Annotated in this window: 55 protein-coding genes, 5 tRNA genes, 1 other RNA gene and 1 riboswitch (1 of these 62 cut by a window edge); of the genes, 17 read left to right on the plus strand and 44 right to left on the minus strand. The window is 52.6% G+C overall.

Annotation, left to right across the window (positions count from 1 at the left end):
* A protein-coding gene (locus OGY06_RS07035; RefSeq protein ID WP_286604998.1) for a lysylphosphatidylglycerol synthase domain-containing protein crosses the window boundary here: on the plus strand, positions 1 to 389 show its final stretch. 574 nt of this gene lie to the left of the window's left edge; 389 of the gene's 963 nt are visible here — the last part of the coding sequence; its start codon lies beyond the left edge, outside the window; the stop codon is at positions 387 to 389.
* A gap of 72 nt (positions 390 to 461) precedes the next feature.
* Here the strand turns inward: OGY06_RS07035 and OGY06_RS07040 are convergent, their stop codons facing one another.
* The 6 genes from OGY06_RS07040 to moaA all read right to left on the minus strand — a co-directional run bounded on the left by OGY06_RS07040 (position 462) and on the right by moaA (position 3909).
* On the minus strand, positions 462 to 1166 hold the full coding sequence (locus OGY06_RS07040) for a Bax inhibitor-1/YccA family protein (RefSeq protein WP_003831536.1): 705 nt from the start codon (positions 1164 to 1166) through the stop codon (positions 462 to 464).
* A 41-nt stretch (positions 1167 to 1207) separates the two neighbouring features.
* Positions 1208 to 1660: a molybdopterin synthase catalytic subunit MoaE gene (gene moaE / locus OGY06_RS07045; protein WP_126318757.1), complete on the minus strand. Its 453-nt coding sequence runs from the start codon at positions 1658 to 1660 to the stop codon at positions 1208 to 1210.
* 1 nt (position 1661) lies between these two features.
* On the minus strand, positions 1662 to 1907 hold the full coding sequence (gene moaD, locus OGY06_RS07050; protein WP_048226032.1) for a molybdopterin synthase sulfur carrier subunit: 246 nt from the start codon (positions 1905 to 1907) through the stop codon (positions 1662 to 1664).
* Positions 1900 to 2385, minus strand: a complete 486-nt coding sequence (gene moaC, locus OGY06_RS07055; protein ID WP_003831529.1) for a cyclic pyranopterin monophosphate synthase MoaC — start codon at positions 2383 to 2385, stop codon at positions 1900 to 1902. The genes moaD and moaC overlap by 8 nt, the downstream gene beginning before the upstream one ends.
* Positions 2386 to 2387: 2 nt before the next feature.
* Positions 2388 to 2900 carry a molybdenum cofactor biosynthesis protein B gene (gene moaB / locus OGY06_RS07060; protein WP_003035187.1) on the minus strand — a complete coding sequence of 171 codons (513 nt, stop codon included), beginning with the start codon at positions 2898 to 2900 and terminating at the stop codon, positions 2388 to 2390.
* A 19-nt stretch (positions 2901 to 2919) separates the two neighbouring features.
* On the minus strand, positions 2920 to 3909 hold the full coding sequence (gene moaA / locus OGY06_RS07065) for a GTP 3',8-cyclase MoaA (RefSeq protein ID WP_032934386.1): 990 nt from the start codon (positions 3907 to 3909) through the stop codon (positions 2920 to 2922).
* A riboswitch (molybdenum cofactor riboswitch) is annotated at positions 3897 to 4042 on the minus strand. It overlaps the preceding gene by 13 nt.
* Positions 4043 to 4371: 329 nt before the next feature.
* Here moaA and yvcK point away from each other — a divergent pair.
* Positions 4372 to 5280, plus strand: coding sequence for a uridine diphosphate-N-acetylglucosamine-binding protein YvcK (gene yvcK, locus OGY06_RS07070; protein ID WP_003831525.1), 909 nt, complete (start codon positions 4372 to 4374; stop codon positions 5278 to 5280).
* Between the two features lie 121 nt (positions 5281 to 5401).
* Here the strand turns inward: yvcK and uvrB are convergent, their stop codons facing one another.
* On the minus strand, positions 5402 to 7423 hold the full coding sequence (uvrB, locus tag OGY06_RS07075; RefSeq protein ID WP_003831523.1) for an excinuclease ABC subunit UvrB: 2022 nt from the start codon (positions 7421 to 7423) through the stop codon (positions 5402 to 5404).
* Between the two features lie 768 nt (positions 7424 to 8191).
* Here uvrB and OGY06_RS07080 point away from each other — a divergent pair.
* The gene (locus tag OGY06_RS07080; protein WP_003831522.1) at positions 8192 to 8914 is read left to right on the plus strand and encodes an ABC transporter ATP-binding protein; all 723 of its coding nucleotides are present in this window, start codon (positions 8192 to 8194) and stop codon (positions 8912 to 8914) included.
* Here OGY06_RS07080 and bioD read toward each other — a convergent pair.
* Genes bioD through bioB form a run of 4 tightly spaced genes read right to left on the minus strand, consistent with a single transcriptional unit; the run spans position 8880 to position 12504 of the window.
* Positions 8880 to 9578 carry a dethiobiotin synthase gene (bioD, locus tag OGY06_RS07085; protein WP_063940666.1) on the minus strand — a complete coding sequence of 233 codons (699 nt, stop codon included), beginning with the start codon at positions 9576 to 9578 and terminating at the stop codon, positions 8880 to 8882. The genes OGY06_RS07080 and bioD overlap by 35 nt on opposite strands.
* On the minus strand, positions 9571 to 10326 hold the full coding sequence (bioC, locus tag OGY06_RS07090; protein ID WP_003831518.1) for a malonyl-ACP O-methyltransferase BioC: 756 nt from the start codon (positions 10324 to 10326) through the stop codon (positions 9571 to 9573). Before bioC ends, bioD begins: the two co-directional genes overlap by 8 nt.
* Positions 10310 to 11467 carry an 8-amino-7-oxononanoate synthase gene (gene bioF, locus OGY06_RS07095; protein ID WP_003831517.1) on the minus strand — a complete coding sequence of 386 codons (1158 nt, stop codon included), beginning with the start codon at positions 11465 to 11467 and terminating at the stop codon, positions 10310 to 10312. Before bioF ends, bioC begins: the two co-directional genes overlap by 17 nt.
* Positions 11464 to 12504: a biotin synthase BioB gene (bioB, locus tag OGY06_RS07100; protein WP_008784180.1), complete on the minus strand. Its 1041-nt coding sequence runs from the start codon at positions 12502 to 12504 to the stop codon at positions 11464 to 11466. The genes bioF and bioB overlap by 4 nt, the downstream gene beginning before the upstream one ends.
* 76 nt (positions 12505 to 12580) lie before the next feature.
* Here bioB and bioA point away from each other — a divergent pair, with 76 nt between their 5' ends.
* Together bioA and OGY06_RS07110 are read left to right on the plus strand one after the other, a co-directional pair.
* Entirely contained in the window at positions 12581 to 13870 is a 1290-nt protein-coding gene (gene bioA / locus OGY06_RS07105) for an adenosylmethionine--8-amino-7-oxononanoate transaminase (protein WP_126318767.1), read from the plus strand.
* A 57-nt stretch (positions 13871 to 13927) separates the two neighbouring features.
* A complete protein-coding gene (locus tag OGY06_RS07110; protein ID WP_149335600.1) occupies positions 13928 to 14404 on the plus strand; it encodes a kinase inhibitor in 477 nt (158 codons plus the stop codon).
* Positions 14405 to 14499: 95 nt separating this feature from the next.
* On the opposite strand, the gene hutH is transcribed toward OGY06_RS07110, so the two are convergent.
* The 5 genes from hutH to hutI all read right to left on the minus strand — a co-directional run bounded on the left by hutH (position 14500) and on the right by hutI (position 20812).
* The gene (gene hutH / locus OGY06_RS07115) at positions 14500 to 16020 is read right to left on the minus strand and encodes a histidine ammonia-lyase (RefSeq protein ID WP_003831508.1); all 1521 of its coding nucleotides are present in this window, start codon (positions 16018 to 16020) and stop codon (positions 14500 to 14502) included.
* Position 16021: 1 nt separating this feature from the next.
* Positions 16022 to 17707 carry a urocanate hydratase gene (gene hutU, locus OGY06_RS07120; protein WP_286605001.1) on the minus strand — a complete coding sequence of 562 codons (1686 nt, stop codon included), beginning with the start codon at positions 17705 to 17707 and terminating at the stop codon, positions 16022 to 16024.
* Between the two features lie 136 nt (positions 17708 to 17843).
* Positions 17844 to 18563: a histidine utilization repressor gene (locus OGY06_RS07125; protein ID WP_003831502.1), complete on the minus strand. Its 720-nt coding sequence runs from the start codon at positions 18561 to 18563 to the stop codon at positions 17844 to 17846.
* Positions 18564 to 18650: 87 nt separating this feature from the next.
* On the minus strand, positions 18651 to 19592 hold the full coding sequence (gene hutG / locus OGY06_RS07130) for a formimidoylglutamase (RefSeq protein ID WP_003831501.1): 942 nt from the start codon (positions 19590 to 19592) through the stop codon (positions 18651 to 18653).
* Positions 19589 to 20812 carry an imidazolonepropionase gene (gene hutI / locus OGY06_RS07135; RefSeq protein WP_286605003.1) on the minus strand — a complete coding sequence of 408 codons (1224 nt, stop codon included), beginning with the start codon at positions 20810 to 20812 and terminating at the stop codon, positions 19589 to 19591. Before hutI ends, hutG begins: the two co-directional genes overlap by 4 nt.
* A 224-nt stretch (positions 20813 to 21036) precedes the next feature.
* Between hutI and OGY06_RS07140 the strand changes: the two genes are divergently transcribed.
* The gene (locus OGY06_RS07140) at positions 21037 to 22320 is read left to right on the plus strand and encodes a putative acyl-CoA thioester hydrolase (protein WP_032934550.1); all 1284 of its coding nucleotides are present in this window, start codon (positions 21037 to 21039) and stop codon (positions 22318 to 22320) included.
* A 95-nt stretch (positions 22321 to 22415) separates the two neighbouring features.
* Here the strand turns inward: OGY06_RS07140 and OGY06_RS07145 are convergent, their stop codons facing one another.
* From OGY06_RS07145 to OGY06_RS07155, 3 genes are all read right to left on the minus strand, one after another.
* Entirely contained in the window at positions 22416 to 24680 is a 2265-nt protein-coding gene (locus OGY06_RS07145; protein WP_063940672.1) for a hydratase, read from the minus strand.
* A gap of 69 nt (positions 24681 to 24749) precedes the next feature.
* Positions 24750 to 26183: an anion permease gene (locus tag OGY06_RS07150; protein WP_063940673.1), complete on the minus strand. Its 1434-nt coding sequence runs from the start codon at positions 26181 to 26183 to the stop codon at positions 24750 to 24752.
* Between the two features lie 80 nt (positions 26184 to 26263).
* The gene (locus tag OGY06_RS07155; RefSeq protein ID WP_063940674.1) at positions 26264 to 27316 is read right to left on the minus strand and encodes a 4-oxalomesaconate tautomerase; all 1053 of its coding nucleotides are present in this window, start codon (positions 27314 to 27316) and stop codon (positions 26264 to 26266) included.
* Between the two features lie 181 nt (positions 27317 to 27497).
* Here OGY06_RS07155 and OGY06_RS07160 point away from each other — a divergent pair, with 181 nt between their 5' ends.
* Positions 27498 to 28448, plus strand: coding sequence for a LysR family transcriptional regulator (locus OGY06_RS07160; RefSeq protein ID WP_003831484.1), 951 nt, complete (start codon positions 27498 to 27500; stop codon positions 28446 to 28448).
* A gap of 54 nt (positions 28449 to 28502) precedes the next feature.
* Here OGY06_RS07160 and pgl read toward each other — a convergent pair whose 3' ends face one another.
* Complete coding sequence (gene pgl / locus OGY06_RS07165; protein ID WP_020996535.1) at positions 28503 to 29498, minus strand: 6-phosphogluconolactonase; 996 nt, start codon at positions 29496 to 29498, stop codon at positions 28503 to 28505.
* Between the two features lie 165 nt (positions 29499 to 29663).
* On the opposite strand from pgl, the gene OGY06_RS07170 reads away from it, so the two are divergent.
* Complete coding sequence (locus tag OGY06_RS07170; protein WP_003831476.1) at positions 29664 to 30482, plus strand: pyridoxal phosphatase; 819 nt, start codon at positions 29664 to 29666, stop codon at positions 30480 to 30482.
* Here the strand turns inward: OGY06_RS07170 and modC are convergent, their stop codons facing one another.
* From modC to OGY06_RS07190, 4 genes are all read right to left on the minus strand, one after another.
* Positions 30483 to 31541 carry a molybdenum ABC transporter ATP-binding protein ModC gene (gene modC / locus OGY06_RS07175; protein WP_003831474.1) on the minus strand — a complete coding sequence of 353 codons (1059 nt, stop codon included), beginning with the start codon at positions 31539 to 31541 and terminating at the stop codon, positions 30483 to 30485. It lies immediately after the preceding gene.
* 2 nt (positions 31542 to 31543) lie between these two features.
* Positions 31544 to 32233 (minus strand): molybdate ABC transporter permease subunit, encoded by a 690-nt coding sequence (gene modB, locus OGY06_RS07180; RefSeq protein ID WP_003831472.1) that lies wholly within the window; start codon positions 32231 to 32233, stop codon positions 31544 to 31546.
* Positions 32233 to 33006 carry a molybdate ABC transporter substrate-binding protein gene (gene modA, locus OGY06_RS07185; RefSeq protein ID WP_003831470.1) on the minus strand — a complete coding sequence of 258 codons (774 nt, stop codon included), beginning with the start codon at positions 33004 to 33006 and terminating at the stop codon, positions 32233 to 32235. The genes modB and modA overlap by 1 nt, the downstream gene beginning before the upstream one ends.
* 184 nt (positions 33007 to 33190) lie before the next feature.
* Positions 33191 to 33340, minus strand: a complete 150-nt coding sequence (locus tag OGY06_RS07190; RefSeq protein ID WP_003023026.1) for an AcrZ family multidrug efflux pump-associated protein — start codon at positions 33338 to 33340, stop codon at positions 33191 to 33193.
* A 129-nt stretch (positions 33341 to 33469) separates the two neighbouring features.
* Between OGY06_RS07190 and modE the strand changes: the two genes are divergently transcribed.
* The 7 genes from modE (at position 33470) to gpmA (ending at position 41259) form a co-directional block, all read left to right on the plus strand.
* Positions 33470 to 34258: a molybdenum-dependent transcriptional regulator gene (gene modE, locus OGY06_RS07195; protein ID WP_286605005.1), complete on the plus strand. Its 789-nt coding sequence runs from the start codon at positions 33470 to 33472 to the stop codon at positions 34256 to 34258.
* A 67-nt stretch (positions 34259 to 34325) separates the two neighbouring features.
* Positions 34326 to 35798 (plus strand): molybdate ABC transporter ATP-binding protein ModF, encoded by a 1473-nt coding sequence (gene modF, locus OGY06_RS07200; protein WP_164562993.1) that lies wholly within the window; start codon positions 34326 to 34328, stop codon positions 35796 to 35798.
* Positions 35799 to 36015: 217 nt separating this feature from the next.
* Entirely contained in the window at positions 36016 to 37032 is a 1017-nt protein-coding gene (gene galE, locus OGY06_RS07205; RefSeq protein WP_003831462.1) for a UDP-glucose 4-epimerase GalE, read from the plus strand.
* Between the two features lie 9 nt (positions 37033 to 37041).
* The gene (galT, locus tag OGY06_RS07210) at positions 37042 to 38088 is read left to right on the plus strand and encodes a galactose-1-phosphate uridylyltransferase (protein WP_286605007.1); all 1047 of its coding nucleotides are present in this window, start codon (positions 37042 to 37044) and stop codon (positions 38086 to 38088) included.
* Positions 38089 to 38091: 3 nt separating this feature from the next.
* Positions 38092 to 39240, plus strand: a complete 1149-nt coding sequence (galK, locus tag OGY06_RS07215) for a galactokinase (RefSeq protein WP_126318789.1) — start codon at positions 38092 to 38094, stop codon at positions 39238 to 39240.
* The gene (gene galM / locus OGY06_RS07220) at positions 39234 to 40274 is read left to right on the plus strand and encodes a galactose-1-epimerase (RefSeq protein WP_284961791.1); all 1041 of its coding nucleotides are present in this window, start codon (positions 39234 to 39236) and stop codon (positions 40272 to 40274) included. Before galK ends, galM begins: the two co-directional genes overlap by 7 nt.
* Positions 40275 to 40506: 232 nt before the next feature.
* Positions 40507 to 41259 carry a 2,3-diphosphoglycerate-dependent phosphoglycerate mutase gene (gpmA, locus tag OGY06_RS07225; protein ID WP_003022999.1) on the plus strand — a complete coding sequence of 251 codons (753 nt, stop codon included), beginning with the start codon at positions 40507 to 40509 and terminating at the stop codon, positions 41257 to 41259.
* A 108-nt stretch (positions 41260 to 41367) separates the two neighbouring features.
* Here the strand turns inward: gpmA and aroG are convergent, their stop codons facing one another.
* Positions 41368 to 42420 (minus strand): 3-deoxy-7-phosphoheptulonate synthase AroG, encoded by a 1053-nt coding sequence (aroG, locus tag OGY06_RS07230; protein WP_003831449.1) that lies wholly within the window; start codon positions 42418 to 42420, stop codon positions 41368 to 41370.
* Positions 42421 to 42737: 317 nt separating this feature from the next.
* Here aroG and OGY06_RS07235 point away from each other — a divergent pair, with 317 nt between their 5' ends.
* A complete protein-coding gene (locus tag OGY06_RS07235) occupies positions 42738 to 43112 on the plus strand; it encodes a YbgS-like family protein (protein WP_003022994.1) in 375 nt (124 codons plus the stop codon).
* A gap of 113 nt (positions 43113 to 43225) precedes the next feature.
* Complete coding sequence (gene zitB, locus OGY06_RS07240; RefSeq protein WP_063940679.1) at positions 43226 to 44167, plus strand: CDF family zinc transporter ZitB; 942 nt, start codon at positions 43226 to 43228, stop codon at positions 44165 to 44167.
* On the opposite strand, the gene pnuC is transcribed toward zitB, so the two are convergent.
* From pnuC to cydA, 19 genes are all read right to left on the minus strand, one after another.
* Positions 44164 to 44883 carry a nicotinamide riboside transporter PnuC gene (gene pnuC / locus OGY06_RS07245; protein WP_003831446.1) on the minus strand — a complete coding sequence of 240 codons (720 nt, stop codon included), beginning with the start codon at positions 44881 to 44883 and terminating at the stop codon, positions 44164 to 44166. The two genes, zitB and pnuC, sit on opposite strands and share 4 nt — an antisense overlap.
* Before the next feature lie 26 nt (positions 44884 to 44909).
* Positions 44910 to 45953, minus strand: a complete 1044-nt coding sequence (nadA, locus tag OGY06_RS07250; RefSeq protein WP_149281364.1) for a quinolinate synthase NadA — start codon at positions 45951 to 45953, stop codon at positions 44910 to 44912.
* 281 nt (positions 45954 to 46234) lie between these two features.
* Positions 46235 to 46367: non-coding RNA, RtT sRNA (locus tag OGY06_RS07255), on the minus strand.
* A gap of 22 nt (positions 46368 to 46389) precedes the next feature.
* Positions 46390 to 46465, minus strand: a tRNA-Lys gene (locus OGY06_RS07260).
* A 32-nt stretch (positions 46466 to 46497) separates the two neighbouring features.
* Positions 46498 to 46573, minus strand: a tRNA-Lys gene (locus OGY06_RS07265).
* 45 nt (positions 46574 to 46618) lie between these two features.
* Positions 46619 to 46694: transfer RNA gene (locus tag OGY06_RS07270), tRNA-Lys, on the minus strand.
* A 3-nt stretch (positions 46695 to 46697) separates the two neighbouring features.
* Positions 46698 to 46773, minus strand: a tRNA-Val gene (locus tag OGY06_RS07275).
* A 36-nt stretch (positions 46774 to 46809) separates the two neighbouring features.
* Positions 46810 to 46885 (minus strand) — tRNA-Lys (locus OGY06_RS07280).
* Positions 46886 to 47050: 165 nt separating this feature from the next.
* A complete protein-coding gene (gene cpoB, locus OGY06_RS07285) occupies positions 47051 to 47842 on the minus strand; it encodes a cell division protein CpoB (RefSeq protein ID WP_063940680.1) in 792 nt (263 codons plus the stop codon).
* A 9-nt stretch (positions 47843 to 47851) separates the two neighbouring features.
* A complete protein-coding gene (gene pal / locus OGY06_RS07290) occupies positions 47852 to 48370 on the minus strand; it encodes a peptidoglycan-associated lipoprotein Pal (protein WP_003022983.1) in 519 nt (172 codons plus the stop codon).
* A gap of 34 nt (positions 48371 to 48404) precedes the next feature.
* Positions 48405 to 49697, minus strand: coding sequence for a Tol-Pal system beta propeller repeat protein TolB (gene tolB / locus OGY06_RS07295; RefSeq protein ID WP_003022981.1), 1293 nt, complete (start codon positions 49695 to 49697; stop codon positions 48405 to 48407).
* Between the two features lie 128 nt (positions 49698 to 49825).
* Entirely contained in the window at positions 49826 to 51082 is a 1257-nt protein-coding gene (tolA, locus tag OGY06_RS07300) for a cell envelope integrity protein TolA (protein WP_286605010.1), read from the minus strand.
* A 64-nt stretch (positions 51083 to 51146) separates the two neighbouring features.
* Positions 51147 to 51575 carry a colicin uptake protein TolR gene (gene tolR / locus OGY06_RS07305; RefSeq protein ID WP_003022978.1) on the minus strand — a complete coding sequence of 143 codons (429 nt, stop codon included), beginning with the start codon at positions 51573 to 51575 and terminating at the stop codon, positions 51147 to 51149.
* Positions 51576 to 51578: 3 nt separating this feature from the next.
* Complete coding sequence (gene tolQ / locus OGY06_RS07310; RefSeq protein WP_003022976.1) at positions 51579 to 52271, minus strand: Tol-Pal system protein TolQ; 693 nt, start codon at positions 52269 to 52271, stop codon at positions 51579 to 51581.
* A complete protein-coding gene (gene ybgC / locus OGY06_RS07315; RefSeq protein WP_003831439.1) occupies positions 52268 to 52672 on the minus strand; it encodes a tol-pal system-associated acyl-CoA thioesterase in 405 nt (134 codons plus the stop codon). Before ybgC ends, tolQ begins: the two co-directional genes overlap by 4 nt.
* 275 nt (positions 52673 to 52947) lie before the next feature.
* A complete protein-coding gene (gene ybgE, locus OGY06_RS07320; RefSeq protein WP_063940682.1) occupies positions 52948 to 53241 on the minus strand; it encodes a cyd operon protein YbgE in 294 nt (97 codons plus the stop codon).
* A complete protein-coding gene (gene cydX / locus OGY06_RS07325; RefSeq protein WP_003022970.1) occupies positions 53241 to 53354 on the minus strand; it encodes a cytochrome bd-I oxidase subunit CydX in 114 nt (37 codons plus the stop codon). The genes ybgE and cydX overlap by 1 nt, the downstream gene beginning before the upstream one ends.
* Before the next feature lie 14 nt (positions 53355 to 53368).
* Positions 53369 to 54508 (minus strand): cytochrome d ubiquinol oxidase subunit II, encoded by a 1140-nt coding sequence (gene cydB, locus OGY06_RS07330; RefSeq protein WP_003831431.1) that lies wholly within the window; start codon positions 54506 to 54508, stop codon positions 53369 to 53371.
* Positions 54509 to 54523: 15 nt separating this feature from the next.
* The gene (cydA, locus tag OGY06_RS07335; RefSeq protein ID WP_003022965.1) at positions 54524 to 56092 is read right to left on the minus strand and encodes a cytochrome ubiquinol oxidase subunit I; all 1569 of its coding nucleotides are present in this window, start codon (positions 56090 to 56092) and stop codon (positions 54524 to 54526) included.
* Positions 56093 to 57272 lie beyond the last annotated feature (1180 nt).

The raw sequence follows: 57272 nt of genomic DNA on the forward strand, positions 1-57272 counted from the left end.
TCAAGGGCCAAAAGCTGGTGCTCCCCTCCTGGAAATTTGCCCTCGCGCAGATGGCGATATCCGGGACTAACTGGATGGTAATGGGGGCGATTATCTGGTTGTTGCTGGGCCAGAACATCAACTATTTCTTCGTGCTGGGCGTGCTGCTGGTAAGCAGTATTGCCGGGGTTATTGTGCATATTCCGGCGGGGATCGGCGTGCTGGAGGCGGTGTTTATGGCGCTGCTGGCGGGAGAGAATACGTCTCAGGGCACGATCATTGCTGCCCTGCTCGCGTATCGCGTGCTGTACTATTTTATTCCGCTATTGCTGGCGCTGATGTGTTATTTGCTGTTGGAGAGTCGGGCGAAAAAGCTACGGGCAAAGAACGAGAAGGCGATGGCGAAATGAGGATGTATATAGTGCCGGATGCGGCGTAACGCCTTATCCGGCCTACTTTTTATACCATCCGGCAACAGACAATTAACGACGATTGCCGAAAATACGCAGCAGCATCAGGAACAGGTTGATGAAGTCCAGATACAGCGTTAGGGCCCCAAGAATCGCGTATTTACGCAGATTGGAGCTGTCGCGCAGGTCGATCTGCTCACCGATATTTTTCAGCTTCTGCGTGTCATAGGCGGTCAGACCGACAAACACTATCACCCCGATATAGGTCACCGCCCACATCAGCGCTTCGCTCTTCAGCCAGAAGTTAACCAGCGAAGCCAGCACAATACCGATCAGCGCCATAAACAGCATATTGCCGAAGCCGCTCAGATCGCGCTTGGTGGTGTAGCCATACAAACTCATGATCCCGAACATCCCACCAGTGACCACGAAGGTGCTGGCGATAGACGAGTAGGTATAGACAATAAAGATGCTTGATAGCGTCAACCCGGTTAATGCCGAATAGAGCATAAACAGCGTGGTCGCCATACCCGCGCTCAGCCTTTGCACCATGCCGGACAGGACAAACACCAGCGCCAGTTGAGCGATGATCAGGCCAAAGAAGGTGATTTTGCTGGAGAAGACAAACATCATCACCGCGGGCGTATTTGCCGCATACCAGGCGATAAACGCCGTCAGCAACAGTCCACAGGTCATCCAGCCGTACACCTGCGCCATATACGTTTGCAGGCCGGAACGGGCCTGTACAATAGAATCGGATCGTGGGAATCGGTCCATGACAATCTCCTGAATCAGTATGAGCCTACAACAATTGTACTCTACCAGCGTTTTGCTGCTAGCTTATCGCTGTCGCGGGCATCAACCCAGCGCTCACCTTCCGGCGTAGCCTCGCGCTTCCAGAACGGCGCGCGGGTTTTCAGGTAATCCATAATGAACTGCCCGGCATCAAACGCGCTGCTGCGATGCGCGCTGGTTACGCCAACAAAAACGATTTCGTCACCCGGCCACAGTTCGCCAATGCGATGAATCACCGTCACCCGACCCAGCGGCCAGCGCGAACGCGCTTCGTCGACAATCTCCGCCAGCGCTTTTTCGGTCATTCCCGGATAGTGTTCCAGCGTTAACGCCTGCACGCTGTCACCGAGATTGTGATTGCGCACTTTACCGGTGAAAGTGACGACCGCGCCGTCTTCATCGCGCTCTGCCAGCCAGGGATACTCATCCCCGACGCTGAACGGCGCATGGCCAACAACAATTCGCGTTTCAGCCATTTTAGCCTCCGGTTACCGGCGGGAAGAAAGCGACTTCATCACCCGCGTTAAGAGGATGGTCAAAACTGACCAGCGTCTGATTCACCGCCGCCAGCAGCTTGCCGTCTTCCAGCGCCAGCGCCCAGCGATCGCTTTGCGCCGCCAGATGCTTGCGCAGCGCTTCTACCGTTGCAAACCCGGCGGCAACTTCTAACGCATCGGTGTTCACCAGTTCCCGTACCTGAGCAAAGAAAAGAACCTTAATCATGTGCATCCACCTTAAAATCACCCGATTTGCCGCCGCTTTTTGCCAGCAAACGCACCGGACCAATCACCATATCCTTTTGCACCGCTTTGCACATATCGTAGATGGTCAACGCCGCCACGGAGGCTGCCGTTAACGCTTCCATTTCAACGCCGGTTTTACCGGTCAGGCGACACAGCGTTTCAATGCGCACGCGGTTGTGCTCCGGTTCGGCGTGAAGATTGACTTCGACCTTGCTCAGCATCAGCGGGTGACACAGTGGGATAAGATCCCAGGTGCGTTTGGCAGCCTGAATACCGGCAATACGCGCCGTGGCGAAAACGTCACCTTTATGGTGGCTGCCGTCGATGATCATCGCCAGCGTTTCGCTATGCATGGTTACGAATGCTTCTGCACGCGCCTCGCGTACGGTTTCCGCTTTGGCGGAGACATCCACCATATGCGCTTCGCCAGCGGCGTTAATATGAGTCAGTTGCGACATACTTATTTCTTCAAATGTGGGTGGAAATTACACGGACGCGTACGGGCATCAAGCTGCGGCGCAATGATATTTTCCCATGCGGTACGACACGCTTTCGTCGAACCCGGCATGGCAAAAATCAGCGTTTTATTGGCCACCCCGGCAATCGCCCGGGATTGCAGCGTCGCGGTGCCAATCTCTTCAAACGACAGCATACGGAAGACTTCGCCAAACCCTTCAACTTCTCTGTCGAACAGCGGTTGCAGCGCTTCCGGCGCCTGGTCCCCTTCGGTTAAGCCAGTGCCACCGGTAATGAGCACCACCTGTACATCGTCACTGGCAATCCAGGCAGAAACCTGGGCGCGGATGGCGTAGCGGTTCTCTTTGACAATCGCCTTATCGACAATCTGATGACCCGCTTCTTGCGCCGAGTCACGCAGATAATGGCCGGAGGTGTCATCTTCTTCGCCGCGACGGTTGGAAACAGTAAGAATAGCAATGCGTGTCGGGATAAATTCAGCGCTTACCTGACTCATGAAAAACTCCTTTTAGCGATCAGCCGCCAATGTAAGATAAGTTTTGCGTAATACCGGTATTGTTCTGATGCAGGAAATGGGTCTGCTTTTTCTCCAGCAGCGCGGCTGAAATACGTTCTTCCAGCGCCGGTTGCTGAGCATCGTCTTCCAGCAAATCACGTAGGCTTACGCCACCTTCACCAAATAAACACAGATGAAGCTTGCCGACAGAGGAAACGCGCAGACGATTACAGGTGGCGCAGAAGTCTTTCTCATAAGGCATGATCAGACCAATTTCGCCAACATAATCAGGATGACAGAATACCTGAGCCGGGCCGTCGCTACGCTGTCGGATCTGGTGGATCCAGCCGCGACGCAGCAGCTCATCGCGCAGTACCTGTCCGGAAATATGGTGTTTACGGAAGAGAGAGCTGCCCTCGCCCGTTTCCATCAGTTCAATAAAACGCAGTTGGATTGGTCGAGGTTGGATCCACGCCAGGAAGGTGTCCAGTTGATGATGGTTTACGTCGCGCATCAGCACGGTGTTGACTTTCACTTTTTCAAAACCGGCATCAAAGGCGGCATCAATGCCTGCCATCACCTGCTGAAACTTGTCCTGTCCGGTAATGGCGTGAAACTGACGGGCATCGAGGCTGTCGACGCTGACGTTGAGCGCGGTCAGTCCGGCATCGCGCCAGGCGGCGGCATCGCGCGCCAGACGATAACCATTGGTGGTTACCGCAATCTGGCGGATGGCGTCGTTTTCGCGCACGGCGGCGATGATGTCAGTGAAGTCGCGACGCAGTGAAGGTTCGCCCCCCGTCAGACGCACTTTTTCCGTTCCCAGACTGGCGAACGCACGCGTGACGCGGCGAATTTCATCAACGGTCAAAAAGCCGTTATTGGTGACCCCGCCGGGCTTATAGCCATCCGGCAGGCAGTAGGTGCAACGAAAGTTACACACATCGGTAATCGACAAACGTAAGTAGTAAAACTTACGTGCGAAAGCATCGGTAAGTTGAGAGCCCATGTACACCTTTCCAAATACGGGAGACGTAGTCATTTCTTCCTGCGCCCTGGTGACAAACTTTTTCAAGTCTTGTCACGGCCAAAGCACCGTATCATTTGACCCAGGTGCAGAGGCTAGAGTGTTTATACTCATCATACTTCGAGTTGCAGATGCGTTGGCTTTCGGCAACTCAAATTATTAAAAGTACTTTGTGGTTATGCCGATACTAGCGTGTAAATGACGCTTTTGCCATGTACACCTTCGCTGTATAAATACATACATAACGACATGATCGTGCAATTTCGCTACAGAATAAGCAAAAACTGCAGTTTTGCATTGATATACATCATCTTGCTATCAGGTGGGTGTCGTCAGAAAGGAGTAGATCGCAGAAAAAAATTACGGCAGATGCCGACTGGATAATTGCCGAAAACACGCTATTTACGTTACTGTAGCGCCGATCAATTGATATCAGGAAAATATATGCGCACTCGCACGCTGGCAGATCTGGACCGCGTTGTCGCTCTCGGCGGAGGGCATGGATTAGGACGCGTTCTCTCCTCTCTTTCCCCATTAGGTTCCCGCCTGACGGGTATCGTCACCACCACGGATAACGGCGGGTCGACAGGTCGTATTCGTCGCTCTGAAGGAGGGATAGCCTGGGGAGACATGCGTAACTGTCTGAACCAGTTAATTACCCAACCCAGCGTTGCATCCGCCATGTTTGAGTATCGTTTTGGCGGTAATGGTGAACTTTCCGGACATAACCTCGGAAATCTGATGTTAAAGGCGCTCGATCACCTCAGCGTGCGGCCTCTGGAAGCTATCAATTTAATTCGTAGCCTGCTGAAAGTTGACGCACATTTAATTCCGATGTCGGAGCTGCCGGTGGATCTGATGGCCATTGATGACCAGGGACATGAAGTTTATGGCGAAGTGAATATCGATCAGCTCACCGTCCCGCCTCAGGAACTGATGCTGTCGCCAAAAGTCCCGACTACGCGTGAGGCCGTTGAGGCTATCGCTGAAGCGGATTTGATTTTGATAGGCCCTGGCAGTTTTTACACCAGCCTGATGCCGATTCTGTTACTCGATGAAATGTCACAGGCATTACGTCGCACACCGGCTCCGATGGTCTATATAGGCAATCTTGGGCGCGAATTAAGCCTGCCAGCAGCCAGCCTGACGCTTAGCGATAAGCTGGCCATTATTGAACAGTACGTCGGGAAGAAAGTGATTGATGCGGTGGTTGTGGGGCCGAAAGTGGATGCTTCCGCTGTTACCGACCGCGTGGTGATCCAGGAAGTGCTGGAAGCCAGCGATATTCCCTACCGCCATGACCGCCAGCTATTGCATAGTGCGCTGGAGAAAGCGGTGCAGGCGTTAGGTTGACCATATTTGCCTGATGCGCTGCGCTTATCAGGCCTACAAAACGCTCTGCTCCGCCATCCGGCCTACGTACGCTATCTACCCCGTAGGTCGGATAAGGGTTTACCCCGCATCCGACACCGCCTTACGATGCCGCAATAAACAACTCGCGCAGCTGATGCAACTGGTCACGGATTGTCGCGGCCTCTTCAAACTCGAGATTCTGTGCGTGCTGCATCATCTGCCCTTCCAGCTCGTGAATCTTCTGCTGCAGCGCTTTTGGCGTCATATCCAGTTCGACAACCTCAGACTTCGCGCCTGCGCGTGACTTCCCTTTGCCTTTCGCTTTGGTCTTCGCAATATTCTGACCCAACGCCAGAATATCGACCACTTTCTTGTTCAGGCCCTGCGGCGTAATACCGTGCTCTTCGTTGTAGAGCTGCTGTTTCTCACGACGACGTTCGGTTTCACCAATCGCTTTGGCCATTGAGGCGGTAATTTTATCACCGTAAAGAATCGCCTTACCGTTGATATTACGCGCCGCACGACCGATGGTCTGGATAAGCGAACGTTCAGAACGCAGGAACCCTTCTTTGTCTGCGTCCAGAATCGCCACCAGGGAGACCTCAGGCATGTCCAGGCCTTCACGTAACAGGTTGATACCCACCAGCACGTCAAACTCGCCCAGACGCAGGTCACGAATGATTTCCATACGTTCCACGGTATCGATGTCAGAGTGCAGATAACGCACCCGCTCGCCGTGTTCTTCGAGGTATTCTGTAAGGTCTTCCGCCATCCGTTTGGTGAGCGTGGTGACCAGCACACGTTCGTTAATCGCCGCACGGGTGCGGATCTCAGACAGCAAATCGTCAACCTGCGTCGCCACCGGGCGCACCTCAATGACCGGATCCAGCAGGCCGGTCGGTCTTACCACCTGATCGACCACTTCATCACCGGATTTCTCCAGCTCATAGTTGCCCGGCGTCGCCGAAACGTAGATGGTTTGCGGGGCCAGCGCTTCAAACTCTTCAAATTTAAGCGGACGGTTATCCAGCGCCGACGGCAGACGGAATCCGTATTCGACCAGGGTTTCTTTACGCGCCCGGTCACCGCGATACATGCCGCCAATTTGCGGAATAGTGACGTGGGATTCATCCACAACCAGCAGGCCATCGGCAGGCAGGTAATCAAACAGCGTCGGCGGCGGCTCGCCCGGACCACGCCCGGACAGATAGCGGGAATAGTTTTCAATCCCCGAGCAGTAACCCAGCTCGTTCATCATTTCCAGATCGAACTGGGTACGCTGACTTAAGCGCTGTTCTTCCAGAAGTTTGTTATTTGCCAACAGGACTTTTCGCCGCTCTGCAAGCTCAACCTTAATTTCTTCCATCGCCTGTACAATACGTTCGCGCGGCGTCACGTAGTGCGTTTTAGGGTAGATGGTAAAGCGCGAAATAGTGGATTCGACCTGCCCGGTAAGCGGGTCAAACAGCGACAAACGTTCGACCTCTTCATCAAACAGTTCCACGCGCAACGCGATGTCGTCAGATTCCGCCGGGAATATGTCGATCACTTCACCGCGCACGCGGAAGGTCCCGCGCTGGAATGCCTGATCGTTGCGGGTATATTGCAGCTCCGCCAGACGACGCAGGATCGCGCGCTGGTCGATAATCATCCCCACCGTCAGGTGCAGCATCATTTTCAGGTACAGATCCGGGTCACCCAGACCATAAATCGCGGAAACCGACGCCACGACAACGACATCCCGTCGCTCAAGCAACGCTTTGGTCGCTGACAGTCGCATCTGCTCAATGTGTTCGTTAACCGAGGCATCCTTCTCGATGAAGGTGTCAGAACTTGGCACGTAGGCTTCCGGCTGATAATAGTCGTAGTAGGAGACGAAATATTCCACCGCGTTATCCGGGAAAAACTCTTTCATCTCACCGTACAACTGTGCGGCAAGCGTCTTATTGGGGGCCAGCACCATGGTAGGTCGCTGTAAGTCCGCAATCACGTTCGCGATGGTGAATGTTTTCCCCGACCCCGTCACCCCCAGCAGCGTCTGATGCGCCAGTCCATCCTCCAGACCTTCTTCCAGGCGACGAATCGCCTCAGGCTGATCGCCAGAGGGTTTAAAAGCGGAATTTAGTTTGAACGGTTTACTCATGAGCAGCTACCTGAAGCAATGGGCGGGCAGGTGTGTAATTTTACTCGCAGCCGTATATTTTGCCAGTAAAATATACTGGATGGAAAAACAGTAACGCGCCAGAATATTTCTGTTACCCCAGCAAAATGGCCGTGACTACAGGCTAAAATTTGTCCGCAGGCAAGATAAAACACCAGCAAAAATGTGTTATCCCCAAACCAATGACTTTTTTAACATTTGTCAAGCTACCCGATGAAAGTTTTGTGGCAACACATGACACTTCTGCGACAGCCATTGCATTTATCTAACACACTGTAATTTAATGATTATTATCTCAAGCCGTCTTTCGCATCAATTTAGTCGCAGGCCGCGTCTTCTCTCGCTTACCTTGTGTTTTCTAACTCTAATACACAAGGTTATCCACAGGAATAGTGGATAACTGCCTCCAGCCCGTATGGACTGTAGCCTGGCAAAAACGTCCTGATGGTCTTTTCTGGTGGGATAAAAAAAAATTATCGCTATTTTTTGATATTTATCAGCTAACGAAGCGACCTGGAATGGCCGAGATCTTGCTCGCATTTTCATCATTTTCCTGCCTGCACCATCACAACGCCACCAGGCACTGACAATGTGCACACTGCGGCGCTCATCCACAACAAGCCAGATACCGCAACCCGCTCAATACGCTATTCTGCTGTATTTTCCCCTCATTCCGCTTCTGGCAAGAGATTTGCAGTTTTCTCCCGACCATCAGCCCGCGAGGCGGATATCATCATGAGGGAGAAATCTATGTTGAGTCTTCGTGCAGTGAATCACTATTACGGTAATCAACACTCGCTTTGGGATGTCGATCTCGACCTGTTGCCCGGTAAATGTACCGCTGTGCTGGGTCTTCCAGGGATGGGAAAAACCACGCTGGCCAATTGCATCACAGGCAATTTACCGATTGAGAGCGGAACCATGTTCTGGCATCAGGCTGGCGCACCACCTTGCGATCTGCTTCAGATTCCGGCGGCAAAGCGCATTGCGCTGGGTATTAACTGTGTATCACAGGAACGGCGAATTTTTTCGCAGCTGACGGTAGAGGAAAATCTGCACATTGCGCGCCAGGCGGTTGAGAAAAGCGAAACGATGAACAGCAGCGATATTTACCGCCTGTTTCCACAGCTGTTTGTACTGCGTCAGGCCAAAGGGGTGGCATTGTCGGAGGAAAATCAGCACCAGCTTGCACTCGCCAGTGCGTTAGTCACTCGCCCGCGCCTGCTGATTCTCGATGAGCCGACGCGAGGAAGTGGCCAGGCATATATCCACAAACTGGGGAATCTGATAGTGAGGCTAAGCCAGGAGCTTGGCATCGCCATTATGCTCGCGGAGCAGAGCCTGCCGTTTATTCGTCGGGTCGCTGACTGCTATTGCTTGTTACATCGTGGACGCAACGTGGCTCAAGGGCAAATAACACAATTCAGCGACCCGCTAATCAACGACTGGTGGATGCCAGAGACAAAACGCTAAGATCGATATAACGACCTGTCGCTGCTCGTTCCGGCTCTTCTGCCAGCCAGGGAATTTCCCCCAGTAGCGGAGCCGCAAGCGCACGCTTTAGTGTCGCCATATATTCAGCATGACGCTTACCGGGTGGCTGCACATCATTGGCAACCCATCCGGCGAGCGTCAGCCCGGCCTGCTGCACCGCCTGGGCGGTCAAAATGGCATGATTGATACAGCCGAGCTTAACGCCAACCACCAGAATCACCGGCAGTTGTTCCGCTTTTACCCAGTCAGAAAAACTCAGCGTTGGCGAAAGTGGCGTAAACCATCCGCCTGCGCCTTCCACCAATACCCAGTCAGCCTGTTCTTCAAGCAAGCGTAAACCCGCAGACATCACTGAGGCCTGAATGGGGCGCCCTTCGTCAGCACTGATGATATGCGGTGAGGTAGGTTCGGCGAAGGTATACGGATTGATGGCCGCATAATCCACTGCCACAACGCTGTTGCGCTGTAGAGCCAGCGCATCGCTGTTTCGCAGACCTTCAGCCGTCATTTCACTGCCTGACGCCACCGGCTTATAGCCGACCGTTCGCAACCCCAGCTGTCCCGCCGCCTGAAGCAACGCACAGCTGGCGATAGTTTTACCTACTTCGGTGTCCGTCCCGGTGACAAAATAGGTGTTAGTCACGTTGAATCACTCCCAAAAAAAGATGATAGGTCAGCGGATATTTCCCCTGCTGACAGGGCCAGGCGAGTTGTAGCTGACGCAGTTGCGAACGGGTCAGCACACGCTGTTCGCGTCCGTCGTGCAAATGCGTCGCGCCAATACCCTTCAGCGAGCGCATGGCGCTCAGCGCATCGTCAAACCACAGCGTGACGGCATGAGACTGGTATTCAACGTCCCAGCCGCACAGCGCGTTTTCCAGTTGCTCCACCGGCAAAAAACGGTTGGCGTGCTCCCGATCATCAACTGCTCGCCACGCCTGACGAAGTTCAGGCATCGACCCTTGCGCCAGGGTACTAAACGCCACCGTCCCGCCAGGACGCACCACCCGATATAGCTCGCGTAACGCGCCGCGCAGGTCGTTGCACCACTGCACGGCCAGATTGCTCCAGGCCAGGTCGAAAGTGGCAGCGGCCTGCGGAATGGCTTCGATATCCGCCAGCAGATAGTGATGGGCAACATCGTGACGCTGCGCTTCGGTCAGCATTTGTGCCGACAGATCCAGCGCACAGACCTCGCTCCCCTGCTCCCGCCAGTAGCGACTCATACGCCCAGGCCCACAGCCCGCGTCCAAAACCCGTGAGAACGCCCGGCCATCGAGTCGTGCCAGTAACGCATCGGCGCTCTGACGCTGAAGCTCCGCATGTTGCTCATAGTGCGTGGCCGCGCGACCAAACGCAGCGGCAATCGCCTGCTTATTGACCTGCGCCATGCAGCACCTCCAGTAAGTTGTCGATATCCTGGACTTCATGCGCCTGGGTCAGCGTAATCCGCAGCCTGGCCGTCCCAACCGGCACAGTCGGTGGACGAATCGCCGTCACCCAGCACCCCTGTTGCCGTAACGTCTGTGCCAGTTGCAAGGCTTTATGATTGTCGCCAACGATCAGCGGTTGAATAGCGCTGTCTGAATGCGCCAGCGTCAAATCCGTGGTATTCAGCCCTGCGCGAAAACGCTGGATCAGCATCGCCAGCTTTTCTCTGCGCTCATCGCCTTCGCTGCTGCGGATCACCGCCAGCGCGGCGCGCAAGGCCTGAGCCTGGGCTGGCGGCATGCTGGTGCTGTAGATCAGATGACGGGCAAACTGCAGCAGATAATCGGCCACGCTATCAGAACACAGGATCGCCGCACCGCTGACGCCGAACCCTTTGCCAAATGTCACCACCAACAGCTCAGGTTTCACCTGCTGTCGAGAGCACGAACCACGTCCTTCCTCACCGCTTACGCCAATCCCATGCGCATCATCCACCAGCAGCCACGCGCCCTGCCGTTTCGCCACCACGTGGATTTCTGCCAGCGGCGCGCTGTCGCCATCCATGCTGAACACGCCTTCGGTGACCACCAGCTGCTGCCCCGGACAGGGGGCTGTCAGCAGACGATCCAGATGTTGCGAGTCGTTATGGGTAAAGCGACGTAACACGGCAGGGCTAAGACTGGCAGCCTCCAGCAGCGAGGCATGGCTGAGCCTGTCGGCAACAATCTTGTCATCTTTTCCCATCAGTGCGGCAATGACCGCCTGATTGGCGGCAAAACCAGAGATGAACAACAGCGCCCGGGAATAGCCGAGCCACTGCGCCAGCTCTTCTTCCAGCGCCTGATGAGCAACGGAATAACCGCTGACATGGCCCGAGCCGCCGCTGCCGACGCCAAAACGCTCAGCGCCCTGCTGCCACGCGCAGATAATCTGCGGATGGTGGCTTAAGCCGAGGTAGTCGTTGCTGGAGAAATTCAGATACTGGCGACCATCGGCCTGCAGCCAGCGCCCGGCACCCTGCGTCACTGCATAGCGCTGACGCAGGGCATCAGCACGACGACGCGCTGTTAGCGCATCGTCAATTTTTTGCTGCCAGGTCATACGGTTGCCGCGTTGTAGTAATCGTCGGTATCCGGGGTACGCAGCGCCTGCTCCAGACGTTGTTGCTGTTCGTTATCGCCCGCCAGTACCGCAGTTTGCTGCGGGTTAAGACCCAGCTTGCGAAATAACAGCAAATCTTTATCTTCGTTCGGGTTCGGGGTGGTCAGCAGTTTGCAGCCGTAGAAAATCGAGTTGGCCCCGGCCATAAAGCACATCGCCTGGGTTTGTTCGTTCATCTGCTCGCGCCCGGCAGAAAGACGCACGTATGAGGTCGGCATCATGATACGTGCCACGGCGATAGTACGAATAAAATCAAAAGCATCTACGTCGTCGTTATCGGCAAGCGGCGTGCCCTTCACTTTCACCAGCATGTTGATCGGCACGCTTTCCGGCGGCGTCGGCAGATTCGCTAATTGCAGCAGCAGACCCGCGCGGTCGGTCACCGTTTCGCCCAGCCCAACAATCCCGCCGGAGCAAACTTTAATGCCCGCCTCGCGCACTTTATCCAGCGTGTCCAGGCGCTCCTGGTACGAGCGGGTGGTGATGATATTGCCGTAAAATTCCGGCGAGGTGTCGAGGTTGTGGTTGTAGTAGTCCAGACCCGCATTGGCCAGGCGCTGGGCCTGAGATTCGTCCAGCGTGCCCAGCGTCATACAGGCTTCCAGCCCCAGTTCTTTCACGCCCTGCACCATCTGCTCGAGGTACGGCATATCGCGCTCATGCGGGTTTTTCCACGCCGCGCCCATGCAAAACCGCGTTGAGCCGGCCTGCTTCGCCTTGCGTGCCGAGTCCAGTACCTGTTCAACCTCCATCAACCGTTCTGTTTCCAGACCGGTTTTATAGCGGGAGCTCTGCGGGCAGTATTTGCAATCTTCCGGGCAAGCACCGGTCTTAATCGACAGCAGCGTACTAACCTGTACCTGCTGCGGATCGAAATGCTGACGATGAACCTGCTGCGCTTCAAACAGCAGATCCAACAGTGGTTTTTCAAATAATTCGGTGACTTGCGACATTGTCCAGCGAGAAGAATGAGCCATATTGGTATACGTTTCGTTGTTAGTTTGGTGTAGACTCGTAAACCTAAATCTTTTTAATTTGGTTTACAAGTCGATTATGACAACGGACGATCTTGCGTTTGACCAACGCCATATCTGGCACCCATACACCTCCATGACCTCCCCGTTGCCGGTTTATCCGGTGGCGCGTGCCGAAGGTTGCGAACTGATCTTAGCCAGCGGTGAGAAGCTGATTGACGGCATGTCATCCTGGTGGGCGGCAATCCACGGTTACAATCACCCGCAACTGAACGCCGCGATGAAAACACAGATTGATACCATGTCGCATGTGATGTTTGGCGGCATTACCCATGCCCCGGCCATTGCGTTGTGCCGCCAGTTGGTGGCGATGACCCCAGAGGCGCTGGAGTGCGTTTTTCTCGCGGATTCAGGGTCGGTCGCCGTAGAAGTCGCAATGAAAATGGCGCTGCAATACTGGCAGGCTAAAGGTGAATCCCGCCAGCGTTTCCTGACATTTCGTAACGGTTATCACGGTGATACCTTCGGCGCGATGTCGGTCTGCGATCCCGACAACTCAATGCACAGTCTGTGGAAGGGGTACCTGCCGGAGAACCTGTTTGCCCCTGCCCCACAAAGCCGCATGGGCGGCGAGTGGGACGAACTGGATATGGTGCCTTTTGCCCGTCTGATGGCCGCGCATCGCCACGAAATTGCGGCGGTGATCCTAGAGCCAATCGTACAGGGCGCTGGCGGTATGCGCATGTATCATCCCGAATGGTTAAAACGCATCCGTAAGATGTGCGACCGTGAAGGGATCCTGCTGATTGCCGATGAAATCGCCACCGGATTTGGTCGTACAGGCAAGCTGTTTGCCTGCGAACACGCCGACATAACCCCGGACATTTTGTGCCTGGGCAAAGCGTTAACCGGCGGTACGATGACCCTTTCTGCAACCCTGACCACACGTCAGGTCGCAGAAACCATCAGCAATGGTGAAGCCGGATGCTTCATGCACGGCCCAACCTTTATGGGCAATCCGTTGGCCTGCGCCGTCGCCTCCGCCAGCCTGTCGTTAATCGAAACCGGCGAGTGGCGCGCGCAGGTAGCGGCCATTGAAGCGCAACTGCGGGCAGAACTCGCCCCGGCGGCGGACTCCAGTTGGGTCGCGGACGTACGCGTGCTCGGCGCCATTGGCGTAATCGAAACCACGCATCCGGTGAATATGGCAGCGTTACAGAAGTTCTTTGTCGAACAGGGCGTGTGGATAAGACCGTTTGGCAAGCTCATCTACCTGATGCCGCCGTACATCATTCAGCCCGATCAGTTGCGTCGCCTGACGCAGGCCGTGAACGAGGCTGTGCGCAATGCAACATTTTTTAGCGATTAATCAGCGGTAAGCTCTACGGTTTCTGGCTACACTTTTTGGCTAACAAGAGGAGTCAGCATGAAACTAATCAGTAACGATCTGCGCGATGGCGATAAGCTTGGGCATCGCCACGTCTTTAACGGCATGGGGTATGACGGGGATAATATTTCCCCACATCTGGCGTGGGATGACGTACCCGCAGGAACCAAAAGCTTTGTCGTGACCTGCTTTGATCCTGATGCGCCAACCGGCTCCGGCTGGTGGCATTGGGTGGTGGTAAATCTGCCGGCTGATACCCGCGTACTCCCACAAGGATTCGGCTCCAGGCTGGTTGCACAACCGGATGGGGTGATTCAGACCCGTACAGATTTTGGTAAAGCGGGTTATGGCGGCGCTGCGCCGCCGAAGGGGGAAACCCACCGCTATATCTTCACTGTTCACGCACTGAATGTGGAGCGTATTGATGTCGATGAAGGTGCCAGCGGCGCGATGGTTGGATTTAACGTCCATTTCCACTCGCTCGCCAGCGCCTCGATTACCGCGATGTTTAGTTAAGCTGTGTTGTGCCGGATGCCGGCTTCGCCTCATCCGGCCTACAAAGCAGACAGTAGGCCTGATAAGATGCGTCAGCGTCGCCATCAGGCAATTTTCTACAGAAATTCAGGCAACAATTTCAGCAACGTTCCTTGCGCTAACAATTCGGTCGCGCACTCAATATCCGGGGCAAAAAAGCGATCCTGCGTGTAGTGAGCAACCTGCTCGCGCAGCGCCTGTCGCGCCTGCTCCAGCAACGGGCTGGAGGTTAACCCTTCACGCAGGTCAATCCCCTGACACGCCGCCAGCCACTCCACGGCAATCACGCCGCGCGTATTTGCCGCCATCTCCCACAGTCTGCGCCCTGCCGCCGGAGCCATAGACACGTGATCTTCCTGGTTAGCAGATGTCGGCAAGCTGTCCACACTGTGCGGATGCGCCAGCGCTTTGTTCTCGCTCGCCAGCGCGGCGGCAGTTACCTGAGCAATCATAAAGCCGGAGTTAACCCCGCCATTTTTCACCAGGAACGGCGGCAACTGCGACATATGTTTGTCCATCATCAGCGCAATGCGCCGCTCTGATAACGAGCCGATTTCCGCAATCGCCAGCGCCAGATTATCTGCCGCCATCGCCACCGGTTCAGCATGGAAATTCCCACCGGAGATCACATCGCCCTCTTCGGCAAACACCAGCGGGTTGTCGGAAACCGCGTTGGCTTCAACCAGCAGAACATCCATCACCTGGCGCATTTGTGTCAGACATGCCCCCATCACCTGTGGCTGACAGCGCAGAGAATACGGGTCCTGCACCTTTTCACAGTTATGATGCGACTGCGAAAGCGCGCTGGAATCGGTCAACACATGACGGTACAGCATTGCGGCATCAATCTGCCCACGCTGCCCTCGCGCGGCATGAATACGGGCGTCAAACGGACGACGGGAGCCCAGCACGGCTTCTGTGGTCAGCGCCCCGCACACCGTCGCAGACGCAAACAGTTCCTGAGCTTCAATTAACCCGCGCAGTGCAAAGGCGGTGGAAGCCTGAGTGCCGTTGAGCAGCGCCAGTCCCTCTTTCGCCTCCAGCGTGATCGGCTCCAGTCCGGCCTTTTTCAGCGCGTCGGTCGCCGGGAGCCATTCTCCCTGCCAGCGCGCTTTCCCTTCGCCCAGCAGCGTCAGAGACATATGTGCCAGCGGCGCCAGGTCGCCCGATGCGCCCACCGACCCTTTCGCCGGGATCAGTGGATACACCTCGGCATTCACCAGCGCAATCAGCGCTTCAATCACGCTCAAGCGGATGCCGGAAAAACCGCGCGCCAGGCTGTTGATTTTCAGCACCATAATCAGGCGAACCATTGCGTCATCCAGCGCTTCGCCAACGCCTGCCGCATGGGAAAGCACCAGCGAACGCTGTAAATTCTGCAAATCTTCCGTGGCGATACGGGTCTGAGCCAACAGACCAAAGCCGGTATTAATGCCATACGCCGTACGGCCTTCAGCGACAATATTATTGACGCAGGCGACGCTGGCATTGATAGCATCAATCGCCCCGGCATCCAGACTCAGTTTGACCGGCTGCTGCCAGATTTCACGTAGCTGGGTAAAACTCAGATGGCCCGGCGTGAGTGTCATGGTGTTCATATCAGCGTTTCTCCTGCGTCGCGGCAACCATCGGCAAATTCAGCCCTTCTTCAACTGCGCACTCCACCGCAATGTCATACCCGGCATCAGCGTGACGCATCACCCCGGTAGCCGGATCGTTATGTAATACCCGGGCGATGCGCGCCGCGGCTTCATCGGTGCCATCGCAAACAATCACCATCCCGGCATGCTGGGAGAAGCCCATGCCAACCCCGCCGCCGTGATGAAGCGACACCCAGGTCGCGCCGCTGGCGGTGTTAAGCAGCGCGTTCAGCAGCGGCCAGTCGGATACGGCGTCTGAACCGTCGCGCATAGCTTCGGTTTCGCGGTTTGGGCTGGCAACAGAACCGGAGTCCAGATGGTCACGGCCAATAACAATCGGCGCGGATACTTCACCACGACGCACCATTTCATTAAACGCCAGCCCCAGCTTTTGTCGCCACTCCAGGCCGACCCAGCAGATACGCGCTGGTAAGCCCTGGAAGTTAATCCGCTCACGCGCCATATCCAGCCAGTGATGAAGGTGCTTATCATCAGCCACGATCTCTTTCACTTTGGCATCAGTCTTATAAATATCCTGCGGATCGCCCGACAGCGCCACCCAACGGAACGGGCCTATACCGCGACAGAACAGGGGGCGAATATAAGCAGGTACGAAGCCGGGGAAATCAAAGGCGTTTTCCACGCCCATCTCTTTGGCCATCTGGCGAATGTTGTTGCCGTAATCAAACGTCGGCACACCCATTTTGCTAAACGCCAGCATCGCCTCAACGTGCGTTGCCATTGAACGTTTCGCCGCCTGCACCGTGCCCTGGGGATCGGACACCGCTTTTGCCTGATACTCTTCCCAACTCCAGCCGCACGGCAGATAACCATGCAGCGGATCGTGGGCGCTGGTCTGGTCGGTGACCATATCCGGGCGCACACCGCGCTTCACCAGTTCCGGCACAACGTCGGCGGCATTAGCACACAGCGCAATGGAGATCGCTTTACCCCCACGGGTGTATTTGTCGATACGCGCCAGCGCATCGTCAAGCGATGTCGCCTGCTCGTCGACGTAACGGGTACGCAGACGGAAATCAATTCGACTTTGCTGGCATTCAATGTTCAGCGAACACGCACCCGCAAGCGTAGCGGCTAGCGGTTGCGCTCCGCCCATGCCGCCCAGCCCGGCGGTCAGCACCCAGCGTCCGCTGAGGTTACCCTGATAATGCTGACGCCCGGCCTCAACGAAGGTTTCATAAGTCCCCTGCACGATGCCCTGGCTGCCGATGTAGATCCAGCTCCCGGCGGTCATCTGGCCGTACATCGCCAGACCTTTGGCATCCAGTTCGTTGAAGTGTTCCCAGGTAGCCCAATGTGGCACCAGGTTGGAGTTGGCAATCAGCACGCGCGGCGCGTTGTCGTGAGTTTTGAATACGCCTACCGGTTTTCCGGACTGGACCAGCAGAGTTTCATCGGTTTCCAGTTTGGTCAGCGCGTTGACGATGGCGTCATAACATTCCCAGTCCCGCGCGGCGCGGCCAATCCCACCGTATACCACCAGCTCATGCGGATTTTCCGCCACATCGGGATCCAGATTATTCATTAACATGCGCAGCGGCGCTTCGGTCAGCCAGCTTTTGGCCGTTAAGGTGGTGCCGCGCGGGGCACGAATATCCTGCTGACGATATTTGCTATGGGACATGACAGAAAACTCCTCGCGAACGTCGGATAGATAAGAAACATATACTTGTCTATACAAGTCATCGCAAGGGTGATTTTAACAATTAGGATACATTTTTATTATATTGCGTCAGCAATCACGGTTTTCATGTCCTGTATCAGGACATAAACCGCCCTTGCAGCCGATAGCGGGAACCTGGAAACAGCAAGCGGGCATGAGAGACTATGGACGACGCAGACCAGGTCTTACGACGAATCAGCAGGCAGGGATCGTGTTCTTTAATATTCAGCAGCGCGCACTCTTCAGCGCTGGCACGTACCGCTTCAACAATATGCTCACCTTCCGTTAAAGGGGCTATCAGCGACAGGTATGCGTGCGGCGTGGTCTGGCTGTAATCCTGCGCCAGATACTCCGGCACAATTTCGGCATTCACGCAGCGATCTTCAATCTGTACCGGCAGATCGTTCTCGTAGTGCACCATGACAGAGTGAAAAATGGAGGTGCCTTCTTTGACGTTTAACACCAAAGCCTGCTGCGCGTTGGCCTGGGTTTTTTCCAGCGTCAGCACTTCACACCGGTGCTGATGCTGACGGGCGTTGATTTCATCCGCGATGCTGCGGATTTCAAACAGCGCGGACTGGCCTTTTGGCTCGGCGACAAACGTCCCCACGCCCTGTAAACGCACCAGTAAACCTTCATCCGTTAACTCACGCAGCGCCCGGTTGATAGTCATGCGGCTGAAACCATATTGCGCCACCAGCTCTGCCTCAGAAGGAATGCGATCGTGAGGCTGCCAGATACCGCTGGCAATTTTTTCGCTGATCTCCTGTTTGACCTTTTCGTAAAAAGGAGCCGGAGCAGAACGGGATGGGAGCATGCGTGAGCCTTCCTTAAGCTGAAAATGTGAGTGGGTAGAGTTTACAGGCATTACCCGAACCTGATAAGCGCAACGCCATCAGGTATGTCAGTGCCACCAGTGGGCGATTTGCCAGCCTAATCGCGCCGCCACGCGTGCTGCTCTGCCATCATCGTCATAACGTGGATTAAATTCAACCATATCCACCGCCAGAAGTTTACCGCTACGACACAGAGGCTCAATCAGTCTCAGCAGCGTCGCCAACGGTACGCCAAGCGCGGCGGGGGCCGACACGCCGGGCATTTCCCACACAGGCAGCACGTCGAGGTCGATTGTCATATAGATGACATCCAGATTGGCAATGAACTGCGCTAACTGCGCCTGCGCCGTATCACAATGCAGATCCTCCACCACCGTAACACCGAGCCGCTGGGCCTCATCCCAAAGCGCCTGGGTGTTTGCCGCCCGACTGACGCCGATACAGGCATAGTGAAATTCACGCTGCTGTTCATCGCAAAGCTGCGCCAGCTGGCGAAACGGCGTACCGGATGTGGCCTGCCCGGCATGGCGCAAATCGAGATGCGCATCGAAGTTGACTATCCCCACTTTCGCCTGCGGGAACGCATCCAGTACGCCCGCGCCGTGCGCAAAGGCGGTTTCGTGTCCCCCGCCTAAAACAAAGGTACGCATGTTCTCGTGCTGACAGCGCTGTACTGCATTGCGTAACGCCTGCTGCGCGCCCTCAAGATCGGGAGCCTGCGCCACAATATTTCCCAGATCCACCAGTCGATTGTGCCCATCATGACTGGCTAAATTCGCCAACGCCTTGCGTAGCACATCGGGTGCTCCGGCAGCGCCCGTGCGCCCCTGATTACGTTTAACGCCTTCGTCACAGGCAAACCCGAGCAACGCTATCTGCTCGCGGTACATTTCTGGGCTAAACGTCGGGCTCAGGGTGATAGTCTGAAACAGGCGCAGCGCATTCGGCGATTCGGCGCGGTCATCACGTCCCTGCCACAGCGCAGGTGAGGCTGGTTGCCAGTTGGTCATGCTATTTGTCCTTTGAATACGCGTTGGTAGAGCGGATTGCGCCCGGGTTCATACAGGATCTCGACCGGGAGGGTTGCATCCCACACCACAAAATCGGCCACAAACCCGGCCTTCAATTGACCGTGGGTGGCATGACGCCCCAGTGCCCGGGCCGCATGACGGGTTACGCCCGCCCATGCTTCTTCCGGCGTTAGGCCAAACTGAACGCAGGCCATATTCATCGCCCAGTGCAGGCTGATAAACGGACTGGTACCGGGGTTAAAATCTGTCGCTACCGCCATCGGTACCTGATATTGACGCAGCAACGCTACCGGTGGGCGCTGCTCCTCTTTGAGGAAATAGAATGCGCCGGGCAGCAGCACGCCGACCGTACCGCTTTGGCTCATCGCCGCCACGCCCGCTTCATCGAGGTATTCAATATGATCGGCGGATAGCCCGTGGTAGCGGCTTACCAACTGTGCGCCGCCAAGCAATGACAGTTGTTCGACGTGGCCTTTAATCGGGATGCCCAGCGCCTGCGCAGCCTGAAACACCCGCTCACTCTGTGCCAACGAAAAACCAACGCTTTCACAGAACAGATCGACGGTCTCAAACAGCCCTTGTTCCCACAATTGCGGCAAAATGGTCTCACACACCAGCGTAATATAGCCGTCAGGATCATCCCGGTATTCCGCTGGAGTTGCATGCGCAGCCAACAGCGTCGGGCTGATTTCAACGATATTCTCTGCCGCCAGCGCTGCCACCACGCGCAATATTTTCTCTTCTGTCGGCAAATCCAGGCCGTAGCCGGATTTTATTTCCACCAGCGTAACACCTTCTTTGATCAGCTGTTCCATCCGCTGATGGGCTACGTGTAAGAGTTGTTCATCCGTGGCGCTGCGGGTCGCCGATACGGTGGCATTGATCCCCCCACCCTGAGCGCTTATCTGCTGGTAGGAGACACCATTTAGCCGCTGCTCCCACTCACCTGCGCGGTTTCCGCCAAAGACCAGATGCGTATGGCAATCAATCAGGCCAGGCGTAATCAGCCTGCCCTGCATATCAAAAGTATTGTCATGCGTGAGATATAACGATGATTCCGGGACGATATCGCGAATCTTGCCCTGGCGGACGATCAGCGCGTGACCATCCAACAGCCCATATGGGGTACCACGTTCAGGGTCCATAGTCGCCAGACGAACATTGCGCCAGATAACATCATCAGGGAAGAATTGCTGCATTCGACTCACCACTTGTCATAGGTTGTATAGACATTTATTTTTGATTATAGGGATGTTGTCAACCTGAAGAACCATAATTGTTATCTATTTGTGATATAAAGACTCTCCGCGCCAGACATTGCTGCGATAAAAAACAACTTTTTACCTTTTCGCCTTCCCGTTTCGCTCAACTTAGTATAAAAAAGCAGGCTTTAATGGATAACTTTCAAAGCCCGGAGCAACCTGTGAACATATCATCAGTTTCCCGTCTGGCGCTGGCAATGGCTTTTGGCGTGACGCTGACCGCCTGTAGCTCTACGCCGCCCGATCAAATTCCTTCCGATCAAACCGCGCCAGGAACCTCTTCGCGCCCGATTTTGTCGGCTAATGAAGCGAAAAACTTCGTTACTGCGCACTATTTTTCCGCGCTGACGCCAAACACTGCGCCGTGGAGCCCTTCTTCTATTTCTCTGCCTGCACAACCTGACTTCGTCGTTGGCCCGGCAGGGACTCAGGGCGTCACCCATACCAGCATTCAGGCCGCTGTTGATGCAGCAATCATCAAACGTACTAACAAACGTCAGTACATCGCGATTATGCCAGGCGAGTACCAGGGCACGGTATATATCCCGGCAGCAACAGGTAGCCTGACGCTGTACGGCATGGGCGAAAAACCGCTTGATGTGAAAATTGGCCAGGCCATTGACGGTGAAATGAGCACCGCTGACTGGCGTCGTACGGTGAACCCAGCCGGTAAATATATGCCGGGTAAACCTGCGTGGTATATGTTTGATAATTGTCAGAACAAACGCGGCACGAATATTGGCGTGATGTGTTCTGCTGTCGTCTGGTCGCAAAACAACGGGTTGCAATTGCAGAACCTGACCATCGAAAACAACCTGGGTGACAGCGTTGATGCGGGTAACCACCCGGCCGTTGCACTGCGTACTGATGGCGATAAAGTGCAGATCAACAAGGTCAATATCCTGGGCCGCCAGAATACCTTCTTCGTGACCAATAGCGGTGTACAAAACCGTCTGGAAAACGATCGTCAACCGCGTACGCTGGTTACCAACAGCTACATTGAAGGCGATGTGGATATCGTTTCCGGCCGCGGTGCCGTAGTGTTCGATAACACCGATTTCCGCGTAGTGAACTCCCGTACCCAGCAGGAAGCCTATGTGTTCGCACCGGCTACCCTGTCAAACATCTACTACGGTTTCCTGGCGATTAATAGCCGCTTCACGGCAAGTGGCGATGGCGTGGCGCAGTTAGGCCGCTCGCTGGATGTCGATTCCAACACTAACGGTCAGATCGTGATTCGTGACAGCGTGATTAACGAAGGCTTTAACATGGCAAAACCATGGGCTGACAGCGTTATCGCAAAACGCCCGTTTGCCGGTAATACCGGTGCGGAAGATGACAAAGGTGAAATCCAGCGTAACCTGAACGACACCAACTTCAACCGTATGTGGGAATACAACAACCGCGGTATCGGTAGCAAAGTGGTTGCTGAACCTAAGCAGTAAACGTCATTCTCTGATGTAAGCCCGGCAGATTCATGCTCTGCCGGGCAATGTGCCGAATGGCGACGAAAATTGCCCTCTCCGGCATACAATTAGTGTTACACCAAACGCGACTTATTAAAGTTAATCAAACTCCCTGCCTTAATAATTTCACGCTCTTCTGCGGTCAGGCTTTCCATATACACTCTGATTTCACTCACCTCACCATCATCGTGCAGCACATACGCTTCGATTTCTTTACTGCACTCATCTAAGGCGCGGCGAATACCGGGAATATAGATATAGTCCCCCACTTCAAATGAAGGTTGCTCTGCCATCTGGAGCGGTAGCATACCCCAGTTGATAACGTTGGAACGGTAACGCTTGGTGGCATATTCCTGGGCAATATTTGCCAGGCCACCAATCACTCGCTGACAGCTCGCCGCCTGCTCGCGCGCCGAGCCATCGCCAGGTTTGACGGCGTAAATCATGCTACCAATCTCAGTATCCAACGGTTGCACATTTTCCTGACCGGCAATCTGTTGGATGCGTTCGAAAACTGACGCCAGTTCGCTGACGTCGCCCCCCTCCACGCGCCTTTTTTCCAGCTCCGACGTCGCTTTACTTCTTCCCACATACCCGGGATCTCGTCGAGACAGCGTAAATTCCGCCAGTCCTAGTGGATTAGAGCGATACGACGAGGTTTCACCGGACGGGATAAGCTCATCCGTTGTTGTCACATCATCAAGGATCTTCGAGGCCACTTTTAGCAGAATATTTTCCGTTAATGCGCCCAGTTCCGGCCAGTCTTTAATGTTCGGGCCGTAAATGAGCGGCTGCTGCGTAGCCCCTTTCACGAACCCCTGGTATACGCGACTCTTATAAGGTGCAGGATTAAACGCATAGTCTGGCACCGTATCCCAACAGTCCAGATCCGTCGCAGCAGTGAGGAATCCTCCGTTGGCTGCCGTAGCCGCAATTGATCGCGCATCCATCAGCGCAACGGCTGACATTTGACCATTGCCCGGTTTCGAGCCTTCACGGTTAGGGAAGTTGCGCGTGGTATGGCGGATGCTAAGACCATTGTTGATTGGCGTATCGCCCGCGCCAAAGCATGGACCGCAGAATGCGGTTCTGATGACAGCCCCCGCGCCCAGTAAATCTGTAACGACACCTTTCTGCGCTAAATCCATAAACACCGGTTGTGACGAGGGGTAGACAGCAAGCGAGAAAGCATCATTACCGCAGGATTGACCGCGTAATGCCTGCGCCGCAGCAATCACGTTTTCATAGTTGCCGCCCGAGCATCCAGCAATGATCCCCTGCTGTACTTTTAAGCGACCATTTTCTACTTTATCCAACAACGAGAGGCTGGCTTTACCCTGAGCGATACGTGCAGATTCAACTTCAATCTCCCGGAGAATGTCCGTCAGATTCTCATTGAGAGTATCAATCTCATAGACATTACTTGGATGGAATGGCAGCGCAATCATCGGCTTAATCGCACTCAAATCAACATAAATACAACCGTCGTACCAGGCCATCGGCTGCGGACTGAGCTGGCGATAGTCTTGTTCACGTCCATGTAATGCCAGCCAACTACGAGTTTCATCATCCGTTTGCCAGACGGAGCTCAAACAGGTGGTTTCGGTGGTCATCACATCAACGCTGTTGCGAAAATCCGTTGAGAGATGACGAATACCAGGGCCGACAAACTCCATGACCTTATTTTTGACGTAGCCATTTTTAAATACCGCGCCAATGATCGCTAACGCCACATCCTGTGGACCAACACCTGCTGCGGGTTTCCCGGTAAGATAAACGGCAACGACCTCAGGATAATCAATGTCCCAGGTGTCGTTTAGCAGCTGCTTGACCAGCTCACCGCCCCCTTCTCCTACCGCCATCGTACCCAATGCGCCGTAACGTGTATGGCTGTCTGAGCCAAGGATCATTTTGCCGCCGCCCGCCATCATTTCACGCATGTATTGATGGATAACAGCAATATGTGGCGGCACAAAGATTCCGCCGTAACGCTGTGCCGCAGACAGACCAAACATATGATCGTCACCGTTAATAGTTCCCCCTACCGCACATAATGAGTTATGGCAGTTAGTCAGAACATACGGCAGCGGAAAACGTTCCATGCCAGAGGCTTTTGCAGTCTGAATAATACCGACAAAGGTAATATCGTGTGAGGCTAATGAATCAAACTTAATTTTAAGCTTATTCATATCACCGGACGTATTATGCGCGGAGAGAATCGACCACGCTATAGTTCCTTTTTTCGCATCCTCTTTGCAGATATGCCGAGGCAAAGAATCCTCAGCTACAATTTCATTATTATCGGAGAGATAAATTCCTTTTTCATACAGCTTAATCATTTGATACTCCGTAGTCCTGTGCTTACATAAGCGCACAGCCAATAAAAAGTTTTAAACCTGGTTTATGATTTACAGCATGTTCCAGTCAATCAACATGCTCCACCACCACACGCCGAGAGTGATATGGACAATAAAGGTCAGTAAGGTCAACATGCCCCCCACCAGCCACCACGATTTAATATCGTTATAGCCAACGCCAAAAATAACCGGACCCGCGGCACCGCCATAATGGGTGACCATTCCGCCATAGGAGTTAGAGAAGAGTAATGCCAGCGCGGTTAACATCAGTGGTGCGCCGGAGACATTCGCCAGCATGGCAAATACCGGCATCATTGCCACAATATATGCGCTGCCTGAGGCAAAGAAATATCGAACAATAATGCTCAGGAACAAAATAACGAAGAACGCCACGTTGCCGTGATTACCAAAGTCGAGATTGTTTTTGAACAGTTCGGCTAACCAGTCGAAGAATTTCACTTTCGATAATAACGAACTTAAACCGATAATACCGCCGTACCAGATTAATGTATTCCAGCCGCCCTTATTTTTAACCACATCATCCCAGGTGACTACGCCAAATAAAAGCATCGTACCCATGACGACAATCGCCACCGTTGATTCATCAACACCGAGGCTTTTACTGAAGATCCATCCCAATAATGCGAGAACGAAAATGCCCAGCAGCATTTTTTCGCGCCCTTTCATTGGTCCTAAATCCTGAAGGCCAGCTTTAGCGATGGTTTTGTTATCAACCTTTTTAATTTCAGGTGGATACATAAAATAGATAACGAGCGGCGTCGCCAACAGCATGACCAGTCCTGGCAGACCTGCAGCAAGCGCCCATCCGCCCCAACTCAACTGCAAGTGACAGATATCGTTGATCATCTTCAACGCCAGAATGTTTCCCGCCATCGCGGTAAAAAACATATAGCTGGTTGTTTTAGTGACCATATAGACCGACATCATCAGGTAGTGACCGACACGGCGCGGGCTCTTATCCGGTTCAGAACCCAGCGCCACCGCCACACTATTGATGATGGGTAATACGATTCCTCCCGCTCGCGCGGTATTTGACGGTGTTGCCGGAGCTAATACCAGATCAAGGAATACGGTCACATAGCCAAGGCCAAGCGTGGTGTTACCAATTTTGCCGATCAGAATATAAGCAATGCGCTTACCCAGCCCCGTCGTCACAAAAGCAGCACTTAACGTAAACGCGGAGAAAACCAGCCATGTCGTACCGGAAGCATAACCGCTCAGTACGCTGCTGGTCTTCAGTACGCCATGGCCTAAATTTCCGACAACCACCATAGAGGCGGCAACGGCAATCAATAACACCACCGGTTCAGGAAACGGTTTAATCACCAGTCCGACAATGGCCGCAAGATAAATACCAAACAGCACCCACGCTAGTTCACTTAATCCCGCAGGGGCAGGAATCAAACCAATAATACAGGGGATCGCTAATATTAAAATTAGCTTCCATAATGATTTAACGTTCATTTATTAATCCTGAATAATCTGTACAGGCAATACAGTATTTTTCGTTTTTCTGCGATCGCAGAGAAATGAGGCCAATGCTGTCAGGGAAGGAAAACATCACCAGCGAATATTTTTCTGGCGGTACGAATAACCGAAGCTCTGATAGTTTCAGGTTCATCCCCTTTATTGGTTAAATGAATATCAAGAGTGCCTCCAGGATGTTCGATAGTGATATTCCCGTAATGCGCACCCGCCGTTACCTGACGCGAAACAGTACCGTTAATGACACAGCTGCTGGCGATAGCTATCGCCCCAGTAATCGCCAGCGCTTTATGGCAAGAGTGCGGCATAAAATAACGAACATTAATTTCGCCGTCGTGTTGAGGTGCAGAGATGAGAATCGGTTTTGGGAGAACCTTATTGCTGACATCACCCAGCCCCATAGCTTCACCGGCCTGTAAACGAATAGACTCAATGCGCGACAATAATTCGTTGTCTGCATCCAGTTCTTCCGCTGATTCATAGCCCGTTTTCCCAAGGTATTCGGCAGGAATAATTACGACAGGTGTCGCCATATCCATACAGGTCACCGGAACTGAGTTGATATAATCGATGTGTTGGCCCGTCGGAAAAATATGCCCGGTTTTAGAACCTGCGGCATTAAGAAACGTCAACGCAATAGGGGCCGATGTTCCCGGGACGCCGTCAATTCTTGCCGTTCCTTCATACTCAACAACACCATGCGGCGTCTGTATATCAGCTTCGATAAACGTGTTGGTGTTCACATTGCGAATGCGTACGCGGGTGGTCGGCGTAGAAGCAGCAATCAACCCCTTTTCAATAGCAAACGCACCAACGGCGGAAAGCATATTGCCACAGTTGGGTGTGGTATCGACCCGTTGCTCATGTACCAGTACCTGAGCAAATAAATAATCGATATCAGCGTTGGGGTCGTTTGAAAGACTAATAATCGCGACTTTACTGGTTAACGGATTGCCACCGCCAATGCCATCTATTTCCAACGCATTGCCAGAACCCATAATCCCAATCAATATTTCATCACGCAATTTTTCTTCTTCTGGCAGGTCTTGAGCTAATAAAAACGCGCCTCTGGACGTTCCTCCGCGCATCATAACGCAAGGTATTTTTTTCATGACAATGCTCTCTTCAATATTATTTCCACTATGTACATGGTTGCATGTCATGATTAGGGTGACTAATGACTTCATTTTCGTGATTAGTGATTTATTTTTATTAATTAAAAGTGATGAATTGCAGATACACTGAACACTTTCATCTTAGACAGGGTCTTCCCCGATTGAGTCCGGAGTCAAAATGAAACACGAGTTATCGAGCATGAAGGCGTTTGTCACACTGGCAGAGTCCGATTCTTTTAACAATGCCGCCAAGTTACTTAATATTACGCAACCTGCATTAACTCGCAGGATTAAAAAGATGGAAGAGTATTTACACACTCAACTCTTTGAAAGAACAACTCGCAAAGTGACATTAACAAAAGCGGGGAAAATGCTTTTACCTGAAGCCAGAGAATTAATTAGGGCATTAGATGAAACTATTTTTAATATTAGCGATGTGAATGTTCATCATCATGGCATAGTGACACTGTCCTGTATTCCTACCGCGGTTTTCTATTTCTTGCCGTTGGCAATAGGAAAATTTAATGAGCGGTATCCCAATATCAAAGTGCGAATTATTGAACAAGGGACGAATAATTGTATGGAATCCGTACTTTGCAATGAGGCTGATTTTGGAATAAACATGAACAACATCACAAATTCCTCTATCGAGTTCACTCCACTGGTTAATGAACCGTTTGTTCTGGCTTGTCGACGCGATCATCCGCTCGCTAATAAGCAGTTGGTTGAGTGGCAAGAATTGCTGAATTACAAACTGATAGGCGTTCGTTCCTCAAGCGGTAACCGATTATTGATTGAACAACATTTGGCCGATAAACCATGGAAATTGAACTGGTTTTACGAGGTTCGTCATCTGTCCACTTCGCTGGGTCTGGTTGAAGCTGGACTGGGTGTTTCCGCATTACCAGGGTTAGCAATGCCGCAAACGCCGCATCCAACGCTGATAGGGATCCCACTGGTTGAGCCTGTGATTAGACGCACGCTGGGAGTTATTCGGCGTAAAGACGCTATCCTCTCACCTCCCGCTGAACGCTTTTTCTCTCTTCTGCTTAATTTATGGGCAGATGACAAAGACAGTCTTTGGACATCCGTTGCTGAATGTCATGAAAATCTACCGCTCGTTAAATGAACAAAACAATCCGCAATCTTCACAAGATTGCGGATTGTTTGTAACGCTAGCGTTTTAGTACGCGTTAACCACCACCCACATCGGGCCTTGTCCTACCGCGTAACGACCTTTCTCCGTCAGCAACCCTTGTTCGCCAGCAATCTCGTACACCGCGATATGGTGCGATTTTTGTCCGGCTGCAATCAGGTATTTACCTCTGTTATCGATATTAAAACCGCGCGGCTGAGTTTCGGTAGGCTGGAAACCTTCTTTGGTCAGCACGCTGCCATCTTCAGACACGCTAAAGACCGTAATCAGGCTGGCGGTGCGATCACAGGCATACAGATGACGCCCGTCCGGTGTAATGTGAATATCTGCTGCCCAACGGGTATCCGCGAAATCAGCAGGCATCATATCCAGCGTCTGCACGCACTCAATCTTGCCGTACGGATCTTTCAGCTCCCAGACATCAACAGAGCTGTTCAGCTCGTTCACGCAGTAGGCATATTGCTTATTCGGATGGAACGCCATATGACGCGGGCCCGCGCCTTCAACGGTAGTCACTTCAGCCGGTTCCTGCGCAACCAGATGGCCATCATCGCTAACGTCAAACAGGCAGATACGATCCTGTTTCAACGCCGGAACCCACAGGGTACGGTTATCCGGAGAGATGTTGGCTGAGTGGCAACCATCCAGACCTTCTACCACGTCAACCAGTTCCACCGGCAGGCCATCTTCCAGACGCGTGACGCTCACGCTACCCGCGTTATAAGAGCCAACGAACACGAAACGTCCCTGATGATCGGTAGAAATATGCGTCGGGCTCCCCGGCAGCGCAGACTCTGCTGCAAAGGTCAGCGCACCGTCATCAGGCGCAATACGATAAGCCAACACGCGAAACTCCGGGCGCACGCCAACATAGAGGTAACGCTTATCCGGGCTGACGACCATCGGCTGTACCTGACCCGGTACATCAACCACCTGCGTCAGCGTCAGAGAACCATCGTGATTCAGGCTCCAGACGTGGATTTGCTGACTTTCAGGGCTGGCGGTATAAACGGTTTGCTTCATGAATACTCCTTTGCTTTTTGGCAGGTGGCTGCAATTGCCTGACACACGCCTAAGGTAGACGCTTTTAACGGTGAATGCTTAATTAAGGCTCAGCATTTTGTCCGGCTCCCGTCTCGGTGTACCATTCCAGCAGACAAAATTCTCAACCTTAATCTGGAAAAAACTATGACCGCACGCGTGATTGCCCTGGATTTAGACGGTACCCTGTTGACCCCGAAAAAAACCTTGCTGCCATCCTCTCTCGAAGCGCTCTCGCGCGCCAGAGAAGCAGGCTACCAACTTATCATTGTCACAGGTCGTCATCACGTTGCTATTCATCCTTTTTATCAGGCACTGGCGCTGGATACACCTGCAATTTGCTGTAACGGTACCTACTTGTATGATTATCAGGCAAAAAAGGTACTGGAATCCGATCCCCTTCCAGTAGATCAGGCATTACAGCTGATCGAAATGCTGGATGAACATCAGATCCACGGGCTGATGTATGTGGATGAGGCCATGCTGTATGAGCGCCCAACCGGGCATGTGGTGCGTACCGCTAACTGGGCACAAACTCTGCCGCCGGAACAGCGCCCGACCTTCACTCAGGTACCTTCGCTGGCGCAGGCCGCACATGACGTCAACGCCGTCTGGAAATTTGCCCTGACCGACGAAGATATTCCGAAACTGCAGCAGTTTGGCCAGTACGTTGAGCAACAGCTGGGGCTGGAGTGTGAATGGTCCTGGCACGATCAGGTCGACATTGCCCGTAAAGGCAACAGCAAAGGACGACGCCTTACCCAGTGGATTGAAGCACAGGGAGGGTCAATGGAAAACGTGATTGCCTTTGGCGATAACTTTAACGATATCAGCATGCTGGAAGCCGCAGGTACCGGCGTGGCGATGGGCAACGCGGATGACGCGGTCAAAGCCCGCGCCAACATCGTGATTGGTGACAACACCACAGACAGCATCGCTAAATTTATCTACTCCCACCTGCTGTAATCAGGCGGTAATCGATACGCTCTTAATTTGCGCGTACAGCCACAGGCCAGGTTTGATACCCAGTTCATCCCTGGCCCATGGGCTGATCCTTGCCCACAGCGTCTTACCGCCCACCTCAAGCTGAACTTCCACCTGACCGTTATCGTCATAGCATTGCGCGACTTTTGCCCGCAGCACATTACGAATACTGGTCTGCTGGGGTGGTTGGAGCACCAGTGAAACATCAGATGCCTGAATACGAATACGCAGCGCGGTTTGCAGCGGTTGCTCCAGCTTATTGACCCACAGATGCTGATCGCCGAGCGCCAACGCGGTCATCGCATAGTGTGGATGATGCTCCAGCACGCTGACTTTCAGAATACTGCTTTGCTGTTCCTTAGGCAGCCAGGGGTGCATCACGCTGCTACCCCAGACATCTTCCAGCGAACCAAACGCTTTGACCTGCCCGTTCTCCAGCACCATCACTTTGTCTGCCAGGTGCAAAATCTCATCAAGCGAGTGGCTGACATACAGCATCGGAATATTGATTTCACGTGCAAGGCGTTGCAGGTAAGGCAGCAGTTCGCGTTTACGCGGTATATCCAGCGAGGCTAACGGCTCATCAAGCAACAATAACTCAGGCGCGGTCAGCAGCGCCCGACCGATGGCGACACGCTGCTTTTCACCGCCAGAAAGACCGCCTGGCAAACGGTCAAGCAGCGGTTCAATACCCAACAGCGCCACCAGCTTATCAAACTGTCCGGCCATGCTTTTCGCCATTCCGTAACGCAGGTTGCCGCGCACTTTATAGTGCGGGAACAGGCGCGCATCCTGGAAAACATAGCCCACCCGGCGTTTTTCCGGCGTTAAACAGATACCGTTCTCGACGTCGTTTAAGACCCGACCGTTGAGCACGATGCGTCCGGACTGCGGCTGCGTCAGGCCGCTGATGGCGTTAATCAGTGAGGTTTTGCCCGCGCCGGAAACGCCAAAAATAGCGGTGATGCCGCTGGCTGGCAGCGTTTCGTTGAGCGTCAGGCAATGCGTCCCCAGCGTCTGGGAGAAATTGAGTTCCAGCATAATTATCGCCCCGTCCGCTCACGGCTAATACGCGCCAGCCATTCAGAAATCAGCAGCGAAATCAGCGCTAAAACAATAGAAATGATACACAACCTCGCCGCCGCGCTTTCGCCGCCGGGAGTCTGGATCAGGGTATACATCGCCGAAGGAATGGTGCGGGTTTCGCCAGGAATGTTGGAAACAAAAGTAATGGTTGCGCCGAACTCCCCGAGGGAACGCGCGAACGCCAGCACCGTACCGACAATAATGCCGGGCAGCATCAGCGGTAGCGTAATGGTCATGAATACGCGCCAGCGTCCAGCTCCCAGCGTGCGGGCCGCCTGCTCCAGCTTGACGTCAACACCTTCCAGCGCCAGACGAATTGCCCGTACCATCAGAGGAAAAGACATCACCGCCGCAGCCAGTACCGCACCGCGCCAGCTAAAAGCAAAGGTAATGCCAAACCAGTCGTACAGCCATTCACCGATGAGTCCACGCCGCCCCATGGCGACTAACAGCAGATAGCCCACCACGACCGGCGGCAGAACCAGTGGCAAATGCAGAACGCTGTCGAGCAGCGCTTTGCCCGGGAACTTGCATCGCACAAGCAGCCAGGCAAAGAAGATCCCAAACGGCAAACTAAACAACACAGCCAGGGAAGAAACTTTCAGGCTCAGGATGACGGCCTGCCATTCAGGATCGGTCAGTATCATTACTTGGTCGTAAATCCATAACGTTTAAAGATTTCAGCAGCCTGCGGTCCTTTCAGGTAATCATAGAACGCGCTAACCGTTGCGTTTTTGTGTCCATCAACAATCGCGATAGGGTATTCCACTTTTTTGTGCGAATCTTCCGGGAAAGTCGCAACAACTTTTACGCCCTTACTGGCGACAGCATCGGAACCATAGACGATCCCCAGCGGCGCTTCGTTACGCTCTACCAGTGCCAGCGCACCGCGCACGTCTTCAGCAGGAGCCAGTTTCGGGGCCAGGGTATCCCATGCACCCAGTTTTTGCAGCGCTTCTTTGGCATAAATGCCCGCCGGAACATGTTCTGGATCGCCAACAGCCAGGCGTCCACCGTTCAACAGACTGGTCCAGTTGGTTTTGCTGTCAATGGTGAAGTCTTTCTGCGCGCTGGCTTTCGGCGCAACCACCACCAGACTGTTACCCAGCAGCGTTTCACGCGATGCGGTATCAATCGACTTCTTGTCTACCGCGTAGTCCATCCATTTCTGATCGGCAGAAATAAACAGATCGGCCGGAGCGCCTGCTTCAATCTGACGCGCCAGCGTGGAAGAAGAAGCAAAAGAGGAGACAACATCAACGTTCTTCTCTTTTTTATATTGCGTTGCAATGTCCTGCATCGCGTTGGTCAGCGAAGCAGCTGCAAAAACGGTAATCTTTCCTTCATCCGCCAGCGCATGTCCGGCAACGGTAAGAGAAAGTGTTGCCCCTGCAAACAAGCGTAACCATGTACGTGCCATCTGTAACTCCTTTGCGTTTCGTTATGTAGGCGCAAATATAGCGAGTAAATCAGGATTTTCCCAGTGGTTATTGATACCAATTAGAGGTTACACAAAGAAAATATCGGCAGGGAAAGCAAGATCTTGAGAAAACGAGTTGGCAGGCAAAAAATATAAACGCCCGACTGAGCGGGCGTTTGGGGAATCAATGATTCTGTCTGGACTGGTCTTTCTGACCGATACCGGAGAAAATGTTAAACACTTCACCCAGTCCGTAAATCAGACCCAGAATGATGGCCATTACCACAGGTACCATGATTACGGCGAATACCAGACTTTTCAATAACTCTAACATGGTCAACTCCAGATATAGTCCTTAGTTGTATTCTAACCACATAACACAGAAAAGCACTCCCCTTTTGTGCGGTTGGCTTTGCGCGCGCGCGGTTTTCCGTCACAATACCCCTTTTGCCAGGAGCTTGTGATGCAGGCCGAAATCCTTCTTACGCTGAAACTTCAGCAAAAACTGTTTGCCGATCCCCGTCGCATTTCTCTGCTTAAACACATTGCGCTTTCCGGCTCCATCAGTCAGGGCGCAAAGGATGCAGGTATCAGTTATAAAAGCGCCTGGGATGCGATTAACGAAATGAACCAGCTCAGTGAGCAAACGCTGGTTGAGCGCGCCACTGGCGGCAAAGGCGGCGGCGGCGCGGTGTTAACGCGCTATGGCCAACGCTTAATCCAGCTGTATGATTTATTAGCGCAAATCCAACAGAAAGCCTTCGATGTTTTGAGCGATGACGATGCCCTGCCACTCAATAGCCTGCTGGCGGCGATCTCTCGCTTTTCGCTGCAAACCAGCGCCCGTAACCAGTGGTTTGGCACCATTACCGCCCGCGACCACGATCAGGTTCAACAGCATGTCGACGTCCTGCTGGCGGATGGCGAAACGCGCCTGAAAGTGGCAATCACTGCGCAAAGCGGCGAGCGTCTCGGGCTTGAAGAAGGCAAAGAAGTCCTGATTCTGTTGAAAGCGCCGTGGGTGGGAATCACTCAGGACGACGCCATTGCCCAGGCCGCCGATAACCAGTTGCAGGGTACAATTAGCCATATCGAACGCGGAGCTGAGCAGTGTGAAGTGTTGATGACCTTGCCAGACGGCCAGACGCTGTGCGCGACGTTGCCGATAGAGCAGACCCACACATTAACGGAAGGCGCTAACGTCACAGCATATTTTAATGCGGACAAAGTGATTATCGCCACACTGTGCTGAGTTAATTGACATCAGCCTGAAGAACACGTATCCCTGTTATTCATCGCTGCAAATAATGGGATACAAAATGTCATCATTGCAAATTTCGCAAGGCACGTTTCGTCTTAGCGACACAAAAACGCTCCAGTTAGATGCGTTGACGTTAAACGCGGGTGATAGCTGGGCGTTTGTTGGCTCTAACGGCAGTGGGAAATCTGCGCTGGCCCGCGCGCTGGCGGGCGAGTTGCCGCTCCTGAAAGGCGAACGCCGCTGCCAGTTCACACGTATTACCCGACTCTCCTTTGAGCAGCTCCAAAAGCTGGTCAGCGACGAGTGGCAGCGAAACAACACCGATCTTCTTAGCCCCGGTGAAGACGACACCGGGCGCACCACCGCAGAAATCATTCAGGATGAGATTCACGACCCCGCCCGCTGCGCTACGCTGGCGCAGCAGTTTGGCATTTCTGCCCTGCTCAACAGGCGTTTCAAATACCTTTCCACCGGTGAAACCCGCAAAACTCTGCTCTGCCAGGCATTAATGTCCACGCCAGATTTGCTGATCCTTGATGAACCCTTTGACGGGCTGGACGTCGCGTCCCGCCGCCAGTTAGCAGATTTGCTCGCTGAGTTGCACCAGGCCGGTTTAACGCTGGTGCTGGTGCTAAACCGCTTTGATGAAATTCCCGAGTTCGTGCAGTTTGCCGGCGTGCTTGCCGATTGCACGCTGACGGAAACCGGCGCAAAAACAGACCTTCTGCAACAGGCATTAATCGCTCAGCTTGCCCATAGCGAACGGCTGGAAGGCATCCAGTTACCCGAACCGGATGAGCCTTCGGTGCGCCACACGTTGTCAGATAACGAGCCGCGCATTGTGCTTAACGACGGCACCGTCTCGTATAACGATCGCCCTATCCTGCATCATCTGAGTTGGCGGGTAAATCCGGGGGAACACTGGCAAATCATCGGTCCCAACGGTGCGGGGAAATCAACCCTGCTCAGTTTAATTACCGGCGATCATCCCCAGGGATATAGCAACGACCTGACCCTGTTTGGCCGCCGCCGGGGCAGCGGTGAAACTATCTGGGATATCAAAAAACACATTGGCTATGTCAGCAGCAGCCTGCATCTGGATTACCGGGTAAGTACGACAGTTCGCAACGTTATTCTCTCCGGTTATTTCGATTCAATCGGCATTTATCAGGCCGTCTCCGACAGGCAGCACAAGCTGGTACAACAGTGGCTGGATATTCTGGGCATCGATAAACGTACCGCGGATGCGCCATTTCATAGTCTTTCCTGGGGGCAGCAGCGGCTGGCATTGATTGTTCGTGCACTGGTGAAACATCCTACGTTGCTGATCCTTGATGAACCGTTGCAAGGATTAGATCCGCTCAACCGTCAACTGATCCGTCGGTTTGTGGATGTCCTGATCGGTGAAGGTGAAACTCAGCTTTTGTTTGTCTCTCATCACGCCGAAGATGCCCCGGGCTGCATTACCCATCGGCTAGAGTTTGTACCCGAGGGTGATATCTACGCCTATCGACAAACCTCTCTGCGTTAATTTTCATGTCAGGGCGTTTATCACGCCCTTTTTTCTGCTTTTTTTTCAGACAAGTGCTGAAATAACAACCTAACATAATGATTTATAATAAAGTAACTGGCAGCATCGAGTGAAAACACCGGAGTGTAAACGATTCCACTAATTTATTCCGTGTCACACTTTTCGCATCTTTGTTATGCTATGGTTATTGTATACCATAGGCTTAACGGAGCGAATTATGAGAGTATTGGTTACAGGTGGTAGCGGTTACATTGGAAGCCACACTTGCGTGCAGTTGCTGAAAAACGGTCACGAAGTGGTGATCCTGGACAATCTCTGCAACAGCAAGCGCAGCGTACTGCCCGTCATTGAGCGTTTAGGCGGCAAGCATCCGACCTTCGTGGAAGGAGACATCCGTAACGAAGCGCTGATAACCGAAATTCTGCACGATCATGCCATTGATACGGTCATCCATTTTGCCGGTTTAAAAGCCGTTGGAGAATCCGTTGCCAAGCCGCTGGAGTACTATGACAACAACGTCAACGGCACTCTGCGTCTGGTGAATGCAATGCGCGCTGCTAACGTGAAAAACTTCATTTTCAGCTCCTCCGCGACCGTCTATGGCGATCAGCCGCAAATTCCTTACGTTGAAAGCTTCCCCACCGGCACGCCGCAGAGTCCGTACGGCAAAAGCAAGCTGATGGTGGAACAAATCCTGACCGATCTGCAAAAAGCGCAGCCCGACTGGAGCATTGCCCTGCTGCGCTACTTTAACCCGGTTGGTGCTCATCCATCGGGAGATATGGGGGAAGATCCGCAAGGTATTCCAAACAACCTGATGCCTTACATCGCGCAGGTTGCCGTTGGCCGCCGCGAGTCTCTTGCCATATTTGGCAATGACTACCCTACTGAAGATGGCACCGGTGTACGCGACTATATCCACGTGATGGATCTCGCCGACGGCCACGTTGCCGCCATGGAAAAACTGGCGGGCAAACAGGGCGTACATATTTACAACCTCGGTGCAGGCATCGGCAGCAGCGTGCTGGACGTGGTCAACGCCTTCAGCAAAGCCTGTGGTAAACCGGTTAATTACCATTTCGCGCCGCGCCGTGATGGCGATCTTCCTGCCTACTGGGCTGATGCCAGCAAAGCCGATCGCGAGCTCAACTGGCGCGTGACCCGCACACTGGATGAAATGGCACAAGATACCTGGCACTGGCAGTCACGACACCCGCAGGGATATTCGGATTAAGGACCAATCATGACGCAATTCAATCCTGTCGATCATCCACATCGCCGTTTTAACCCGCTCACCGGGCAGTGGATCCTCGTCTCACCGCATCGCGCCAAACGCCCGTGGCAAGGGGCGCAGGAAACTCCGTCTAAGCAGGTACTGCCTGCACATGACCCGGACTGCTTCCTGTGCGCTGGCAATAGGCGAGTTACCGGCGACAAAAACCCGGATTACACCGGGACCTATGTCTTTACCAATGACTTTGCGGCGCTGATGTCCGATACCCCGGACGCACCGGACAGTCACGATCCGTTGATGCGCTGCCAGAGCGCACGCGGTACCAGCCGTGTGATTTGCTTCTCACCCGATCACAGCAAAACGTTGCCGGAACTCAGCGTCCCTGCACTGACAGAAATCGTAAAAACGTGGCAGGAACAGACCGAAGACTTAGGGAAAACCTACCCTTGGGTGCAGGTATTTGAGAATAAAGGCGCAGCGATGGGGTGCTCGAACCCGCACCCACACGGACAAATTTGGGCCAACAGCTTTTTGCCTAACGAAGCCGAACGTGAAGATCGCCTGCAGAAAGCGTACTTCGCCGAACAAGGCGCGCCGATGCTCGTTGATTACGTCCAGCGAGAACTGGCGGATGGCAGCCGTACGGTCGTTGAAACCGAGCACTGGCTGGCGGTAGTACCTTACTGGGCCGCGTGGCCGTTCGAAACGCTGCTGCTGCCGAAAGCGCATGTGCTGCGTATTACCGATTTGACCGACGAACAGCGTGCTGACCTGGCGCTGGCGTTGAAAAAACTGACCAGTCGTTATGACAACCTGTTCCAGTGCTCATTCCCCTATTCCATGGGCTGGCACGGCGCACCGTTCAACGGTGAAGAAAACCATCACTGGCAGTTGCATGCACACTTTTATCCGCCGCTGCTGCGTTCCGCGACCGTGCGTAAATTTATGGTCGGATACGAAATGCTGGCAGAAACCCAGCGCGACCTGACGGCCGAACAAGCAGCTGAACGACTGCGTGCGGTCAGCGACATCCATTTTCGCGAATCCGGAGTTTAAATAATGAGTCTGAAAGAAAAAACACAATCTCTGTTTGCTGAAACATTTGGCTACCCTGCCACCCATACTATTCAGGCACCGGGTCGTGTGAACCTGATCGGTGAACATACCGATTATAACGACGGCTTCGTTCTGCCCTGCGCTATCGACTATCAAACCGTTATCAGCTGTGCGGCACGCGACGATCGAAAAGTCCGTGTGATCGCCGCTGATTACGAGAATCAGGTTGATGAGTTCTCGCTTGATGCGCCGATTATCGCTCATGACAGCCAACAGTGGTCAAACTACGTGCGTGGCGTAGTGAAACATCTGCAAAAGCGCAATAACGCCTTTGGCGGTGCTGATCTGGTGATCAGCGGTAATGTCCCGCAGGGTGCGGGCTTAAGTTCTTCTGCCTCGCTGGAAGTCGCTGTTGGTACGGTATTCCAGCAGCTCTATCATCTGCCGCTCGACGGCGCGCAAATTGCCCTGAATGGTCAGGAAGCTGAAAACCAGTTTGTCGGCTGTAACTGCGGCATTATGGATCAGTTGATCTCGGCACTTGGTAAGAAAGATCATGCGCTACTGATCGACTGCCGAACGCTGGGCACCAAAGCCGTTTCCATGCCTGAGGGCGTCGCGGTGGTGATCATCAACAGTAACTTTAAACGCACATTGGTCGGTAGCGAATACAACACCCGTCGCGAACAGTGTGAAACCGGCGCGCGCTTCTTCCAACAGCCAGCGCTGCGTGATGTCAGCCTTGAAGCGTTTAACGCCGTCGCCCACGAGCTGGATCCGATTGTCGCCAAACGCGTTCGCCACGTGATCACGGAAAATGCGCGTACCGTTGAAGCCGCGCAGGCGCTGGAAAAAGGCGACCTGCTGCGTATGGGCCAATTGATGGAGGAATCTCACGCCTCCATGCGCGATGACTTTGAAATTACCGTGCCGCAAATTGATACGCTGGTAGAGATTGTCAAAGCGACAATTGGCGATAAAGGCGGTGTCCGTATGACCGGTGGCGGCTTCGGCGGCTGCATCGTGGCGCTGATCCCGCAAGATTTGGTTCCTGCCGTACAGCAGGCCGTCGCGGAACAATACGAAGCGAAAACCGGTATCAAAGAAACATTCTACGTCTGCAAACCTTCACAAGGAGCAGGACAATGTTAAACGAAATCCCGGTGCAGGCTCCGGACGGTCAGCCGTTTCGCCTGCTCACCCTGCGCAATGGCGCAGGGATGGTCGTCACGCTCATGGACTGGGGCGCGACACTGCTCTCTGCACGTATTCCGCTTAGCGATGGTAGCGTGCGCGAAGCATTGCTCGGGTGCGCCAGTCCGGAACAATACCCGGAGCAGGCTGCATTTCTGGGGGCTTCGATTGGTCGCTACGCTAACCGTATCGCCAACAGCCGCTATACCTTTGCCGGCGAAACCGTTGAATTAATACCAAGTCAGGGTGAAAACCAGTTGCACGGCGGGCCGGACGGTTTCGACAAACGTCGCTGGCAGATAGTCAATCAGAATGACCGTCAGGTGCTGTTCGCCTTAACATCTGACGATGGCGACCAGGGTTTCCCTGGCCATCTATGCGCCACCGCGCAGTATCGCCTGACTGACGATAATCGTATTTCGATAACCTACCGCGCCACGGTCGATAAGCCCTGTCCGGTGAATCTGACGAATCACGTTTATTTTAACCTCGATGGTGACAAAACAGATGTGCGCCAGCATAAGCTGCAAATTATGGCAGACGAGTACTTGCCGGTTGATGAAATGGGCATCCCGCATGACGGGCTGAAATCCGTCGCTGGTAGCAGTTTCGATTTCCGCACGCCTAAAATCATCAGCAGTGAATTTCTTGCCGATGACGATCAGCGCAAGGTAAAAGGTTACGATCACGCCTTCCTGCTTCAGGCACAGGGCAATGCGCGTACGCCGGTCGCTCGACTGTGGTCCCAGGATGAAAAACTGCAGATGGTGGTATACACCTCCGCCCCGGCATTGCAGTTTTACTCCGGCAACTTCCTCGGCGGTACACCATCTCGCGGACCAGACGCCTACGAAGACTGGCAAGGTCTGGCGCTGGAAAGTGAGTTTCTCCCGGACAGCCCAAATCATCCTGAGTGGCAGCAGCCGGACTGCTTCCTGCGTCCGGGCGAAGAATATGCCAGCGTGACGGAATATCAGTTTATTCCAGTCTGATCCTTTCCCCTCACAGGCCCGATGACGTAACGTAGCGGGCCTGTTATTTGTTTATCACAGTAGAACCGCTCAAATCCCCACCACTCAAAGACAAAATCGCAACCTTGAATTCACAAGAACCTTACACTGTGGCGCTATTTTCGCTATGGTTATGCGTAAGCATTGCCGCTGACGCTTTACGGCAATATAATGAGAATTATTATCATTCAATATGATTTATAGGAGTGAGTGTATGGCTGTAACTAAGCTGGTTCTGGTACGTCACGGTGAAAGTCAGTGGAACAACGAAAACCGTTTTACCGGTTGGTATGACGTTGATCTGTCAGAGAAAGGCGTGGGCGAAGCAAAAGCGGCAGGTAAACTGCTGAAAGAAGAAGGCTACAGCTTCGATTTTGCTTATACCTCTGTGCTGAAACGTGCCATCCACACCCTGTGGAACGTACTGGACGAACTGGATCAGGCCTGGCTGCCGGTTGAAAAATCCTGGAAACTGAACGAACGTCATTATGGCGCGCTGCAGGGTCTGAACAAAGCTGAAACCGCTGAAAAATACGGTGACGAGCAGGTTAAGCAATGGCGTCGCGGCTTTGCGGTAACACCACCGGAGCTGACCAAAGATGACGAGCGTTATCCAGGTCACGATCCGCGTTATGCGAAGTTGACCGACAAAGAGTTACCGGTTACCGAAAGCCTGGCGCTGACCATCGATCGCGTTATCCCCTACTGGAACGAAACCATTCTGCCGCGTATGAAAAGTGGTGAGCGCGTAATTATCGCCGCTCACGGTAACTCTCTGCGTGCGCTGGTTAAATACCTGGATAACATGGGCGAAGATGAGATCCTTGAACTGAACATCCCGACCGGCGTACCTCTGGTATATGAGTTCGACGAAAACTTCAAACCAATCAAACACTACTATCTGGGTAATGCTGACGAGATCGCAGCAAAAGCGGCAGCCGTTGCGAACCAGGGTAAAGCGAAGTAATTTTCATCCCGGGTCAAACGAAAAAAGCGTGGAATGCTCCACGCTTTTTTATTGCCGGATGACGGCGTTGCCTTATCCAGCCTACCGAGCGTAGCCCGGATGAATTTTTTAACCGCGGCGCGCTTTTACAGCATCCGCCAGCTGGCGCAACACCGCATCGGTATCTTCCCAACCAATGCAGGCGTCAGTGATACTTTTACCGTAGGTCAGCGGCTCACCGCTATCCGGGTTCTGATTACCTTCTACCAGATGGCTTTCGATCATCACGCCAATAATTGCTTTTTCGCCCCCAGCAACTTGTCCGCAAACATCTTTCGCGACATCCATCTGCTTTTTGAACTGCTTGCTGGAGTTGGCATGGCTAAAGTCGATCATCACCTGCGCTGAAAGCCCTGCTTTGATCAGACCTTCTTTCACGTCGGCAACGTGCTGAGCGCTGTAGTTCGGCTCTTTGCCGCCGCGCAGAATAATATGGCAATCGCCATTACCACTGGTATTCACGATCGCCGAATGGCCCCATTTGGTCACAGACAGGAAGCAGTGCGGCGCTCCCGCGGCGTTAATCGCATCAATCGCTACTTTTATCGTGCCATCAGTACCGTTTTTAAAGCCAACCGGGCAGGACAGACCAGACGCCAATTCGCGGTGCACTTGAGATTCTGTGGTACGTGCCCCAATCGCGCCCCAGCTCATCAGGTCGGCGAGGTATTGCGGCGTAATCATATCGAGGAATTCACCCGCAGCAGGCAATCCGCTGTCATTGATATCCAGCAGCAGTTTACGCGCAATGCGCAGCCCATCGTTGATCTGGAAGCTGTTGTCCATGTGCGGATCGTTGATAAGCCCTTTCCAGCCGACGGTAGTTCGCGGTTTTTCAAAATAGACGCGCATAACGATTTCAAGCTCGCCTTTTAACTCTTCACGCAGTGCCAGCAGGCGAGCGGCATACTCTTTGGCGGCTGCCGGATCATGAATAGAGCAAGGCCCAATCACTACCAGCAGGCGATCGTCACTCCCTTTCAGGATTTTATGAATTGCCTTACGGGCATGAGCTACCGTGTTTGCGGCATTTTCAGTAGCGGGGAATTTTTCCAACAATGCGACTGGCGGTAATAACTCGTTGATCTCTTTAATGCGTAAATCGTCGTTCTGATAATTCATGATTATTCCAGCGTTGCCATACTTATATAAATGAATGCAATCCCTCCAATCTATATCTTCAGTCATAAAGTGTAAACGGGGTTTTACACTTTGGACGGATTAATCCTGGAATTAGCCAAAAAAACGCAATAAAGTAGCGAAAAACGAGATCCAACCTACAATTTATAATTGTAACAACTTTAATTTTCATAAATTTCAAGATTCTATGCTGGGTTTAATTTCTCTGGCAAAACTATTAACCACATATTGATGATGTAACTGGCACATGCACTGTTGGAAGACGTTATCCGACATATCGACCATAACAGGAGCATATTATGCATATGACAAAGCTGGCTTCACTCTTTCTTACCGCTACACTCAGCCTCGCCAGCGGCGCGGCGCTGGCTGCTGAAACCAATACGCAGTCCAATAACGGCCAGGCAAATTCCTCGGCGGATGCCGGTCAGGTCGCCCCAGACGCACGCGAAAACGTGGCACCAAATAATGTCGACAACAGTAACGTGAATTCGGGTGGCACAATGCTGCACCCGAACGGTTCATCAATGAACCATGAAGGGATGACCAAAGACGAGATGCACAAAAACACCATGTGTAAGGACGGTCGCTGCCCTGATGTGAATAAGAAGGTTGAGACCGGAAACGGCATTAACAATGATGCTGAGACAAAAACTGATGGCACTACGCAGTAACGCTGAAAATAAAGCTAATAATGGGAGAGCAATAGCTCTCCTTTTTAATTTTATCATCCCAAAAACGGTATGATGGCATACAGTAAAGATGAGAATAACAAAGGGATGGCATAATGGCGCACTCGCATACTCATACTTCTTCTGAGCAACCCAAGGACAATAATGCCCGCCGCTTGATGTTTGCATTCTGCATTACAGCCGGATTTATGTTGGTTGAAGTGGTGGGTGGATTACTTTCAGGTTCACTGGCCTTGTTGGCCGATGCCGGGCATATGCTCACTGATGCCGCAGCGCTCCTTTTTGCGCTGCTGGCCGTCCGGTTTTCCCAGCGCCCGCCCACAATACGACACACCTTCGGCTGGCTGAGGCTCACGACACTGGCCGCGTTTGTTAATGCCATCGCATTGGTCGTGATCACCATTTTAATCGTCTGGGAAGCCATTGAGCGTTTCCATACGCCCCGCCCCGTGGCTGGCGGCATGATGATGGTTATAGCTGTCGCGGGTTTACTGGCCAACGTGCTGGCTTTTTGGGTTCTACACCGCGGCAGTGAGGAGAAAAACCTGAACGTCCGCGCCGCGGCACTGCATGTGATGGGCGATTTACTCGGCTCGGTCGGGGCGATCATCGCTGCGCTGATTATTATCTGGACGGGCTGGACGCCTGCAGACCCGATTCTCTCGATTCTGGTTTCCGTGCTGGTACTGCGTAGCGCCTGGCGACTGTTAAAGGATAGCGTTAATGAATTACTGGAAGGCGCCCCGCTGACGCTGGATATCGCCGCACTGCAGCGCCATCTCAGCCGGGATATCCCTGAAGTCCGCAATGTACACCATGTCCATGTCTGGATGGTGGGTGAAAAACCGGTAATGACGCTGCATGTGCAGGTGGTTCCGCCGCACGATCACGACGCGCTGCTGGAGCGTATTCAGCACTTCCTTATCCATCACTACCAGATTGAACACGCCACGATCCAGATGGAGTATCAGCCGTGTAATGGGCCGGACTGCCACCTGTATCAGGGGGTATCCGGCCATTCACACCATCACCATTAATGGGACAGCGCGTGGGACCCCCGCTCACGCGCGCTGTTAATCCACATCCTGCTACCGTTCAGGGCGATAACAGTCAGGATCACATACTCCAGCGACATGGCATATACGCCTTGCAGGGCGAAAATCACTACGCTTATTACGTTAATGATCACCCACAGCAGCCAGTTTTCAACGTACTTACGCGTCATCAGGATCATCGCCGCAATCGACAACACCATCATGCAGGAGTCCCAGAATGGGAATGCATCGGGTTGCAACTCAGGCACAACAACCTGTAATCCCAATGCCTGCATAATGTTCACCGCAATGCGGGTCAGGAACGCAAAGACCGGATCGATATAGACCGACATCAGGCCGATCGCCACCACGCAAGCCGCCAGCCAGCCGATCGCTTTTGGTAACGGCAGCCAGCGAATTTTCAGTTCCGCTTCATGCTGGTTGGTTTGCCTGGACCAGGCATACCAGCCGTAGATGTTGGCGGCAAAAAAGAAAACTTGCAGCAACAGGCTTGCATAGAGCTGGATCTGAAAGAAGATAATCGCAAACAGCGTGACGTTTATCAGGCCGAAGAAGTAATTGCTGATTTTCTCAAGGCTCGCCAGGCCAATACACAGCAACCCGGCGATCGTCCCCACAGCTTCGATCCAAGACAGATCGTAACCGCCAGCGCCAATCGGAATATGTACCAGAATGTTCTGCGTGCTAAAAAAGTCCATCTTTTCCCCCAGAGCAAAAATATTAATTAAGCTCGAAGTGTAGCCGCAAATTCCAACATGCGGTTTAACGGCAACAACGCCCCTTCTCGCAGCCCAGCATCAACATGTATCTCATGAGCCGCTCCGCCTTGTTCCAGGCCCTCAGCAATCGCCTTGAGGCCGTTCATCGCCATCCACGGACAATGCGCACAGCTGCGACAGGTTGCCCCCTCACCAGCCGTCGGCGCTTCGAGTAACTCTTTATCCGGAACAGCCTGCTGCATTTTGTAAAAAATGCCCCGGTCAGTCGCCACAATCAGCTGTTGATGCGGTAACGATTTAGCTGCGTTGATTAACTGGCTGGTTGAGCCAACCGCATCGGCCATATCAACGATAGACTGGGGGGACTCCGGGTGCACCAACACCGCAGCATCAGGGTAAAGCCCCTTCATGCGTGTTAAAGCCTGAGTTTTAAATTCGTCGTGGACGATACAGGCCCCCTGCCAACAAAGAACGTCTGCACCGGTCTGTTTTTGTACGTAGTTGCCCAGATGTCTGTCCGGAGCCCAGATGATTTTTTCACCTAAACTATCAAGATGCTCAATAAGTTCTACCGCGATACTGGATGTGACGACCCAGTCCGCACGTGCTTTAACGGCGGCTGAGGTATTGGCGTAAACCACCACGGTACGATCCGGATGCGCATCGCAAAACGCGCTGAACGCATCAATCGGACAGCCCAGATCTAATGAGCATTCCGCCTGTAGGGTCGGCATCAGGATGGTCTTTTCCGGGCTGAGGATTTTGGCGGTTTCCCCCATAAATCTCACGCCTGCAACCAACAGCGTAGAGGCAGAATGCTTTGAGCCGAAACGCGCCATCTCCAGAGAATCAGAAATACAACCACCGGTCTCTTCGGCCAACTGCTGAATTTCGGGATCGGTGTAATAGTGCGCGACCATAACGGCATCACGCTCTTTCAGCAGGCGCTTGATTTTTTCACGATAAAATTGCTTTTCATCCACACTCAGCGGGGCTGGCTTCGGCGGAAACGGATAAATTGCTGCTTCTGGATCAAACATCACGCTCATCTTGCTTTCTCGTTTTACTGGCTTAACGAAATAACCGATTAAAAGCGTGACGCACGCCGTATTCGGTTAGATTTGTTTTATATGCTAAACAAGATAGCGGATTGGCGTAAGAAAGTCACAATAATTGCGTGTGATGAATGCCGGAAGGCGACTGACGTCTTATCCGGCCTACGTGAATAGTGTCGTCTGTAGGACTGATAAGCGAAGCGCATCAGGCAAGCAGGTTCGAACCTTATAAATCGCAGATAGCAAAAAGGCGCCTTTAGGGCGCCTTTTTACACTGGTGGGGCGTGCAGGATGACTCGCTTTGCTCGCCCTCCGGGCCGTCGCCGTAAACGGCTCCGTTGTCTCACTACGTGAGACCCGAACCTGCTGCAGGTTCGAATCGTTAATTCTGCGCATAGCAAAAAGGCGCCTTTAGGGCGCCTTTTTACACTGGTGGGGCGTGCAGGATTCGAACCTGCGACCAATTGATTAAAAGTCAACTGCTCTACCAACTGAGCTAACGCCCCCTTATGGGGTTTACTTCTTTATACTTTCAGGATGGTGGGTCGTGCAGGATTCGAACCTGCGACCAATTGATTAAAAGTCAACTGCTCTACCAACTGAGCTAACGACCCGCTCGGGTATAACCTGAAAATTTTTACTCGGTACCACCAATAAATTGGTGGGGCGTGCAGGATTCGAACCTGCGACCAATTGATTAAAAGTCAACTGCTCTACCAACTGAGCTAACGCCCCGAGTGGTGGGTGATGACGGGATCGAACCGCCGACCCCCTCCTTGTAAGGGAGGTGCTCTCCCAGCTGAGCTAATCACCCGATACTGCGCTGGATACTACTTACTAACTAAGTTAGTGGTGGGTCGTGCAGGATTCGAACCTGCGACCAATTGATTAAAAGTCAACTGCTCTACCAACTGAGCTAACGACCCACTTTTTTTGCCGCTTTCGGGCTGTTTGATATCCCTTGGCAACGGCGGCATATATTACTGATTTCAGATTTTAGCGCAACAAAAATTTCGATGTAAATAACTCAACTGCTTAGGAATCACACGACGCGACCAGAATTAACACGATTTCTGGTCGCATGGTGTTCATTACATCGCGCCAAGGCGTTTTTGCGCTTGTTTCGCGCCATCAGTGCCAGGGTATTTAGTGATAACCTGCTGATAAACGGCTTTAGCTTTCTCTTTATCACCTTTGTCCTGCATGATGACACCGACTTTATACATCGCGTCTGCAGCCTTTGGTGATTTCGGGAAGTTTTTGACTACTGAAGCAAAATAGAACGCTGCATCATCTTTTTTCCCCTTGTTGTAATTCAACTGACCCAGCCAGTAATTCGCATTTGGCAGGTAAGTCGAGTCTGGGTACTTTTTGATGAAGTTCTGAAATGCTTCGATCGCGTCATCCTGGCGGGATTTATCCTGCACCAGAGCAATGGCCGCATTGTAATCGGTATTCGCATCGCCAGTTTGCACCGGAACGCCTGACGCTGCAGCTGCACCCGCATCAGGCGCAGGGGTTGCTGCTGCCCCACTCTGATCGCCGCCCGCTGATTGCGCCGCAGGTGCACTACCGCTGCCAAGATTATTCATCTGCAGCAATATCTGCTTCTGGCGTTCAACAACCTGATTCAGTTGATACTGATTTTCCTGAATTTGACCGCGCAGGGAATCAATATCGGACTGATTATCGGAGAGTTGTTGCTGGAGTTGGGTTAAAAGCTGACTGTGAGCGTTAGAAATACGCTCGAGTTGAGTGACACGGTCTTCGACCGAGCCAGAGCCGACACTACTGATTGGCGCCTGTGCAAAAGCGGCCCAGGGGGCCGCTATGCCAACCAGTAACGACAGACTCAACAGATGATGTCTGAAGTTACTGCTCATGCAATTCTCTTAGTAAACCAGTACGGCGCGACGGTTTTTGGCGTAAGCCGCTTCGTCATGACCCAGTACTGCAGGTTTTTCTTTACCGTAAGAAACGATGGAGATCTGGTCAGCAGAAACGCCTTTACCCTGCAGGTACATCTTAACGGCGTTCGCACGACGCTCACCCAGGGAGATGTTGTACTCAGGAGTACCACGTTCGTCCGCATGACCTTCTACGGTGACTTTGTAAGACGGGTTGCTACGCAGGAAGTTAGCGTGAGCATCCAGCATTGCAGCGAAGTCAGAACGGATATCGTACTTGTCCAGATCGAAGTAAACGATGTTGTTCTGCTGCAGCTGTTGCATCTGAAGACGCGCTTGCTCTTCAGAAGACATGTTGCCGCTGCCGTTTGCATCCATACCAGTGCCGGCACCCAGCATGCCTTCGCTGCCGTCATTGCTGGCGTTCTTGTTAGAAGAACACGCTGCAATAGCCATAACAGGCAGAGCAATCATCAGCCCTTTCAGCACTTTGTTCAGTTGCATTTCAATGATTCCTTTATTAATCAATTATTTATTATCACAGATACGGCGACCAGGCAGGGAATTTAACCTGTCCATCAGTTGCCGGAAGACGCGCTTTGAAACGCCCATCTGTAGAAACCAAATTCAGCACGGATCCCATCCCCTGAGAAGAGCTGTAGATTACCATAGTGCCGTTAGGTGCCAGACTTGGCGTTTCGTCCAGGAACGTTGACGACAGAACTTGTACGCCACCCGCTACCAGATCTTGTTTGGCAATGTGCTGCTGACCGTTGGCCGAGCTTACCATTACCATAAATTTACCGTCGCTGCTCACATCCGCATCCTGGTTTTGCGAACCTTCCCAGGTAATGCGCTGCGGAGCACCGCCGTTGACGTTAACTTTATAAACCTGCGGACGACCGGCCTGGTCAGAAGTAAAGGCCAGGTTTTGGCTGTCCGGGAACCAGGTAGGTTCCGTGTTGTTGCTACGACCATCCGTCACCTGACGGATCTGACCGGAACCAATGTCCATGACATACAGGTTCAGGCTACCGGTTTTAGACAGGGCAAACGCCAGTTTGCTGCCATCCGGAGAAAACGCAGGCGCACCGTTGTGACGTGGGAACGAGGCTACCTGACGAACCGCGCCGTTAGACAGTGTCTGAATAACCAGCGCAGAACGACCGCTTTCGAAGGTAACGTACGCCAGTTTTGAACCGTCCGGTGACCACGCCGGAGACATCAGCGGCTGCGGAGAACGGTGTACCACGAACTGGTTGTAACCATCGTAGTCGGACACACGTAATTCGTACGGGAACTGACCACCGTTGGTCTGAACAACATAAGCGATACGGGTACGGAATGCACCTTTAATGCCGGTCAGTTTTTCAAACACTTCGTCACTTGCAGTATGGCCCGCGTAACGCAGCCACTGCTTGTTCACTTTATAGGTGTTCTGTGCCAGTACGGTACCCGGTGCGCCACCGGTGTCAACCAGCTGATAGGCAACGCTGTAAGAACCATCCGGGTTCGGCGTAACCTGGCCGACGACTACGGCATCAATGCCCAGCGCAGACCAAGCGGCAGGTTGAACTTCCTGCGCGGTACCGGGCTGCTGAGGCAGACGAGAACGGTCTAACGGGTTAAATTTACCGCTGTTACGCAGGTCAGCACCTACGATACCACCGATATCTTCAGGTGCAGCACCCGGTCCTGCCCACTGGAAGGGGACAACACCAATCGGGCGCGCCGAGTCCACCCCCTGGGTGATCTCGATACGTACTTCTGCGTGCAGCACCGCTGCCCACAGCATCAGAAAACCAAATGCTACTCGTAATGCCTGCTTCATCATATCTCCCTTATCTGGACGGAAAGCCCACGATAATTTAGCAGAATGTTAACAAACTCAAATACACAAAACTACCAGAACTCTGTCTCAACCTTAGACCGTTTCCCCTGATTTCTCAGGGGTCGTTATTACAGTTTGAAGTCCAGTTTGGCATCTTTTACTTTTTCATAAACTGCCTGGCTAGGCGGTTTAGGAATTCTGGCGGTTTTCGCAGCCGTCAGCGCAGCCTGACACAATACCGGATCCCCGCCCTCTTCGGTCACATCCAGTAACAGACCATCGGGTGCTAACTTGATATGTAATACGCAAGATTTACCTGCATACAAATCTGCACCATACAGACGGCTCTGGATCGCATTACGAATTTGAGATGCGTAAGCACTGATATCAGCGCCAGATGCACCGCCATTGGCACCACTTGTACCACTATCTTTCGCCGGTTGACCGTTTCCTTTCGCTCCACCGCCCGATTTCGGTGCATTCTTACCGGAGCTCAGGTCGCCCAACAAGTCGTCAACGCCAGAGGCTGCAGCGGCTTTTTCGGCCGCAGCCTTTTTAGCAGCAGCTGCTTTATCTGCCGCAGCTTTCTTATCGGCAGCGGCTTTCTCAGCTGCAGCTTTTTTGTCTGCTGCTGCTTTTTCTGCAGCGGCTTTCTTATCAGCCGCCGCTTTTTCAGCAGCGGCAGCTTTCGCGGCAGCGGCTTTTTCTGCTTTCTCAGCAGCAGCTTTCTCGGCTGCAGCTTGCTTAGCGGCTTCAGCCTGTGCTTTCTTCGCAGCGTCCGCAGCTGCCTTAGCAGCTTGTGCTTCTGCAGCTTTCTTCGCATCAGCGGCGGCTTTAGCGGCTTCAGCCTCAGCTTTTTTCTGTGCGTCCGCAGCGGCTTTCTTCGCGGCATCTGCCGCTTGCTTAGCCTGAGCATCAGCTTTAGCCTTCGCGTCTGCAGCAGCCTTCGCCGCAGCCTCTTCAGCCTGTTTCTGTTGCTCTTGCGCTTTCGCTGCGGCGGCTTCAGCTTGCTTCTGCTGTTCCGCCTGTTCGCGCACTTTTTCCTGCGCGGCTAAACGTTCTTTTTCCAGCTGCTTCAGTCGCTCTTGCTCAGCTGCCTGCTTCTCGCGAAGTTCTTCAGCTTGCTGCTGCGCCTGCTTTTCACGCTGCTCTTCAGCACGTTTCGCACTTGCCTGCTGTTGCTGCTGCCTGTCGTACTGTTGCACAACGGCGCCAGGATCGACCATAACGGCGTCGATGGACGAACCGCCACCGCCGCCGGCTGAAGCATCAATGTGCTCATCGAACGAACTCCAGATCAGCGCTGCAAATAAAATGACATGCAGCACCGCTGAAATAATTATCGCCCTTTTGAGCTTGTCGTTTTGTTCGGTTGCCTTTGACACTCTCGGTTCCCAAAAAACTGTTCGCCTGTTACGTGCTATCTTTCAAGCCAGCAAAACGCAGTCATCAGATTGGCTGCGTCATCAAGCCAACCGATTTTACGCCTGCACTGTGTAACAAGTTCAGCGCTTTAATTATTTCATCATAAGGCACGTCTTTCGCACCACCGATTAAAAAGACCGTTTTCGGATTGGTCTGCAGGCGGCTTTTCGCTTCCGCGATAACCTGCTCCGGCGGCAGTTGATCCATACGATCTTTCTCAACCACCACGCTGTATTGCCCAATACCGGAAACTTCAATAATGACCGGGGGTTCGTCGTTACTGCTGACGGCTTGCGACTCGGTCGCATCCGGCAGGTCGACTTCCACACTCTGCGTAATGATCGGTGCGGTTGCCATAAAGATCAGCAACAGCACCAACAGTACGTCGAGCAGCGGTACAATATTGATTTCGGACTTGAGTTCGCGACGACCTCGTCCACGCGTTCTGGCCATGGCTTACCCCTTGTTGCTCTCGCTAACGGTAAACGCCTGGCGGTGCAGAATCGCGGTGAACTCTTCCATAAAGTTGTCGTAATTCAGTTCCAGTTTGTTCACGCGCTGGTTCAGACGGTTGTAGGCCATAACCGCCGGGATTGCCGCAAACAGACCGATAGCCGTTGCAATCAACGCTTCTGCGATACCCGGTGCGACCATTTGCAGCGTCGCCTGTTTTACCGCGCCCAGCGCGATAAATGCGTGCATGATCCCCCAAACGGTACCGAACAGACCGATATACGGGCTGATGGAGCCAACGGTGCCGAGGAATGGAATATGCGTTTCCAGCGTTTCCAGTTCACGGTTCATCGAGATACGCATCGCACGGGAAGCCCCCTCTACGACCGCTTCCGGCGCGTGGCTATTTGCCCGATGCAAACGCGCAAATTCTTTGAATCCGCTATAGAAAATTTGTTCCGAGCCCGCCAAATTATCACGACGCCCCTGGCTTTCCTGGTACAGGCGCGACAATTCAATGCCGGACCAGAACTTGTCTTCAAATGCTTCGGCTTCACGCGAAGCAGCATTAAGAATACGGGTCCGTTGGATGATGATGGCCCAGGATGCGATTGAGAAACCAATCAAAATCAACATGATAAGTTTAACCAGAAGGCTTGCCTTCAGGAACAAATCAAGGATATTCATGTCAGTCACTGCTTAAACTCCGCGACAATAGACTTGGGAAGCGCACGAGGCTTCATTTTGAGTGGATCAACGCAAACAATCAGAACTTCGGCTTCATTCAGCACGGTGTTCTCTGCGTTGACAATGCGTTGCGTGAAAACCAATGAGGTGCCACGCATTGACGTAATTTCGGTTTGAACTTCGAGCATATCGTCGAGCCGGGCAGGCGCAAAATACTCGAGGGTCATCTTGCGCACCACAAAGGCTACACGTTCGGCCAACAGGACCTGCTGACTGAAGTGATGATGACGAAGCATTTCTGTGCGTGCTCTTTCATAAAAAGCGACGTAACTGGCGTGGTAAACCACCCCACCGGCATCGGTATCTTCATAATAGACACGAACCGGCCATCGAAACATATACTTATTCATTCCTACTGCCTCTTTGTTGGCTTCGCCCACTCGCACCAGTTACTTACCTTTGTAAGCGTCTGGTGATTCGCGTTCTTGCCGCCGCGATGCATCAAGAATGTCGTTGTATATCGCGCTGTCTTCACTGTACATCCCGGTAATGCAACAAAAGGTTAGTGCTTTCAAACTTCGCTACTATACGCGCGGGAATGGTGCTTTGGAATGGGGGAAAGTAAACGGAGAGTAAAAAATTATGGGCTTATGCAAGCCCATAAATATTTAAGGATGTTTCTTATTCAAAAGAAGAAGAAAATCAGACCAACAACGAGGACAATATCCGCGATCAGCGGGCAGAAGATGCCCTGCCAATGTACGGCGCGAGGACGGAAGCCAACGCCGTGAATCATGCCTGCGCAGACCGCCCACATCAGCAGGAAACCATGCCAGATTTCAAGCTCACTGGTTTTGGCCGCGAAACGAGACGGATCCCAGAATATGCAGCCAGCCAACACGATTGCCAGCACAAATGAAAGCGCCCGCAAGGGGCGCTTGTCCATCGCGTTGTATACCATCGCGATAATGTTGGTCATTAGCTATCTTCTTGCCCGGCTTTGCCTGATTCAACGTGCTCAAGCGCCAGCGCTGTGATTATCCCAAATGCACAGGCAAGAAGCGTTCCCAAAATCCATGCGAAATACCACATTTTAAGCTCCTTACTTAGTACAGAGAGTGGGTGTTGCTTTCAATATCTTCTTTAGTGATGCGACCGAACATCTTCCAGTAACACCAGCTGGTGTACAGAAGAATGATCGGTACAAACACCGCCGCGACCCAGGTCATCAGATTCAATGTACGCTGGCTGGAGGTGGCATCCCACATGGTCAAACTTGCGTTCATCATGGTGCTGGATGGCATCACAAACGGGAACATTGCGATACCGGCAGTCAGGATGATGCAGGCTAACGTCAGTGAGGAGAAGACGAACGCCCATGCCCCTTTCTCCATACGAGAAGTCAGGATGGTCAACAGCGGCAGAACCACGCCCAGTGCAGGAACCAACCACAGGATAGGTGCATTGTTAAAGTTCACCATCCATGCGCCAGCCACACGAGCAACTTCTTTGGTCAGCGGGTTAGAGGCGGCATGATGATCCAGTGCAGAGGTCACAACATAACCGTCAATACCGTAAATCACCCACACACCGGCCAGCGCGAAGCAGACCAGAGTCACCAGCGCCGCAACCTGTGAAGTTGCACGAGCACGCAGATGCAGTTCACCTACCGTACGCATCTGCAGATAGGTCGCACCCTGGGTGATGATCATCCCAACGCTCACGACACCCGCCAGCAGACCAAACGGATTCAGCAACTGGAAGAAGTTACCGGTGTAGTACAAACGCATGTAGTCATCTACGTGGAACGGAACCCCTTGCAGCAGGTTACCGAACGCCACGCCAATCACCAGCGGTGGCACGAAGCTACCTATGAAGATGCCCCAGTCCCACATGTTGCGCCAGCGCATATCTTCAATCTTAGAGCGGTAGTCAAAACCGACCGGACGGAAGAACAAGGACGCCAGAACCAGAATCATCGCCACATAGAAACCGGAGAACGCAGCGGCATAGACCATCGGCCAGGCAGCGAACAGTGCGCCACCCGCGGTGATGAGCCAAACCTGGTTACCGTCCCAGTGCGGGGCGATGGAGTTAATCATAATTCGACGCTCGGTATCATTACGACCGAGGAAACGGGTGAGCATGCCCACCCCCATGTCGAAGCCATCAGTGACCGCAAAACCAATCAGCAGAATGCCAACCAGCAGCCACCAGATAAAACGCAATACTTCATAATCGATCATTTGACGACTCCTGTCTTAGCGTGCCGGCTGAGAAGTCACAGTGGACTGCTCGTAGTGATAACGACCGGTTTTCAGGCTACTCGGCCCAAGGCGTGCGAACTTGAACATCAGATACAGTTCAGCCACCAGGAACAGGGTATACAGGCCGCAAATCAATAGCATCGAGAAGATGAGGTCGCCAGCAGTCAGCGAAGAGTTCGCTACGGCTGTTGGTAACACTTCACCAATCGCCCACGGTTGACGACCGTACTCTGCAACAAACCAACCGGATTCAATAGCAATCCACGGCAGAGGAATCGCATACAGCGCGGTGCGCAGCAGCCATTTTTTCTCACCGATACGGTTACGAAGCACGGTCCAGAAGGACACCGCAATGATTGCCAGCATCAGAATGCCGCATGCCACCATGATACGGAAAGCGAAGTACAGCGGCGCAACGCGAGGAATAGAATCTTTCGTTGCCTGCTGAATTTGCGCTTCGGTCGCGTCGGTGACGTTATCCGTATAGCGTTTCAACAGCAGACCATAACCCAGGTCTTTCTTCATGCTGTTGAACTGGTCGCGAACGGCCTGGTCGGTAGTACCAGCACGCAGTTCTTCCAGCAACTGATACGCTTTCATCCCGTTACGGATACGCTCTTCGTGCTGCACCATCAGGTCTTTCAGACCAATGACCGGTGTATCAACAGAGCGGGTGGCAATGATGCCCAGCGCATAAGGAATCTGAATCGCAAAATGGTTTTCCTGCGCATCCTGGTCCGGAATACCGAACAGCGTAAAGGAAGCTGGAGCAGGCTGAGTTTCCCATTCTGCTTCAATCGCAGCGAGTTTGGTTTTCTGCACGTCACCCATTTCGTAACCAGATTCATCACCCAGAACGATAACAGACAGAATAGCAGCCATACCAAAGCTGGCAGCGATAGCAAAAGAACGTTTAGCAAACGCGAAGTCACGACCGCGCAGCATATAGTAGGAGCTGATACCCAGAACGAACATCGCGCCACATACATAACCAGATGCCACAGTGTGAACAAATTTCACCTGTGCTACCGGGTTGAGCACCAGTTCAGAGAAGCTCAGCATCTCCATACGCATGGTTTCGAAGTTGAAATCCGCTGCGATTGGGTTCTGCATCCAGCCGTTCGCAACCAGAATCCACAACGCAGACAGGTTAGAACCCAGAGCCACCAGCCAGGTGACACACATATGCTGGACTTTACCCAAACGGTCCCAGCCGAAGAAGAACAGACCTACAAAGGTGGATTCGAGGAAGAAGGCCATCAAACCTTCGATCGCCAGCGGCGCACCGAAAATATCCCCTACATAGTGGGAGTAGTAAGACCAGTTAGTCCCGAACTGGAACTCCATGGTCAGACCGGTAGCCACACCCAGAGCGAAGTTGATACCAAACAACTTGCCCCAGAACTTGGTCATATCTTTATAAATCTGTTTGCCGGAAAGGACGTAGACCGTTTCCATAATGGCCAACAAGAACGCCATACCGAGCGTCAGTGGCACAAACAGGAAGTGGTACATCGCGGTCAAGGCAAACTGTAAGCGCGACAGTTCGACTATATCTAACATCATGACTCCTTGCTCATCGCATGAAGACTCCGAGAGTGAACCCCGTTAGAAAGGGTCACACGCATGCCCCAATACAAATTTATCTGCTTCCTTCCGCCGCTACCCTTCCCTCTCATTTGAAGAAAGGATAATGATGAAAAGTTACAAACATGTTAATAAAACACTCAAATTGATCCCGCAATTATATTACGCCGTAAAATCCTTACAATAAACAGGTTTTTATCGAGACAAATTTGCATTTTTCGATAGTGATCAATTTATAGCTAATTTACCACTTTCAGACCAATTTGATCTGAAGCAATTTAACCTCTTTTGATGCTGTTTTCCAAGTTTTAAACATTGATTTAAATCAATTTTCAAATTTAATGTTAATAGTGTTTAGCACTCACGCTACTAGTAAACGCTATGTTAACAACATGTTTTTCAATGAGTAATTGCCGTTACTACAAATGATAGGATATTTATTTAAATGTACACGATCTTTTAACCAGCCCGGCTGACTAAATTGATAGCAGATAAAGAATCACTAATGCTGGGTAGCTCACAGTTTTTTGTTTAGCAAGTCATGGATTTGTTATTTCATACAAATTATTCATTTAAATTTTACTTATAATTAACACCGAGATGTAACTATCTCAACTGGAAGCGAAAACGTTCCACAATGACCGATGCATTGCGTTTGTCGTTCTGCGAGAGAATGCTGACGTTTCGCTTAAATCATCACTGAAAGTTATCATTAACACCCCCTCTTCTCTTATGTGGCAAAGATTAAATATGCCACAAACATTTCCTTATCATTTTTATCCTAAATTTAACAAAAATGAATTATGACATATAAGATTAAAAAATAAAAAACCGTTATGTCGTTCACAAGTTAATTAGTAATTGGGATTTTTGAAATTATTTAAAACACGTCATAAATGGCGCGCATAACAAAATAAGATTTCGATCACAAACATGGCAAGTAATTTATTACCCAATTCTCTAATAAATTAAAACCAGTTAAAAAAACACATCGCATCACATTGATTACAAAGGGATTTTACACCAACTAAATATAACAATCATTTTTCTCAGGATATTTTGAAAATAGATCAATTGCTTCCTTTTTCGCTTCCACAGAAACTCCAACCCTATTAAGAGGTTGTCACAATCCATGTTCTAAATATTAGAAAATAAT

Source organism: Citrobacter sp. Cpo147 (assembly GCF_030332405.1).
Lineage (GTDB): Bacteria > Pseudomonadota > Gammaproteobacteria > Enterobacterales > Enterobacteriaceae > Citrobacter > Citrobacter portucalensis.

What these genes read in the sequence shown, in the direction of transcription:
- modC (WP_003831474.1), bottom strand. Translation starts at nt 31,541, where the DNA reads ATGCTGGAACTCAATTTCTCCCAGACGCTGGGGACGCATTGCCTGACG.
- cpoB (WP_063940680.1), bottom strand. Translation starts at nt 47,842, where the DNA reads ATGAGCAGTAACTTCAGACATCATCTGTTGAGTCTGTCGTTACTGGTT.
- zitB (WP_063940679.1), top strand. Translation starts at nt 43,226, where the DNA reads ATGGCGCACTCGCATACTCATACTTCTTCTGAGCAACCCAAGGACAAT.
- modB (WP_003831472.1), bottom strand. Translation starts at nt 32,233, where the DNA reads ATGATACTGACCGATCCTGAATGGCAGGCCGTCATCCTGAGCCTGAAA.
- OGY06_RS07080 (WP_003831522.1), top strand. Translation starts at nt 8,192, where the DNA reads ATGTTGAGTCTTCGTGCAGTGAATCACTATTACGGTAATCAACACTCG.
- bioF (WP_003831517.1), bottom strand. Translation starts at nt 11,467, where the DNA reads ATGACCTGGCAGCAAAAAATTGACGATGCGCTAACAGCGCGTCGTCGT.
- OGY06_RS07040 (WP_003831536.1), bottom strand. Translation starts at nt 1,166, where the DNA reads ATGGACCGATTCCCACGATCCGATTCTATTGTACAGGCCCGTTCCGGC.
- uvrB (WP_003831523.1), bottom strand. Translation starts at nt 7,423, where the DNA reads ATGAGTAAACCGTTCAAACTAAATTCCGCTTTTAAACCCTCTGGCGAT.
- moaB (WP_003035187.1), bottom strand. Translation starts at nt 2,900, where the DNA reads ATGAGTCAGGTAAGCGCTGAATTTATCCCGACACGCATTGCTATTCTT.
- bioB (WP_008784180.1), bottom strand. Translation starts at nt 12,504, where the DNA reads ATGGCTCATTCTTCTCGCTGGACAATGTCGCAAGTCACCGAATTATTT.
- yvcK (WP_003831525.1), top strand. Translation starts at nt 4,372, where the DNA reads ATGCGCACTCGCACGCTGGCAGATCTGGACCGCGTTGTCGCTCTCGGC.
- moaA (WP_032934386.1), bottom strand. Translation starts at nt 3,909, where the DNA reads ATGGGCTCTCAACTTACCGATGCTTTCGCACGTAAGTTTTACTACTTA.
- cydA (WP_003022965.1), bottom strand. Translation starts at nt 56,092, where the DNA reads ATGTTAGATATAGTCGAACTGTCGCGCTTACAGTTTGCCTTGACCGCG.
- modA (WP_003831470.1), bottom strand. Translation starts at nt 33,006, where the DNA reads ATGGCACGTACATGGTTACGCTTGTTTGCAGGGGCAACACTTTCTCTT.
- tolR (WP_003022978.1), bottom strand. Translation starts at nt 51,575, where the DNA reads ATGGCCAGAACGCGTGGACGAGGTCGTCGCGAACTCAAGTCCGAAATC.
- modF (WP_164562993.1), top strand. Translation starts at nt 34,326, where the DNA reads ATGTCATCATTGCAAATTTCGCAAGGCACGTTTCGTCTTAGCGACACA.
- hutU (WP_286605001.1), bottom strand. Translation starts at nt 17,707, where the DNA reads ATGTCCCATAGCAAATATCGTCAGCAGGATATTCGTGCCCCGCGCGGC.
- gpmA (WP_003022999.1), top strand. Translation starts at nt 40,507, where the DNA reads ATGGCTGTAACTAAGCTGGTTCTGGTACGTCACGGTGAAAGTCAGTGG.
- OGY06_RS07170 (WP_003831476.1), top strand. Translation starts at nt 29,664, where the DNA reads ATGACCGCACGCGTGATTGCCCTGGATTTAGACGGTACCCTGTTGACC.
- aroG (WP_003831449.1), bottom strand. Translation starts at nt 42,420, where the DNA reads ATGAATTATCAGAACGACGATTTACGCATTAAAGAGATCAACGAGTTA.
- OGY06_RS07150 (WP_063940673.1), bottom strand. Translation starts at nt 26,183, where the DNA reads ATGAACGTTAAATCATTATGGAAGCTAATTTTAATATTAGCGATCCCC.
- OGY06_RS07160 (WP_003831484.1), top strand. Translation starts at nt 27,498, where the DNA reads ATGAAACACGAGTTATCGAGCATGAAGGCGTTTGTCACACTGGCAGAG.
- OGY06_RS07155 (WP_063940674.1), bottom strand. Translation starts at nt 27,316, where the DNA reads ATGAAAAAAATACCTTGCGTTATGATGCGCGGAGGAACGTCCAGAGGC.
- moaD (WP_048226032.1), bottom strand. Translation starts at nt 1,907, where the DNA reads ATGATTAAGGTTCTTTTCTTTGCTCAGGTACGGGAACTGGTGAACACC.
- pal (WP_003022983.1), bottom strand. Translation starts at nt 48,370, where the DNA reads ATGCAACTGAACAAAGTGCTGAAAGGGCTGATGATTGCTCTGCCTGTT.
- galE (WP_003831462.1), top strand. Translation starts at nt 36,016, where the DNA reads ATGAGAGTATTGGTTACAGGTGGTAGCGGTTACATTGGAAGCCACACT.
- tolB (WP_003022981.1), bottom strand. Translation starts at nt 49,697, where the DNA reads ATGAAGCAGGCATTACGAGTAGCATTTGGTTTTCTGATGCTGTGGGCA.
- galT (WP_286605007.1), top strand. Translation starts at nt 37,042, where the DNA reads ATGACGCAATTCAATCCTGTCGATCATCCACATCGCCGTTTTAACCCG.
- OGY06_RS07235 (WP_003022994.1), top strand. Translation starts at nt 42,738, where the DNA reads ATGCATATGACAAAGCTGGCTTCACTCTTTCTTACCGCTACACTCAGC.
- moaE (WP_126318757.1), bottom strand. Translation starts at nt 1,660, where the DNA reads ATGGCTGAAACGCGAATTGTTGTTGGCCATGCGCCGTTCAGCGTCGGG.
- cydX (WP_003022970.1), bottom strand. Translation starts at nt 53,354, where the DNA reads ATGTGGTATTTCGCATGGATTTTGGGAACGCTTCTTGCCTGTGCATTT.
- galM (WP_284961791.1), top strand. Translation starts at nt 39,234, where the DNA reads ATGTTAAACGAAATCCCGGTGCAGGCTCCGGACGGTCAGCCGTTTCGC.
- hutI (WP_286605003.1), bottom strand. Translation starts at nt 20,812, where the DNA reads ATGCAGCAATTCTTCCCTGATGATGTTATCTGGCGCAATGTTCGTCTG.
- OGY06_RS07125 (WP_003831502.1), bottom strand. Translation starts at nt 18,563, where the DNA reads ATGCTCCCATCCCGTTCTGCTCCGGCTCCTTTTTACGAAAAGGTCAAA.
- bioA (WP_126318767.1), top strand. Translation starts at nt 12,581, where the DNA reads ATGACAACGGACGATCTTGCGTTTGACCAACGCCATATCTGGCACCCA.
- cydB (WP_003831431.1), bottom strand. Translation starts at nt 54,508, where the DNA reads ATGATCGATTATGAAGTATTGCGTTTTATCTGGTGGCTGCTGGTTGGC.
- pnuC (WP_003831446.1), bottom strand. Translation starts at nt 44,883, where the DNA reads ATGGACTTTTTTAGCACGCAGAACATTCTGGTACATATTCCGATTGGC.
- pgl (WP_020996535.1), bottom strand. Translation starts at nt 29,498, where the DNA reads ATGAAGCAAACCGTTTATACCGCCAGCCCTGAAAGTCAGCAAATCCAC.
- bioC (WP_003831518.1), bottom strand. Translation starts at nt 10,326, where the DNA reads ATGGCGCAGGTCAATAAGCAGGCGATTGCCGCTGCGTTTGGTCGCGCG.
- hutH (WP_003831508.1), bottom strand. Translation starts at nt 16,020, where the DNA reads ATGAACACCATGACACTCACGCCGGGCCATCTGAGTTTTACCCAGCTA.
- nadA (WP_149281364.1), bottom strand. Translation starts at nt 45,953, where the DNA reads ATGAGCGTGATGTTTGATCCAGAAGCAGCAATTTATCCGTTTCCGCCG.
- galK (WP_126318789.1), top strand. Translation starts at nt 38,092, where the DNA reads ATGAGTCTGAAAGAAAAAACACAATCTCTGTTTGCTGAAACATTTGGC.
- OGY06_RS07145 (WP_063940672.1), bottom strand. Translation starts at nt 24,680, where the DNA reads ATGATTAAGCTGTATGAAAAAGGAATTTATCTCTCCGATAATAATGAA.
- hutG (WP_003831501.1), bottom strand. Translation starts at nt 19,592, where the DNA reads ATGACCAACTGGCAACCAGCCTCACCTGCGCTGTGGCAGGGACGTGAT.
- moaC (WP_003831529.1), bottom strand. Translation starts at nt 2,385, where the DNA reads ATGTCGCAACTGACTCATATTAACGCCGCTGGCGAAGCGCATATGGTG.
- ybgC (WP_003831439.1), bottom strand. Translation starts at nt 52,672, where the DNA reads ATGAATAAGTATATGTTTCGATGGCCGGTTCGTGTCTATTATGAAGAT.
- OGY06_RS07110 (WP_149335600.1), top strand. Translation starts at nt 13,928, where the DNA reads ATGAAACTAATCAGTAACGATCTGCGCGATGGCGATAAGCTTGGGCAT.
- OGY06_RS07190 (WP_003023026.1), bottom strand. Translation starts at nt 33,340, where the DNA reads ATGTTAGAGTTATTGAAAAGTCTGGTATTCGCCGTAATCATGGTACCT.
- ybgE (WP_063940682.1), bottom strand. Translation starts at nt 53,241, where the DNA reads ATGACCAACATTATCGCGATGGTATACAACGCGATGGACAAGCGCCCC.
- modE (WP_286605005.1), top strand. Translation starts at nt 33,470, where the DNA reads ATGCAGGCCGAAATCCTTCTTACGCTGAAACTTCAGCAAAAACTGTTT.